The sequence below is a fragment of the Tumebacillus sp. BK434 genome (assembly GCF_004340785.1).
In the GTDB taxonomy this organism is placed as follows: Bacteria; Bacillota; Bacilli; order Tumebacillales; family Tumebacillaceae; genus Tumebacillus_A.
Genome location: NZ_SLXS01000012.1, coordinates 1 through 54856, shown reverse-complemented (window position 1 = coordinate 54856; position 54856 = coordinate 1). Strand labels below are relative to the sequence as shown.

Below are 54856 nucleotides of genomic sequence, written 5' to 3'. Positions count from 1 at the left end.
ATCGTGTTTGACGCGCACCTCGCTTCGGGGGGGCAGAGCGAAGAGGTCATCGCCGGCATCAGGATCCTCTATTCCAAGCAGGAGGAGACGGCCGACGAGCTGATCGAGCGCCTGGTGTACGAGCTCCTGCGCGAGAAGGTCAGAATGCACATCTATGTGGCGACGGGCGACTATGTCGAGCAGCAGGTCACGTTCGGGGGCGGGGCGCTTCGTATCACCGCCCGCGAGCTGAAGACCGATGTGAAGAACGCCAAGCGCCAGATCCGGGAAAACGTGGAGAAACAAAACAATACGCGCAACGTCATCGACGATCATCTCTCGCCGCAAGTGCGGGAGATGTTCGAAAAATGGCGGCGGGGATAGACCGTCGAAGCTCCAAACTTCCGGCGGTTTTTTCTTTGTTCAAAAACTGTTCAAATTTTGGAGGAGGAAATGACGGAAGTTAGTAATTGACCCTGCTAGATTACATAAAGTATAATGGGGTCATCATGGCGCTACGCCTCATAGTCGGAGGGATGAGAGTTGACAAGCATTCCTACAGGTCAAGTGCAGCATGAACTTGAAGCGATGTCTGATGAAGACTTGGTCGAACTTGTGCGACAGGGCGATGACGAAGCGCTTGAACATTTGATCCATAAATACAAAAACTTCGTACGGGCCAAGGCCCGCTCCTATTTTCTGATCGGGGCGGATCGCGAGGACATCGTGCAGGAAGGCATGATCGGCTTATACAAGTCGATCCGCGACTTCCGCGATGACAAGCTGGCTTCCTTCAAGGCTTTTGCTGAACTGTGCATCACCCGTCAGATCATTACGGCGATCAAGACGGCGACGCGTCAGAAGCACATTCCTTTGAATTCATACGTTTCCTTGGACAAGCCGATCTACGATGAAGATTCGGATCGTACGCTGCTCGATGTGATCTGCGGCTCCCGTGTCACCGACCCGGAGGAGCTGATCATCAACCAGGAAGAGTTTGATGACATCGAGGTGCGAATGGGCGAGATATTGAGCGATTTGGAGCGCAAAGTGCTTATGCTCTACCTCGACGGACGATCCTATCAGGAGATCGCCGTCGACTTGAAACGCCACGTCAAGTCGATCGACAATGCGCTGCAGCGGGTGAAACGCAAATTGGAACGCTATTTGGAGATTCGGGACGTTATTTGATTGATTGAAGAAGAGAAGAGGCGGGCTGCTTCACAGCCTGTCTTTTTTTGTTGCCCGCCTGCGGGAGCGGTTTAACGGTGGGCTTTGTTGTCAATCCTAGTATCAAGGCAGTTCGGTTGACATCAACTAGGCGTTGTGCTAAATTTATATGGGTATCCATGAGAATGGACAAGTTTTGATATTTAGAGCATCCAGCTAGGAGGTGTCATAGATGCGAGTTAACGTGACCCTGGCTTGCACCGATTGCAAGCAACGCAACTACATCACCAAAAAGAATAAGAAGAACAACCCCGACCGCATCGAGTTGAAGAAGTTTTGCAAGTTCTGCAACACTCATACTGCGCACCGTGAAACTCGCTAATGGTGCCCTTTTTTAAGGGGGAAATCACACATGGCTAGTTCTGTTGCAGGTGAACAGAAACAAACACGCCCCGGCTTTTTCAAGCGCTCCGTCCAGTTTTTCAAGGACGCGTGGGGCGAGCTGAAGCGCGTTCGCTGGCCCAACCGCAAAGAGCTTACGAGCTATACGATGGTGGTCATGGGGACGTGTATCTTCATCATCCTGTTGGTCTTTGGTTTTGACCTCGGGATCAGCTACCTGCTCAAGATGATTGGGCTGGGAGCGTAACAAGACACAGTAACTTTTCACCAAACAAGGGGGGAAGGGCATCCTGCCCTCGCGTACATGGAACAATTGGAGAAACGCTGGTATGTCGTGCATACCTACTCTGGTTACGAAAACAAGGTGAAAACCAACCTTGAAAAGCGCGTGCATTCGATGGAGATGGAAGACAAGATTTTCCGTGTCCTCGTCCCTGTCGAAGAGGAAACGGAGATCAAAAACGGCAAGAAGAAATCGGTAATGCGCAAGGTCTTCCCGGGCTACGTGCTCGTGGAGATGATCATGACCGACGATTCTTGGTACGTCGTGCGCAACACACCAGGTGTAACAGGCTTTGTCGGATCCGCTGGGGCTGGTTCCAAGCCGACTCCTCTGTTGCCGTCTGAAGTCAAGACCATCCTTAAGTCTATGGGTGTGGATGAGACTCGCAAAAAGGTGGATTATACCCTCAAAGAAGCCGTTCGCATCGTCGAAGGGCCGTTTGCAAACTTTGTGGGTTCGATCGAGGAGATCCAAGAGGACAAGCAGAAGCTCAAAGTTCTGGTCTCTATGTTCGGACGCGAAACCCCACTTGAGCTTGACTTCGAACAGGTGGAGAAGTTATAATCTTGTCTGGTATTGCGTTGGTCTGTGATCTCACCCATCATGGGCCAATTTTAGTGGGAGGGCTAGTCCCGTTGACCACATCTTGTGAAGAAGGAGGTGGACGTAGTGGCTAAAAAAGTTACCAAAATCGTGAAGCTGCAAATTCCGGCAGCAAAGGCCACCCCTGCTCCGCCGGTAGGTCCGGCGCTTGGTCAGGCTGGGGTAAACATCATGGGCTTCTGCAAAGAGTTCAACGCTCGTACCGCTGAACAGGCAGGCCTGATTATCCCGGTTGTCATCACGGTTTATGAAGACCGTTCCTTTACTTTCGAAACGAAGACTCCGCCGGCAGCTGTTCTGCTGAAAAAAGCAGCAGGCATCGAGTCCGGTTCCGGCGAACCGAACAAGAAGAAAGTTGCAACTGTTAAGCGTGACAAGGTTCGCGAAATCGCTGAATCCAAAATGGTTGACCTCAACGCTGCATCTGTGGAAGCTGCAATGCGCATGGTTGAAGGCACCGCACGCTCTATGGGCATCGTAATCGAAGACTAATCACTTGCATTAGCTTCGTTTCTTCGTCGGGTTGGCGGGTCTCTGCCAACCCTTATTCGTGGGAGGTTACTTTGTACCGTCATTACCACATAAGGAGGAAAGATCAATGGCAAAAGTAGGCAAGAAATACGCTGAAGCTGTGAAGCTCGTTGATCGCGATACTCAGTACGACGTGGCTGAGGCGATCGAACTCGTAAAGAAGACCGCTGTTGCAAAGTTCGACGAAACTGTCGAAGTTGCTTTCCGTCTGGGCGTTGACCCGAAGAAAGCTGACCAGGCAATCCGCGGTGCAGTCGTTCTGCCGCATGGCACCGGTAAAGTATCTCGCGTTCTCGTGTTCGCGAAAGGTGACAAGGCGAAAGAAGCGGAAGCTGCAGGCGCAGACTTCGTTGGCGATGAAGACATGATCAACAAGATCAACCAAGGCTGGTTCGATTTCGACGCTGTCGTCGCAACTCCGGACATGATGGCTTCGGTTGGTAAACTGGGTCGCGTGCTGGGTCCGAAAGGCCTCATGCCGAACCCGAAGACCGGTACCGTCACTTTCGACGTGACCAAAGCTGTAAACGAGATCAAAGCTGGTAAGATCGAATACCGCGTTGACCGTGCGGGTAACATCCACGCACCGATCGGCAAAGTATCCTTCGAATCCGACAAGCTGATCGAGAACCTCAACACGCTGGTTGACACCCTGCAAAAAGCGAAACCGGCTTCCGCGAAAGGCCAGTACATGCGCAACGTAACCGTGTCCTCCACCATGGGCCCGGGCGTAAAAGTCAACCTGCAATAAGTACCACAAAAGAATGCGTGCAATATGCTTTGACTTTCGCGGTCAAGCATGATAATATAGCTTCTGTTGCGAAGTGAATAACAACGAACCGCAGACAGCAGGTGTCAAGGTCACTTGACTTAAAGTCCTGCCGAGGATCAAGAAGTTTCACCTTTAACTAGGTAACTTATGCCCTCGTAGACTGTCTGCGGGGGTTTTCTTCTTGATTAAGAAGCACACAGGAGGTGTAACGAATGGGAATCCGTGAGGAAAAAGTAGCTCTCGTCAATGAGATTGCTGAGAAGCTTCAGAACTCCAAGTCCACGATCATCGCTGACTACCGCGGTCTGACCGTGGCGGAAGCGACCGAACTGCGTAAGCGTCTGCGCGAAGCAGGTATCGAGTTCCGCGTTCTGAAGAACACCATGACCCGTCGTGCAGCTGAACAAGTCAACCTGGGCGAAGTCAACCAATACCTGACCGGCCCGAACGCAATCGCGTTCTCCACTGACGATGTTGTAGCACCGGCAAAAATCCTCAACACTTTCGCGAAAGAGCACAAAGCTCTGGAACTGAAAGCTGGTATCGTTGAGGGTAAGGTCATCGGCCTGGAAGAAGTAACGGCTCTGGCAGAACTGCCGAACCGCGAAGGTCTGCTTTCCATGCTGCTTAGCGTCCTTCAAGCTCCGATGCGCAACCTGGCATACGCTGTATCTCAGATTGCTGACCAGAAAGAGCAAGCGTAACTGCTACGCACCACAACTAATACACCATTTCTAGGAGGTCTCTCTAATGTCTAAAGAGCAAATCATTGAAGCCATTAAAGGCATGTCCGTTCTCGAACTGAACGACCTGGTAAAAGCAATCGAAGAAGAATTCGGCGTAACTGCTGCAGCTCCGATGGTTATGGCTGGCGGCGCTGCTGGCGGCGCAGCTGTTGAAGAGCAATCCGAATTCGACGTTATCCTGACCTCCGCTGGCGCTTCCAAGATCAACGTTATCAAAGTTGTTCGCGAACTGACCGGCCTGGGCCTGAAAGAAGCAAAAGAAATCGTTGACAACGCTCCGAAAGCTCTGAAAGAGAAAGTTTCCAAAGAAGAAGCTGACTCCATCAAAGCGAAGCTCGAAGAAGCTGGCGCGTCTGTTGAAGTTAAGTAATTGCCCTTTCGGCGAAAGAAGCACCTTGCCTCGTTGCAGGGTGCTTTTTTTATGAAGTTTTCCCACTACTAGATAATGAAGGAATTGGGCAAAGTATACATTGGGAGGTGTGTTCGTGGGCGATCATTATTTTACCAATCAGCCGAATGTGGAACACGACATCCGCACCATCCGCGTTACCTTGCGCGGGTTCAATCTCACGTTTTGGACCGATGCCGGCGTTTTCTCCAAAGGCGGCGTCGATTTCGGCAGCCAGCTGTTGATTGAGACGATGGAGATTCCGGCAGGCGCGAAAGTTCTCGATGTCGGCTGCGGCTATGGGCCGATCGGGATCACGGCGGCGCTGTTGGCCGAAAGCGGTGAGGTCACCATGGTCGATGTCAATGAACGTGCGGTGGAACTGGCGCAAAAAAATATCGACCAGAACTTGGCGCCAGGTGCGAAGGCGATCGTCAGCGACCGTTTTGAAAAAGTGGCCGCTGAGAAATTCGATGTGATCCTGACCAATCCGCCGATCCGCGCCGGCAAAGCGGTGGTGCACTCGATCTTCGAAGGAGCGGCCGAACACCTCACCGCGGGCGGCGAGCTGTGGGTGGTCATTCAAAAGAAGCAAGGTGCGCCGTCTGCGAAGAAAAAGCTCGAAGAGCTGTTTGACTCGGTGGAAGACGTGGCTCGGGACGCCGGGTTTCGGATTTTTCGCTGTCAAGGAGTTTTGGCGAAGTAAGAAGCTTCTAGGTTGACACTGTTTTTCCATTGTAGTATAGTTATGAAATGCATACTGCCAAAGTGCCCCCATGCGCAGTTTTTCATGAATCAACACCTGTTTTCTGGAAAGATTCCTTGAATAATTCGCGGGTATTTTGGTAACGACTAAATATTACGTGGTTTTTCGAAATGTGTTTACATAACGTATCGCATTTTATTTTTTTGGGTGCGAGCGAGTGTGTGGATCAAAGGTATGAGGGGTGACAGATTTGAAGGGACAACTCGTGCAATACGGCAAAAGGCAGCGTAGAACTTATGCGCGTCTGGAAGAAGTATTGGAACTGCCGAATCTGATCGAGATTCAGCAAAAGTCCTACCAGAACTTCCTCGATGAGGGACTGCGGGAAATGTTCCAAGACATCTCGCCGATCTCTGACTTTACGGGCAACCTTTTGCTGGAGTTTGTAGACTACAGCTTGGGTGATCCGAAGTATTCGGTCGACGAATCGAAGGAGCGCGACGTTACATACGCTGCACCGCTGCGTGTCAAGGTGCGTCTCATCAACCGTGAAACTGGGGAAGTCAAAGAGCAGGAAGTCTTTATGGGTGATTTCCCGCTGATGACCGAGACTGGCACGTTCATCATCAACGGCGCCGAGCGCGTCATCGTTTCTCAGTTGGTTCGTTCCCCAAGCGTCTACTTCAATACCAAGATTGATAAAAACGGGAAGAAGGCGTACACCGCCACTGTCATCCCGAACCGCGGTGCTTGGCTGGAGTTGGAGACGGACGCGAAGGACATCATCTACGTACGGATCGACCGGACACGGAAAATCCCTGTGACGGTGCTTTTGCGTGCGCTTGGTTTCTCCACCGACGCAGAGATCCTGAACCTGTTGGGCGAAGATGAATATCTGCGCAACACGCTGGACAAGGACAACACGGAGAACTCCGAGAAGGCCCTGCTTGAAATCTATGAGCGCCTTCGCCCGGGAGAACCGCCGACGTTGGAAAATGCCCGCAACTTGCTGATTTCCCGCTTCTTCGATCCGAAGCGCTACGACTTGGCAAATGTCGGCCGCTACAAGATCAACAAGAAGTTACATATTAAGAACCGTCTGCTCGGCCAGCGTCTCGCAGAGACCCTGATCGACCAAAGCACCGGCGAGATCATCGCGGAAGCAGGTCAGGTCCTCGACCGCCGCCTGCTCGACAAGATCCTCCCGTGGCTGGAAGGCGACATCAACCACGAGGAGTACAAGTCCACGTCTGGTGTCGTGCAGGAAGAGCTGATCAACGTGCAGGAGATCCGCATCTTCTCCCCGCGCGAAGACGGCAAGGTGATCAAGGTTATCGGCAACGCAAACATCGACAAGAACGTCAAGCATGTCACACCGGCTGACATTCTGGCGTCGATCTCCTATTTCATCAACCTGCTGCATGGCGTCGGCTCCACCGACGACATCGACCATCTGGGGAACCGCCGTCTGCGTTCTGTTGGCGAGCTTTTGACCAACCAGTTCCGCATCGGTCTGTCCCGCATGGAGCGCGTCGTTCGTGAGCGCATGTCGATCCAGGACGCGAATGCGATCACGCCGCAAGCGCTGATCAACATCCGTCCGGTCATCGCGGCGATCAAGGAGTTCTTTGGCTCCTCGCAGCTGTCCCAGTTCATGGACCAGACCAACCCGCTGGCGGAACTCACGCACAAGCGCCGTCTGTCCGCACTCGGCCCGGGCGGTTTGACCCGTGAGCGCGCAGGCTTCGAAGTCCGCGACGTCCACCACTCTCACTACGGCCGCATGTGCCCGATCGAGACCCCGGAAGGTCCGAACATCGGTCTGATCAACTACCTCTCCACCTATGCGCGCATCAACGAGTACGGTTTTATCGAAACACCGTACCGCCGTGTAGACCCGGAGACCCTCCGTGTCACCGAGCAGATCGACTATCTGACGGCAGACGAAGAGGACAACTACGTCATCGCACAGGCGAACATCGGCCTCGATGAGACGGGCAAGATCACCGATGACCAAGTCATCGTCCGCTTCAAGGAAGAGACTTTGCTGCTCGCTCCGGAGCGCGTCGACTACATGGACGTTTCGCCGAAGCAGGTCGTATCGGTCGCGACCGCGTGCATCCCGTTCCTCGAGAACGACGACGCGAACCGCGCGCTGATGGGATCGAACATGCAACGTCAGGCCGTTCCGCTGCTCAAGCCGCAGGCGCCGTTCGTCGGCACCGGCATGGAGCACAAGGCGGCGAAAGACTCCGGCTCCACCGTTGTCTCTAAGCACACCGGTCTCGTCGAGCGCGTGGCAGCCAACGAAGTGTGGATCCGCGAACAGAAAGAGATCGATGGCAGACTCGTCAATGGCGACCTGCATAAATATAAACTTTTGAAATTCACCCGCTCCAACCAAGGCACCTGCATCAACCAGCGCCCGATCGTGGCAGCCGGTGAGCACATCAAGCGCGGCGACATCATCGCGGACGGTCCGGCGACCGACTCCGGCGAACTCGCGCTCGGCAAGAACGTCATCGTCGCGTTTATGACCTGGGAAGGTTACAACTACGAGGACGCCATCCTGCTCTCCGAGAAGCTGGTCAAAGAAGACGTGTACACCTCGCTGCACATCGAGGAGTACGAAGCAGAAGCCCGCGACACCAAGCTGGGGCCGGAAGAGATCACCCGCGACATCCCGAACGTCGGCGATGAAGCGCTGAAGAACCTCGACGAGCGCGGCATCATCCGCGTCGGTGCGGAGATCGAAGCCGGGGACATCCTGGTCGGGAAAGTGACGCCGAAGGGCGTGACCGAACTGACTGCGGAAGAGCGCCTGCTGCACGCGATCTTCGGTGAGAAGGCGCGCGAAGTGCGCGACACCTCGCTGCGCGTACCGCACGGCGGCGCCGGCATCATCGTCGACGTCAAAGTCTTCACCCGCGACAACGGCGACGAACTGCCGCCGGGCGTCAACCAACTGGTGCGCGTTTACATCGCACAGAAGCGCAAGATCTCCGAAGGTGACAAGATGGCAGGCCGCCACGGGAACAAAGGCGTCGTGGCCCGCATCATGGCAGAGGAAGATATGCCGTTCCTGTCGGACGGCACTCCCGTACAGGTCGTGCTGAACCCGCTGGGCGTACCGTCCCGGATGAACATCGGGCAGGTCCTCGAGACCCACTTGGGGATGGCAGCCCGCTACCTCGGCATCTCCGTTGCGACGCCGGTCTTCGACGGCGCCCGCGAGACGGACGTGTTCGACACGCTTGAAGAAGCTGGCCTCCCGCGCGACGGCAAACAGGTGCTCTACGATGGCCGTACCGGCGAACCGTTTGAGAACCGCGTCACCGTCGGCTGTGTATACATGCTGAAGCTTCACCACTTGGTCGATGACAAGATTCATGCCCGCTCCACCGGCCCGTACTCCCTCGTTACCCAGCAGCCGCTGGGCGGTAAGGCGCAGTTCGGCGGTCAGCGCTTCGGTGAGATGGAGGTATGGGCGCTGGAAGCATACGGCGCTGCGTACACCCTGCAAGAGATCCTCACCGTCAAGTCTGACGATGTGGTCGGCCGCGTGAAGACATATGAAGCGATCGTCAAAGGGGAAAACGTTCCGGAACCGGGCGTGCCCGAATCGTTCAAAGTGTTGATCAAGGAGCTTCAGTCCCTGGGTATGGATGTGAAGATCCTCTCGGAAGATGAGCAAGAGATCGTGATGCGTGAAAGCGACGAAGACGATGATTCGGGCGAGAAGCTCAACCTGAATCTGTCCGCTCGTGAAGTCGCTGACGAGTAAGAACGGAAAGGGAGGTAGGCCCCTTGTTGGACGTCAACAACTTTGAGTATATGAAGATCGGGTTGGCATCCCCGGAAAAGATCCGCTCGTGGTCGCACGGGGAAGTCAAGAAACCTGAGACGATCAACTACCGGACCCTCAAGCCTGAAAAAGAAGGTCTGTTCTGCGAAAAAATCTTCGGACCCACCCGTGACTGGGAATGTCATTGCGGCAAGTACAAGCGCGTTCGCTATAAAGGCGTCGTCTGTGACCGCTGCGGTGTCGAAGTCACGCGGGCCAAAGTCCGTCGGGAGCGTATGGGGCACATCGAACTTGCTGCCCCGGTCTCCCATATCTGGTACTTCAAAGGCATCCCGAGCCGCATGGGCCTCGTGCTCGACATGAGCCCGCGCTCGCTCGAGGAAGTCATCTATTTCGCCTCCTACGTGGTAACTTCCGCCGGCGATACGCCGCTTGAATACAAGCAGCTGCTCTCCGAGAAGGAATACCGTTCGTACCGCGAAAAATACGGCTACGCATTCGAAGCCGGCATGGGTGCTGAAGCGATCAAAAAGCTTCTGCTCCAAGTCGAAGTCGAGAAAGAAGTCGTGCAGCTCAAAGAAGAGCTGAAGACTGCGCAAGGCCAGCGCCGCAACCGTGCGATCAAGCGTCTGGAAGTCATGGAAGCGTTCCGCACTTCGACCAACGCGCCGTCTTGGATGATCCTCGACGTGCTCCCGGTCATCCCGCCGGAACTGCGCCCGATGGTCCAGCTCGACGGCGGCCGCTTCGCGACCTCCGACTTGAACGACCTGTATCGCCGCGTGATCAACCGGAACAACCGTCTCAAGCGTCTGCTTGACCTCGGAGCTCCGGACATCATCGTACAAAACGAGAAGCGGATGCTGCAGGAAGCGGTAGACGCGCTGATCGACAACGGCCGCCGCGGCCGTCCGGTCACGGGTCCTGGCAACCGTCCGCTCAAATCCCTCTCGCACATGCTGAAAGGGAAGCAGGGCCGCTTCCGTCAGAACCTGCTCGGGAAGCGCGTCGACTACTCCGGCCGTTCCGTTATCGTCGTCGGTCCGCACCTGCGCATGTACCAGTGCGGTCTGCCGAAAGAGATGGCGCTCGAGCTGTTCAAGCCGTTCGTCATGAAGGAACTGGTCGCCAAAGGCCTCGCGCACAACATCAAGAGCGCGAAGCGCAAAGTCGAACGCGTCTCGGCAGAAGTCTGGGATGTGCTCGAAGAGGTGATCAGGGAGCATCCGGTGCTGCTCAACCGCGCACCAACCTTGCACCGTCTGGGCATCCAGGCGTTCGAACCGACGCTGGTCGAAGGCCGCGCGATCAAACTGCATCCGCTCGTCTGTACGGCATACAACGCCGACTTTGACGGCGACCAGATGGCTGTGCACGTTCCGCTCTCCGCAGAAGCGCAGGCAGAAGCGCGCCTCCTGATGCTGGCAGCACACAACATCCTCAACCCGAAAGACGGCAAACCGGTCGTCACCCCGACGCAGGACATGGTTCTCGGCTCGTACTACCTGACCATGGACCGCGTAGGCGAACCGGGCGAAGGACGCGTGTTCCACTCGACGACAGAAGCGCTGCTCGCGTACGACATGGGTCAAGTGTCGCTGCACACCCGGATCATCATCCCGGCGAAAGTGCTCGGCAAGACCTCGTTCACTCCGCAGCAGCATGATTCATACCTGATCACCACCCCGGGCAAGATCGTCTTCAACGAAATCTTCCCGGCCGACTTCCCGTACATCAACTCCGCGAAGAAGGAGAACCTGCTCAAAGGGACTCCGGATGAGTTCTTTATCTTCGACAAGTCGTCCGACTTCCGTGCGGCAGCTGCTGCGATGGAACCGCAGTCGGCAGTCGTCAAAGGCTACATCGGACAGATTATCGCGGAATGCTTCCGCCGCTATGGAACGACGATCACTTCGGAGACGCTCGACAGAATCAAGGCGATGGCGTTCAAGTTCTCGACCAGAGCCGGGATCACCATCTCCGTGGCCGACATCATCGTGCCGTCGGCGAAGTATGAGATCATCACGCAAGCGGAAGAGAAAGTCGCATCGGTCACCAAGCAGTTCCGCCGCGGCCTGATCACCGACGACGAGCGCTATGACCGCGTCATCTCCGTCTGGTCGAAAGCAAAAGACGAGATCACGTCTGTGCTGATGGGCTCGCTGGACCGCTACAACCCGATTTACATGATGGCGCACTCCGGTGCGCGCGGTAACGTATCGCAGATCACCCAGCTCGCCGGGATGCGCGGTCTGATGGCGAACCCGTCCGGCCGGATCATCGAGTTGCCGATCAAGTCGAACTTCCGCGAAGGCCTCACCGTACTCGAGTACTTCATCTCGACGCACGGTGCCCGCAAAGGTCTCGCCGATACCGCGCTCCGCACCGCCGACTCCGGTTATCTCACCCGCCGCCTCGTCGACGTCGCGCAAGACGTCATCGTCCGCCAGCAAGACTGCGGCACCGACAAAGGCGTCTGGGCGGAAGAGATCCGCGACGGCAAGGAAGTCATCGAGGAATTGTTCGACCGCATCGTCGGCCGCATTTCCTTCCAGCAGGTCGTTCATCCGGAGACGGGTGAAGTGATCGTCGACATGAACGAACTGATCGACGAAGAGATGGGCCGCACGATCATCGCGGCGAACATCGAGCGCGTCTACATCCGTTCCGTCACCGCCTGCCGCACCCAGCACGGCGTCTGCATCAACTGCTACGGCCGCAACCTGGCGACCGGCAACATGGTCGAGATCGGCGAAGCGGTCGGCATCATCGCTGCACAGTCGATCGGCGAACCGGGTACCCAGCTGACCATGCGTACGTTCCATACCGGGGGCGTTGCGGGTGATGACATCACCCAAGGTTTGCCGCGTATCCAAGAGCTGTTCGAAGCGCGCAACCCGAAAGGTCAGGCGATCATCACCGAGATCGACGGCACCGTGTCTGACATTCGCGAAGTCAAAGACAAGCGCGAGATCGAAGTCGCCGGCAATGCGGAAGTCAAGGTCTACCCGGTTCCGTACGGCTCGCGCATCCGCGTGACCAAGGGCCAGGTGATCGAGGCGGGCGACGAGCTGACCGAAGGTTCCATTGACCCGAAAGACATGCTGAAGGTCAAAGGCATCCACGGTGTGCAGATGTACCTGCTGCGCGAAGTACAGCGCGTATACCGTCTGCAGGGCGTTGAGATCAACGACAAACACGTCGAGGTCATGGTTCGCCAGATGCTGCGCAAAGTCCGCATCATCGACGCAGGCGACACCACGCTGCTGCCGGGCACGTATGTTGACATCTATGAATTCGAGAAGGCGAACCAGCCTGTCCTGATCAGCGGAAACGGCGATCCGGCTGTGGCTCGTCCGGCGCTGCTCGGGATCACCAAGGCATCGCTGGAGACCGACTCCTTCCTCTCCGCAGCTTCCTTCCAGGAGACCACTCGCGTCCTGACCGAAGCGGCGATCAAGGGGAAAGTGGACCGTCTGCTCGGCCTCAAAGAGAACGTTATCATCGGTAAACTGGTGCCGGCCGGCACCGGGATGTCCCGCTACCGCAACATCAAGATCGAAGACGGCACCGAGACGGACGAGGAAACGCTGTCCACCGAGGGCGGATACTCCGACGAAATCGCAGGTTCCGAGCTGGAAACGGTCGAAACTGTTGTTGAATAATCATGCAAGTCACTGGAAGGCGCTCCCTCACGGCGGGCGCCTTCCCGCTGACTGCGCGAAAAAAGTAATGTGATCCGTCCGGAGGTGTTGACTTCCTGCAAACTAGGTGATACAATCTCGTAGTGTGCCTGAAGTCATCGTTAAGACAAGCAGTCATGTTGCTGGTGACTGTGTCGCACATCGCTTGTCATTAGGTATTTTGGCTGGCTGATCTGAGTTAGTTCGCCACTTACCTTTTTCATTTGCCTAACCATGAGCCACCGGGCTCTGTGGACTTGAAACTTTGGAAGGAGGTGCAGCAACAATGCCGACAATTAACCAATTGGTACGCAAAGGCCGTAAGTCCGTCGAGAAAAAATCGACTGCACCGGCGCTGCAGAAAGGCTACAACAGCTTCGTAAAGGAGCAAACCGATCTGCCGTCCCCGCAGAAGCGTGGGGTTTGCACTCGCGTAGGTACCATGACCCCGAAGAAACCGAACTCCGCACTGCGTAAATACGCGCGTGTTCGTTTGACCAACGGTATCGAGGTTACCGCGTACATCCCGGGTATCGGCCACAACTTGCAAGAACACTCCGTTGTTCTCGTTCGTGGCGGCCGTGTAAAAGACCTTCCGGGTGTTCGTTACCACATCGTTCGTGGCGCACTGGACACTGCAGGCGTGAAAGACCGCATGCAAGCTCGTTCCAAGTACGGCGCGAAGCGTCCGAAAGTGAAGAAGTAATGACTGCAAGTAATGCAGAAACACCGAAAGGAGGCGAATTGCATGCCGCGTAAAGGTCCAGTACCGCGCCGTGACGTGCTGCCGGATCCGGTTTACGGATCCAAGCTGGTAACTCGTCTGGCTAACAAATTGATGTACGATGGCAAGAAGTCCACTGCGCAAGGCGCAGTTTACGAAGCGTTCGACAAAATCCGTGAGAAGACTGGCAACGATCCGTTGGAAGTGTTCGAAACGGCAATGAAGAACATCATGCCCGTACTCGAAGTTAAAGCTCGCCGTGTAGGGGGCGCGAACTACCAAGTGCCGATCGAAGTTCGTCCGGAGCGCCGCGTAACCCTCGCGATCCGTTGGCTCGTCGATTACTCCCGCAAGCGCAACGAGAAGACCATCGTCGATAAGCTGGCGAACGAGCTCATGGATGCTGCTAACAGCACTGGCGGTTCCGTGAAGCGTCGTGAAGACATGCACAAGATGGCAGAAGCGAACAAAGCGTTTGCTCACTACCGCTGGTAGGATTTATAAATCACGTGTTCGGATAGGTTCTCTCTTGGATCTGTCCGATCACCTTTATACTTATTTGAGAAAGGAGGATGTGCCGTATGTCCCGTAAGTTCCCTCTTGAGAGAACGAGAAACATCGGTATCATGGCTCACATCGACGCTGGTAAGACCACCACCACCGAGCGCGTCCTGTTCTACACCGGCCGCGTGCATAAGATCGGTGAAACGCACGAAGGTGCAGCGACGATGGACTGGATGGTCCAGGAGCAAGAGCGTGGTATCACGATCACATCCGCTGCAACCACTGCAGAATGGAACAATCACCGTATCAACATCATCGACACACCAGGTCACGTGGACTTCACCGTTGAGGTTGAGCGTTCCCTGCGCGTCCTCGATGGTTCGGTTGGCGTATTTTGCGCGAAGGGCGGCGTAGAACCGCAGTCCGAGACCGTATGGCGCCAAGCGGATAAATACCACGTTCCGCGTATCGCATACGTCAACAAAATGGACATCACCGGCGCGGACTTCTTCCGTTGCGTCGATATGATGCGCGACCGCCTCAAAGCGAACGCAGTGCCGATCCAATTGCCGATCGGCGCAGAAGACACGTTCCAAGGTATGGTTGACCTGGTCACCATGACAGCGATCATCTACACCGATGACCTTGGCAAAACCTCTGAGCAAGCTGAAATCCCGGCTGACCTCAAAGACCGCGCAGAAGAGCTGCACGCGCAGCTCGTAGAAGCTGTTGCGGAGCTTGACGAAGAGCTGATGATGAAATACCTCGAAGGTGAAGAGATCACCACCGAGGAGATCAAATCTGCTCTGCGCAAAGGCGTAATCAACGTTCAGATCATCCCGGTTCTGTGCGGTTCCTCGTACAAGAACAAAGGCGTACAGCCGATGCTGGATGCTGTTGTTGATTACATGCCGGCACCGACCGACGTCCCGCCGATCAAAGGTGTTACCGAAGATGGCGAAGAGACCGAGCGTCCGTCCTCCGATGCGGAGCCGTTCGCTGCTCTGGCGTTCAAGATCATGACTGACCCGTTTGTGGGCAAACTGGCCTTCTTCCGCGTTTACTCCGGCGTTCTGAACTCGGGCTCCTACGTTCTGAACTCCACCAAGGGCAAGCGTGAGCGTATCGGCCGTATCCTGCAAATGCACGCGAACCACCGCGAAGAGATCTCGACCGTATACTCGGGCGACATCGCTGCTGCAGTGGGTCTGAAAGACACCACCACCGGTGACACTCTGTGCGACGAGAAGAGCGTTGTTATCCTCGAGTCCATGGAATTCCCGGAGCCGGTTATCTCCCTCTCCCTCGAGCCGAAGTCGAAAGCTGACCAGGATAAACTGGGCATCGCGCTTTCCAAGCTCGCAGAGGAAGACCCGACCTTCAAAACTTACACCGACCAAGAGACCGGTCAAACGATCATCTCCGGTATGGGTGAGCTGCACCTTGAGATCATCGTCGACCGCCTCCTGCGCGAATTCAAAGTTGAAACCAACGTTGGTAAGCCGCAGGTTGCGTACAAAGAGACGATCACTTCCAAAGTGAAGATCGAAGGTAAATTCGTACGTCAGTCCGGTGGTAAAGGCCAATACGGTCACGTATGGCTGGAACTGGAACCGCTTGAGCGCGGCGCTGGCTACCAATTTGAAAACAAGATCGTCGGCGGCGTTGTTCCCCGTGAATACGTCCCGGCTGTTGATAACGGTATTCAAGAAGCAATGGGCAACGGTATCCTCGCTGGTTACCCGCTCATCGACATGAAAGCTACGATCATCGATGGTTCCTACCATGACGTCGACTCCTCCGAGATGGCGTTTAAGATCGCAGGCTCCATGGCGCTGAAAGCCGGTGCAGTGAAAGCGAACCCGGTAATTCTTGAGCCGATCATGAAAGTTGAAGTTATCGTTCCGGAAGAATACATGGGCGATATCATGGGCGACGTCAACTCTCGTCGCGGTCGTATCGAAGGTATGGAAACCCGTGCAGGTGCACAAGTCATCCGCGCGTTCGTTCCGCTCTCCGAAATGTTCGGTTACGCAACTTCCTTGCGTTCCCGCACCCAGGGCCGTGGCCAGTACTCGATGGAGTTCGCAGCTTTCGAAGATACCCCGAAATCGATCACAGCTGAAATCATCGCCAAAAACAAAGGCGAGTAATTTATAAGCGAATAAGAGGAGTTGACCAAAATGGCAAAAGCTAAATTTGAGCGTAACAAGCCGCACGTTAACATTGGTACCATCGGTCACGTCGACCACGGTAAAACCACTCTGACTGCAGCAATCACCACCTACCTGGCGAAAAAGGGCGGCGCGCAAGCAATGGCGTACGACGCAATCGACAAAGCTCCGGAAGAGCGCGAGCGCGGTATCACCATCAACACCGCTCACGTTGAATACGAAACCGAAAACCGCCACTACGCACACGTTGACTGCCCGGGACATGCCGACTACGTTAAGAACATGATCACCGGTGCTGCTCAAATGGACGGCGGTATCCTGGTTGTTTCCGCAGCTGACGGCCCGATGCCGCAAACTCGCGAGCACATCCTGCTGTCCCGCCAAGTAGGCGTTCCGTACATCGTTGTCTTCATGAACAAATGCGACATGGTTGACGATGAAGAGCTCCTCGAACTGGTTGAAATGGAAATCCGCGACTTGCTGTCCGAGTACGAATTCCCGGGCGACGACATTCCGGTAATCAAAGGTTCCGCTCTGAAAGCTCTGGAAGGCGACGCTGCTTGGGAAGGCCGCATCGACGAGCTGATGGCTGCTGTTGACTCCTACATCCCGGAACCGACTCGTGAAACCGACAAGCCGTTCCTGATGCCGGTCGAGGACGTATTCACCATCACCGGCCGTGGTACCGTTGCTACCGGCCGCGTTGAGCGCGGTGAGCTCAAAGTTGGCGACAACGTAGAAATCGTTGGTCTGGTTGAAGAAACCAAGGCTACTGTTGCTACCGGTATCGAAATGTTCCGCAAGCTGCTTGACTCCGCTCAAGCTGGTGACAACATCGGCGCACTGCTGCGTGGTGTTGACCGCAACAACATCGAGCGCGGCCAAGTTATCTGCAAGCCGGGCTCCATCAAGCCGCACACCACCTTCAACGCAGAAGTTTACGTTCTGACCAAAGAAGAGGGCGGCCGTCACACCCCGTTCTTCCAAGGCTACCGTCCGCAGTTCTACGTTCGTACGACCGACGTAACTGGTATCGTTCAGCTGCCGGAAGGCACTGAAATGGTAATGCCGGGCGACAACATCTCCGTTGTTGTTGAGCTGATCTCCCCGATCGCTCTCGAAGATGGTACCCGCTTCGCAATCCGCGAAGGCGGCCGTACTGTAGGCGCAGGCGTAGTTGCTTCCATCATCAAGTAATTACCCTTCGGGTGAAGAGGATGAATCTTTCGAGATTCATCCTCTTTTTTTGTTTTCTGGCCGATTTTCTATTTTCATCATTTTCCAACGGAATAGGCTTTGACATTTTACGCATCATCCTCTAAAATAGGAGAAGTGTCCTACTGAAACGAAGACAACACGCTCGTGTGTTTCATAAAATCCTTACCCTCCAAAAAGAGGATGAATATTTTTTCGAGACACATCGCTAAACAGCTTGTCTTTTAAGAGTAGAGGTAGTATACTTTTAAATTGTTGGTCTTGACTGCGATGATGCGAAAGGTTGCTGAGGTGCCGAATGATTTTGCCATATGCGGCACGAATCAGGTAAATTTTCGCGGAGTATGTCCACTACAAAATGGGCGAAAAGGAGGGAACACATATGGCGAAACAGAAAATCCGTATCCGTTTGAAGGCTTACGATCACAAAATTCTCGACACTTCTGCTGAGAAGATTGTTGAAACTGCTAAGCGTTCCGGTGCGTCCGTATCGGGTCCGATCCCGCTTCCGACTGAGAAGGCGATCTTCACGATCCTGCGTGCACCGCACAAATACAAGGATGCGCGTGAACAGTTTGAAATGCGTACTCACAAGCGTCTTATTGACATCGTGAATCCGACGCCGCAAACTGTTGATGCTCTGATGCGACTTGATCTGCCGTCTGGCGTTGATATTGAGATCAAGCTCTAAACCCTATTTCTAATTGAGGAGGTGTCAACATGAAAGGTATCTTGGGACGTAAACTCGGTATGACTCAGGTGTTTACTGAAGAAGGCAACGTCGTTCCGGTAACTGTTATCGAAGCAGGCCCGAACGTAGTACTTCAGAAGAAAGACCTCGCAAACGACGGCTACGAAGCGATCCAGCTCGGCTTTGCCGACAAGAAGAACGTGAACAAGCCGGCACAAGGTCACGCAGCGAAAGCAAACACCACCCCCAAGCGCTACGTTCGTGAAATGCGCGGAGTTGATCTGGCAGCATACGAAGTAGGTCAAGTCTTGAATGCTGACGTATTTGCAGCTGGTGAAATTGTCGACGTTGTTGGTGTATCGAAGGGTAAAGGTTTCGCTGGTGCGATCAAGCGCCACAACCAATCCCGCGGTCCGATGGCTCACGGTTCCCGTTACCATCGTCGCCCTGGTTCCCTCGGCTCCATCAACCCGGGTCGCGTATTTAAAGGACAAACTCTCCCGGGTCGTATGGGTGGCGAGCGCGTAACCGTTCAGAACCTCGAAGTCATCAAGATTGACACCGAGCGCAACCTGCTGCTCGTTAAAGGTTCTATTCCGGGTCCGAAAAACTCCTTCGTAACAGTCAAATCGGCTGTTAAGGCGGGTAAATAAATCATTTCTTAGGAAAGGAGGAGACCCTACATGCCGAAAGTGCCTGTATATAACATGAGTGGCTCCCAAGTTGGAGAGATCGAACTCTCCGAAACCGTGTTCGGTATCACCCCGAACGCACACGTGCTGCACGAAGCAGTTGTGATGCAGCAAGCATCTCTGCGCCGTGGTACTCACGATGTAAAGAACCGTTCCGAAGTTCGCGGCGGCGGTCGTAAGCCGTGGCGTCAAAAGGGTACCGGTCGTGCGCGCCAAGGTTCCATCCGCTCCCCGCAATGGGTAGGCGGCGGTACCGTATTTGGTCCGACCCCGCGTTCCTACGCTTACAAGCTTCCGAAGAAAGTTCGTCGTCTGGCGCTGAAATCTGCGCTCGCTACGAAAGTAAACGCGAACGAAATCTTCGTACTGGATGCATTGACCATCGATGCTCCGAAGACGAAGGACATGGTGAAGCTCCTGAGCAACCTGAAGCTCGGCAAAGCTCTGATCGTTGCAAGCGAGAAGGATGCGAACATCGCTCTCTCCGCACGCAACATCCCGGGCGTGAAATTCGTCGATGCTACCGGTATCAACGTACTGGATCTTCTCCATCACGATGCACTCGTCATTACCAAAGACGCAGTGGCTAAAGTCGAGGAGGTGTTCGCATAATGAAGAACGCACGCGACATCATCAAGCGTCCGGTGATCACCGAGCGCACCACTGACCTGATGGAAGTAAACAAGTTCGTTTTCGAAGTAGACCTGAAAGCGAACAAGACTGAAATCAAAGCTGCTCTCGAAGAAATCTTCGGCGTTACCGTTGACAAGGTTAACACCTTGCGCGTTCCGTCCAAGAAAAAGCGCGTTGGCCGCCACGTTGGCCGCACGTCCGAGTGGAAGAAGGCGATTGTGACCTTGACCGCGGACTCGAAACCGCTTAACTTCTTCGAAGGCGCATAATCTAAGAAGGAGGGACTCCTATGGGTATCAAGAAGTACAAACCGACCTCTCCGGGTCGTCGTTTCATGTCCGTTCTGACCTACGAAGAGCTGACCACCGACAAACCCGAAAAATCCCTCTTGCTGCCGCTGCATAACAAAGGTGGCCGCAACAACACAGGGAGAACCACTGTTCGTCACCAAGGCGGCGGCGCGAAGCGTCAATACCGCATCATCGACTTCAAACGTAACAAAGATGGCATTCCGGGCCGCGTTGCTACGATCGAATACGATCCGAACCGTACCTCTTTCATCGCACTGATCAACTACGTTGACGGCGAGAAGCGTTACATCCTCGCTCCGGTTGGCCTGAAAGTCGGCGATATGATCCAATCCGGCACCGACGTCGACATCAAAATCGGCAACGCACTGCCGCTGGCGAACATCCCGGTTGGTACCATGATCCACAACATCGAGCTGAAAGCCGGCAAGGGCGGTCAAATCGCTCGCGCTGCAGGCGCTGAAGCTCAGCTGCTCGCAAAAGAAGGCGAGTACTGCCACGTTCGTCTGGCATCCGGCGAAGTTCGCCTGATCCGTTCCGAGTGCAAAGCTACCATCGGCCAAGTCGGCAACCTCGACCACGAGCTGGTGAACATCGGTAAAGCAGGCCGCAACCGTCACAAAGGCATCCGCCCGACCGTCCGCGGTGTTGTAATGAACCCGAACGATCACCCGCATGGTGGTGGTGAAGGCCGCGCTCCGATCGGCCGCAAGTCGCCGATGTCCCCGTGGGGCAAACCGACCCTCGGTAAGAAGACGCGCAAGAAGAACAAGCAATCTAACAAGTATATTGTTCGTTCGCGCAAGAAGTAATTTAACCGCCTAACGAAGGGAGGTACTAACATGGGTCGCTCTCTTAAGAAAGGACCGTTCGTAGACGATCATCTCATGAAGAAAGTTGAAGAGATGAACGCTGCCGGCGACAAGAAGGTTATCAAGACCTGGTCTCGCCGTTCCACGATCTTCCCGAACTTCATCGGCCACACTTTCGCGGTATATGATGGCCGCAAGCACGTGCCGGTGTACGTGACTGAAGATATGGTAGGTCACAAGCTGGGTGAATTCGCACCGACTCGTTCCTACAAAGGACACGGTGCTGACGAGAAAACATCTCGCCGCTAATATTTTATGATCGGTAGAGAGGAGGTAATACAATGCAAACTGCGAAGGCAGTCGCTCGTACCGTGCGTATCGCACCGCGCAAAGTCCGCCTGGTTGTGGACCTGATCCGCGGCAAGAAAGCTTCGGAAGCGATCGCGATCCTCAAGCACACTCCGAAAGCTGCATCTCCGGTTGTTGAAAAGGTTCTGAACTCCGCTTTGGCGAACGCAGACCACAACTACAACCTGGACCTTGACAGCCTCTATGTTAAAGAAGTATTCGTGGATCAAGGACCGACCCTGAAGCGCTTCCGTCCGCGCGCACAAGGCCGTGCATTCCGTATTCACAAGCGCACCAGCCACATCACCGTAGTACTCGGTGAAAAGTAGTCAAGAAGGAGGGATAACGGATGGGACAAAAGGTTAACCCCGTAGGCCTTCGCGTTGGCATCATTCGCGACTGGGAGTCGAAATGGTTCGCGAACAAGAAGGAATACACCGAACTGCTTCACGAAGACATCAAAGTTCGTGAGTATATCGAAAACCGCCTCAAAGATGCATCTGTTGCTACGGTTGAAATCGAACGGGCTGCAAACCGTATCAACGTAACCATTCACACCGCGAAGCCGGGTATGGTTATCGGTAAGGGCGGCGCTGAGGTTGATAACCTGCGCACCGCACTGTCTACCATGACAGGCAAACGTGTACACATCAACATCGCTGAGATCAAGCATCCGGACATGAACGCTCACCTGGTTGCTGTGAACATCGCACAACAGCTCGAACGCCGTATCGCGTTCCGCCGTGCAATGAAGCAATCGATCCAGCGCACCATGCGCACTGGCGCTAAGGGTATCAAAGTACAAGTATCCGGTCGTCTGGGCGGCGCTGAGATCGCGCGTACCGAAGGCTACTCCGAAGGTACGGTTCCGCTGCACACTCTGCGCGCTGACATCGACTACGCTCACTACGAAGCTCACACCACTTACGGCCGCATCGGCGTAAAAGTGTGGATCTACCGTGGCGAAGTACTGCCTACCCGCGGCGCTAAGAAAGAAGCTGCCGAAGAAGGGGGTAAGTAAGACATGTTGTTGCCGAAGCGCGTCAAGCATCGTAAAGAGCACCGCGGCCGCATGGCTGGCCGCACCAAAGGCGGCGAGTCCGTAGCTTTTGGTGAATACGGTCTGCAAGCTCTCGAACCGGCTTGGATCACCAACCGTCAGATCGAAGCTGCTCGTATCGCGATGACCCGTTACATCAAACGTGGCGGTAAAGTATGGATCAAGATTTTCCCGAGCAAGCCTGTTACTGCGAAGCCGGCTGAAACCCGGATGGGTGCTGGTAAAGGTTCGCCGGAAAAATGGGTAGCGGTTGTTAAACCGGGCCGCGTCATGTTCGAACTGGCTGGCGTTCCGGAAGAGATTGCACGCGAAGCGATGCGTCTCGCAATGCACAAACTGCCGATCAAGTGCAAGTTTGTAAAACGCGAAGAAGTGGGTGGTGAGGCAGATGAAAGTTAAAGACATCCGTAACTTGTCCACCGTTGAGATCGAAACTAAAGTCAACGACCTGAAAGACGAGCTGTTCAACCTGCGTTTCCAACTGGCAACCGGTCAGCTCGACAACCCGATGCGCATTCGTGAAGTGCGCAAGGATATCGCACGTGCCAAAACGATCCTCAGAGAGCGCGAACTGGGTATCGGTTAATCTCTCCGCTAGAAAGGAGGAAATAGGATGAGCGAACGCAACTACCGCAAAGTCCGCACCGGCAAAGTCGTATCCGACAAAATGGATAAGACGATTGTTGTCGCTGTCGAAGAGCAGAAAAAGCACCCGCTGTACGGGAAGCTTGTTCTCGTAACGAAGAAGTTTAAAGCGCACGATGAAAACAACACCGCAAAAGTTGGCGACATCGTGAAGATCATGGAAACTCGTCCGCTGTCGAAAGATAAGCGCTGGCGTCTTGTTGAAGTGGTAGAGGAAGCAGTAATCCTCTAATCGATCGGAACCCAGAGTCTTAGGACTCACTTGGAAGGAGGTCCCAGGCATGATTCAACCGCAATCCCGTCTTGCAGTAGCAGACAACTCTGGTGCTAAGGAAATCATGTGCTTCCGCGTTCTTGGTGGCTCGAACCGCAAGTCCGCTAACATCGGCGACATCATTGTTGCTTCGGTGAAAAGCGCAACACCCGGTGGCGTTGTCAAGAAGGGTGATGTAGTCAAAGCGGTTATCGTTCGTACGAAGACTGGCAGCCGCCGCAAAGACGGCACCTACATCAAGTTCGACGAAAACGCAGCTGTCATCATCAAGGAAGACAAGTCTCCGCGCGGCACCCGTATCTTCGGGCCGGTAGCTCGTGAACTGCGTGAGAAAGACTTCATGAAGATCATCTCTCTGGCACCTGAAGTGCTCTAATCGATATAAGTTTCAGGTAGTAACACCTGAGGAGGTGTAACACAGTGGCTAATGCTAAACTTCATGTGAAGAAAGGCGACCAAGTTGTCGTTCTCACTGGCAAGGATAAAGGCAAGAAGGGTCGCATCTTGGAAGCATACCCGTCCGAGCAGCGCGTTTTGGTTGAAGGCGTGAACATCGTCAAGCGTCACACCAAGCCGAACGCGACCAACCAGCAAGGCGGTATCATCGAAAAAGAAGCGGCGATTCACGTTTCGAACGTAGCGATCGTTGACCCGAAAACCGGCGGTGCTACTCGAATCGGCAAAAAGATTCTGAACGACGGCACAAAGGTTCGTTACGCAAAAAAATCTGGCGAAGTTCTCGACAAGTAGTCAGGTCAAGAAAGGAGGTAACCTATCGTGGCTCGTATGCAAGAGTTTTACAATGCAGAAGTTCTTCCTGCTCTGATGAGCAAGTTTGAATATCAGTCTGTTATGCAAGCTCCGAAGCTCGAAAAGATCGTAATCAACATGGGTCTTGGCGAAGCGGTTGCTAACGCGAAAGTTCTGGATGCAGCAGTAGCTGACCTCGAACTGATCTCCGGTCAAAAGCCGGTTATCACCAAAGCGAAGAAGTCCATCGCAGGCTTCAAAATTCGTGAAGGCATGCCGATCGGTGCAAAAGTCACCCTGCGCGGTGAGCGTATGTACCACTTCCTCGACAAGCTCTTCAACGTGGCTCTGCCGCGCGTCCGCGACTTCCGTGGTATCTCTCCGAAAGCGTTCGACGGCCGTGGCAACTACACCCTCGGTCTGAAAGAACAGCTGCTCTTCCCGGAGATCGAGTACGAAAAGGTCGACAAGATCTTGGGTATGGACATCGTATTCGTAACCACTGCGAAGACCGACGAAGAAGGCCGTGAATTCCTGCGTCTCATGGGCGCACCGTTCCGTCAAGCATAAAAAATTCCGCAAATTTTAGGAGGTATGGACAGTGGCTCGTAAGGCTATGGTCGTTAAACAGCAACGTACGCCGAAGTTCAGCACCCGCGCATACACCCGTTGCCGTGTGTGCGGTCGTCCGCACTCGGTTTTGCGGAAGTTCGGCATCTGCCGTATTTGCTTCCGTGAACTGGCGTACAAAGGTCAACTCCCTGGCGTGAAGAAAGCCAGCTGGTAATAGAGAAAGCGATTAGGGAAGGAGGTTTTTACACATGGTGATGACTGATCCGATCGCAGATATGCTGACTCGTATCCGGAACGCGAACATGGTTGGTCACGAGAAAGTTGAAATCCCGGGCTCCAACCTGAAGAAAGCAGTCGCCGAAATCCTCAAGAACGAAGGTTTCATCCGTGACGCTGAATTCATTCCGGACAACAAGCAAGGGATCATCCGCGTATTCCTCAAGTACGGTGCAAACAACGAGCGTGTTATCACTGGCTTGAAGCGCATTTCCAAGCCGGGCCTGCGCGTATACGCGAAGTCGAACGAAATCCCGCGCGTTCTGGGTGGTCTGGGTATCGCAATCCTGTCCACTTCGAACGGTCTGATGACCGATAAAGATGCTCGCCGTTCCCAAGTTGGCGGCGAAGTACTCTGCTACGTTTGGTAATAAAAGCTTCTTACGATTGGAGGTGTAACTTGTGTCTCGTATCGGTAGAAAAGTAATCGAATTGCCGGCTGGTGTTGAGGTAACTCAAAACGGCGCTGTCGTGACCGTAAAAGGTCCGAAAGGCACCCTGACTCGCGAATTCCATAAGGATATGGCGATCAAGGTAGAAGGCACTCAGGTGGTTGTCGAACGTCCGTCCGACAACAAGCTGCACCGCTCCCTGCACGGCACCACCCGTTCCGTCCTCAACAACATGGTAGAGGGCGTATCCAAGGGCTTCGAGAAGAACCTCGAACTCGTGGGCGTTGGTTACCGTGCCGCGAAAGCGGGCGACAAAGTAACTCTTTCCCTCGGTTTCTCCCACCCGGTTGAAATCGTTCCGGAAGAAGGCATCGAAATCGATGTTCCGGCAGCTACCAAGCTGACCATCAAGGGCATCAACAAGGAACGCGTTGGCCAAGTGGCTGCACAGATCCGTTCCCTGCGCGAACCGGAGCCGTACAAAGGCAAAGGTATCAAGTACGAAAACGAAGTCATCCGCCGCAAGGTTGGTAAGACTGGTAAGAAATAATAGCATGAGACATGCAATCCTTGCATGAAGGGAGTGAATCTCGATGATCACCAAAGGTGACAAGAATAAAGCTCGTAAGCGCCGTCACTTCCGCGTACGCCGTAAGGTAGCGGGTACCGCTCTGCGCCCGCGTCTGAACGTTTTCCGTTCCACCAAGCACATCTACGCACAAGTAATCGACGATGCTACCGGTGTAACTCTCGTTTCCGCTTCGACCGTTGACCCGGCTCTGAAAGGCCAGTTCGGCCACGGCGGCAACATTGAAGCTGCTACGAAAGTCGGCGAACTCGTTGCGAAGCGCGCTCTTGAAAAAGGGATCTCCAACGTGGTATTCGACCGCGGAGGTTACCTCTACCATGGCCGCATTGCAGCTCTGGCTGCAGCAGCTCGTGAAGCTGGCCTCGAATTCTAATCATCTTGCAAAAAAGGAGGGAAACCTTAATGCGTATCGATCCGAACCAACTCGAACTGTCTGAGAAAGTCGTCGCAATCAACCGTGTTGCGAAGGTCGTTAAAGGCGGTCGACGTTTCAGCTTCTCCGCTCTCGTTATCGTAGGCGATGGCAACGGTCACGTCGGCGCAGGTCTCGGCAAAGCTGCTGAGGTGCCGGACGCTATCCGTAAAGGCATCGACGATGCGAAGAAAAACCTCGTCTACGTTCCGCTCGTAGGCACCACCGTGCCGCACGACATCCTGGGACGCTTTGGCGCTGGTAAAGTTCTGATCAAGCCGGCGAAAGAAGGTACCGGTGTTATCGCGGGCGGTCCGGCTCGCGCGGTCCTCGAACTCGCAGGCGTTAAAGACATCGTTACCAAATCTCTTGGTTCTTCCAACTCCATGAACATGGTTCACGCAACCCTCGACGGTCTGAAGCGCCTCAAGCGCCCGGAAGACGTTGCGAAGCTGCGTGGCAAGTCCTTGGAAGAAATTCAGGGTTAAGGAGGGGATATCACAATGGCAAAGTTGGAAATCACCCTCAAGAAGAGCCCGATCGGCCGTCCTGAAGACCAGAAAGTTACCGTGACGACCCTGGGCCTGCGCAAGCTGAACCAGACCGTTGTTCACAACGATACGCCGCAAATCCGCGGCATGGTCAACAAGGTGCAACACCTCGTTGAGTACAAAGTAATCGACTAATCAAGCATCAAAGTAAAGAGGAGGTGCATCGGGATGAAATTGCATGAGCTCAAACCGGCTGAAGGTTCGAAGCACGTTCGCAAGCGCGTAGGCCGCGGGATCGGTACCGGCAATGGCAAAACTGCCGGCCGTGGTCACAAAGGTCAAAACGCTCGCTCCGGCGGTGGCGTTCGTCTGGGCTTCGAGGGCGGTCAGACTCCTCTGTTCCGTCGTCTGCCGAAGCGCGGCTTCAACAACTCGGTATTCGCTACCGTGTTTGCTGAAGTGAACGTTGCGAAGCTGAACAAGTTCGAAGCTGGCACTGTTGTAACCCCTGGACTGCTGAAAGAAGCAGGTATCGTCAAGAACCTGCATGACGGCGTTAAGATCCTGGGTAACGGCGAAATTACCGTAGCTCTTACTGTGCAAGCACAGGCTTTCTCCAAGTCTGCGATCGAGAAAATCGAAGCTGCTGGCGGTAAGGCTGAGGTGATCTAATGTTTACGACGATCGCGAACATTTGGAAAGTGTCCGATCTGCGTAATCGAATTTTGTTCACCCTGCTCATGATTCTGGTATTCAGGATCGGGAGTTTTATCCCGGTCCCGAATGTCAACGCAAAAGCACTCGCTGAGATCGGGGAAAACCCGATCTTCGGGATGCTTAACACGTTCTCGGGTGGTGCGCTCCAGAACTTCTCCATCTTCGCAATGTCGATCACCCCGTACATCACGGCGTCGATCATTGTCCAGCTCCTCGGCATGGGCGTGCTCAAGAAGTTCGAGGAATGGCAAAAAGAAGGGGAAGCCGGACGTAAAAAGTTGGCACAGATTACGCGATACGGTACAATCGTACTGGGTATGATCCAGGCTTTCGGCCTGTCCGTAACCTTTAACAACCAGCTTCCGGGACTTATTACCGATACAAGCTGGACGGGGTACGCACTCATCACGCTTACGCTGACAGCCGGTACGGCGTTTCTGATGTGGCTCGGTGAACAAATCACCGAGAAGGGCATCGGCAACGGGATCTCGATCCTCATCTTTGCAGGTATCATCGCAGGGGTGGAGCGCGGGGCCCGCACGATCTACGAGACTTGGTTCTACAACCAGGACCAGCTCGGCATGAGCTTCGTCAAACTCGGGATACTGATCGTCGGTATCGTGCTTTTGATCGCAGCGATCGTGTTCGTACAACAAGGTGTGCGCCGCATTCCGGTGCAGTATGCGAAGCGTGTTGTTGGGCGTAAAATGTATGGTGGGCAATCCACTCACATCCCGCTCAAGGTAAACGCCGCAGGGGTTATTCCGGTGATTTTCGCATCGTCCCTGCTGATGTTCCCTGTAACGGTCGCACAATTCCTTCCGTCTAACGCTGTGACGGATTGGATTCATTCACGGCTCGCTTTCGGCCAGCCGTTGTATGTTGCTTTTGAAGTGATTCTGATCATTTTCTTCACCTACTTCTACACGTTCGTACAGATCAACCCTGTGCAGCTGTCGGATGGCATGAAGAAAAATGGCGGCTTCATCCCGGGTATCCGCCCCGGCAAGCCGACCGAGCTGTTCATCACTCGGGTTATGAATCGCATCACTCTTTCCGGCGCACTCTTCCTCGCTGCCATCGCTTCGATGCCGGTCGTGTTTATGAGTGCAACGGGCTTGAATCTGTTTTTCGGCGGCACTGGTCTTCTCATCGTCGTCGGGGTTGCTCTTGAAACCATGAAACAAGTGGAAAGCCAGCTCCTGCAACGCCACTACAAAGGATTTATCCGCAAGTAGTGAAAGAGACGGCATGGCCCGAAACCAGAAGTCTTTGACAATGGAGGGATGATGGATGCAAGTCATCTTCATGGGATTGCCTGGTGCAGGTAAAGGCACGCAGGCAGAACGCATCGTCTCCGAGTTCGGGATCCCTCACATCTCTACCGGTGACATGTTCCGGGCGGCGATTGCAGAAGCGACTCCTCTTGGACTTCAGGCGAAGTCGTTCATGGATCAGGGGCTCCTCGTTCCAGACGAAGTCACCATCGGGATTGTGCGTGAACGATTCCAAAAGCCGGACTGCGAAAAAGGATTTCTCCTCGATGGTTTTCCGCGTACGCTGGCACAGGCAGAAGCGCTCAGCGCCATGCTTGTCGACCTCGGCCGTGAGATCGACGTTGTCATTAACCTGACTGTCGCTCGTGAAAATCTCTTAGCGCGTTTAACCGGTCGTCGGATTTGCAAATCCTGCGGCGCAACCTACCACGTCATCTTTAACCCTCCGGCGACGGAAGGCAAATGTGACAAGTGTGACGGCGAGCTCTACCAGCGCTCGGACGACACTACGGAAACGGTTGCTACCCGCCTGGATGTAAACATCAAGCAATCCGAACCAATTTTGGCTTACTACGAAGCCAAGGGTCTGCTGAAAACTATCGATGGCGAACAAGCGATCGATGAGGTATACAAGCAAATCTCTTCCATTCTACGAGGTGTGGAATGATCGTCAGTAAGTCCAATGTAGAGCTGGATTTGATGCGTGAGGCAGGACGGATCGTTGCGTTGACACACAAAGAGCTGCAAAAAGCAGTTCTTCCGGGGATCACCACGAAGGAACTTGACCAGATTGCTGATGACTTCATCCGCAAGCAAGGTGCGCTTCCTTCCTTCAAGGGGTACCACGGGTATCCAGCTTCTATCTGTGCATCCGTCAATGAAGTGATCGTCCATGGGATCCCGGGCAACCAGGTTCTCCAGGAGGGCGACATTATCTCCATTGACATCGGTGCGAACATCCACGGCTTCCACGGCGACTCCGCCTGGACGTACGCGGTCGGCCAGATCAGCGAGACGGCGCAGAAGTTACTCGACGTAACGGAAGCAGCCTTGTTCAAAGGCTTGGAACAAGCCAAAGACGGCAACCGGCTTTCTGATATCGGCCACGCGGTGCAAAAGTACGTGGAATCGCACGGGTTCTCGGTCGTACGTGAATTCGTTGGCCACGGCATTGGGCGACAAATGCATGAAGACCCGTCTATCCCGAACTATGGCCCGCCCGGGCGTGGACCACGACTGAAGACCGGCATGACGCTGGCGATTGAGCCGATGGTCAACGTCGGCAGCTTCCACACGAAGACGCTCCAGGACGACTGGACGGTCGTGACAGCTGACGGCTCGCTGGCCGCTCATTTTGAGCATACAGTGGCAGTTACTCCTGACGGACCGGACATCTTGACGAAAGCGTAAGGTGAACAGGATGCTTCATCCGATGCGTCCCCATCTTGGGCAGTTCGTCATGGTGACTCAAGGCAAAGAAACAGGTAACTACGCGGTCATTGTTGGGATTGCAGGTCCGAAGACCGTTTTGCTGGCGGACGGTGCGAAGCGTAAAAGCGACGCTCCCAAGCGCAAGAATCGCGCGCATATCCAGCTGCTTCCTCATCTTGATGAATTGCTGGCAGCCGAGCTTGAGCAAAAAGGTCAGGTGCAAAATGCGTTGTTGCGCGGTTGCCTGAACCGATTCAAACGATCGTTTGTACAGAGTATTGATGAAGCGAAGAGAGGAAGTGACCCTAGTGGCGAAAGATGATGTCATCGAAGTGGAAGGAACGGTCATCGAACCGCTTCCGAACGCAATGTTTCGAGTGGAACTGGAAAACGGACACAAAGTGCTCGCACATGTATCTGGCAAGATTCGAATGCACTATATCCGGATTCTACCGGGGGACCGTGTAACCGTTGAATTGTCTCCGTACGATTTGACGCGTGGCCGGATTACCTACCGCTACAAATAAGGACTTACGATTGGAGGTAATCGCAATGAAGGTACGTCCTTCTGTTAAGCCGATTTGCGAAAAGTGCAAGATCATTCGTCGCAAAGGCGCCGTTATGGTCATTTGCGAAAACCCGAAGCACAAGCAAAAACAAGGTTAAGTTTCAACAGAGCGTAGAGCGGCTGTCCCGTTCCGCTCTGACGGAACTCTGGGAACTGCGCTGCTGTTGTTTCCTATAAACTAAGCACATCGATGATTACTTGGGAGGTGTACACGCACATGGCACGTATTGCAGGTATCGATATCCCGCGCGACAAGCGTGTGGAAATCAGCTTGACCTACATCTTCGGCATCGGCCGTAAGACCGCGAACAAGGTCCTCGAAGCTACTGGCGTTAACAAAGACGCTCGCGTAAAGGATCTGACTGAAGATGAAGTCAACAAGATCCGTGAATATATCGACAAGAACGTCAAGGTTGAAGGTGACCTCCGTCGCGACATCGCTTTGAACATCAAGCGCCTGATCGAGATCGGTTCCTACCGTGGGATCCGTCACCGCCGCGGTCTTCCGGTTCGCGGTCAACGCACCAAGACCAACGCTCGTACCCGTAAGGGTCCGCGCCGCACTGTAGCAGGCAAGAAAAAATAATAAGGGGGGAAACTGACACATGGCAAAAGTTAAAGGACGCGGTAAAGGTGCTACCACCCGTACCAAACGTCGTGACCGTAAGAACATTGAAGTTGGCGTAGCTCACATCAAGTCGACTTTCAATAACACGATCGTTACCATCACCGACATGCAAGGCAACGCGATCTCCTGGGCTACTGCCGGCGGCCAAGGCTTCAAAGGCTCCCGTAAGTCGACCCCGTTCGCAGCTCAAATGGCAGCAGAATCTGCAGCTAAAGTTGCGATGGAACATGGAATGAAGTCCTTGGAAGTCTTCGTAAAAGGTCCGGGCGCTGGTCGTGAAGCAGCGATTCGTTCCCTGCAAGCAGCAGGCCTCGAAGTTTCCATGATCAAAGACGTCACTCCGATCCCGCACAACGGTTGCCGTCCGCCGAAGCGCCGCCGCGTATAACGTTGGCGCTTCTCTTCTGTGTGTAAGAAGACACGGAAACCTTTAGCAACAGAGTATGATTCTAACAGGAGGTGTCAATACTAGAATGGCAAGATACACCGGTTCTGTTTGCCGTTTGTGCCGCCGTGAAGGCGTTAAACTGTATCTGAAAGGCGAACGCTGCTATACCGACAAGTGTGCCATCGACCGCCGCGCTTACGCGCCGGGCCAACACGGCCAGGCTCGCAAGAAGGTATCGGAATACGGTACCCAACTGCGCGAAAAGCAAAAAGCACGTCGCGTCTACGGCGTCCTTGAAAAGCAATTCCGTGCATACTACGAAGAAGCTAGCCGCCGCAAGGGGATCACAGGTGAAACCCTGCTGCAGATTCTGGAAAGCCGCCTGGATAACGTTGTGTATCGCTCCGGTTTCGCTGCTTCCCGTCCGGAAGCTCGCCAAATCGTGAAACACGGCCACATCCTCGTGAACGGCAAGCGCGTCGACATTCCGTCTTACCTGACCAAGCCGGGCGACGTGATTGCGTTTTCCGATAAAGCACAAGATGTTCCGCGCGTGAAGGAACTCTTGGAATCTGCTGAATCCAAAGCGGTGATCGCGTGGCTCGAGAGAGACCTGAACACCAAGTCTGCGCGCATCGTTCGCGTTCCGTCTCGTGACGAAATCGACGTTCCAGTTGCAGAACAAATGATCGTCGAACTTTACTCTCGCTAAGATTTGAGTGTACTCGGCAGACTATCACCCTCAGCTGCGCAAGTCTCACCGGAATGTTCGAGTTGTCGAGAAGGAGGGTTACGTGAATGATTGAAATTGAAAAGCCGAGAATCGAGACTGTTGAGATCAACGAAAGTGGCACGTACGGGAAGTTTGTGGTGGAACCGCTGGAACGCGGCTACGGCACCACGCTGGGGAACTCTCTGCGCCGCATCCTGCTCTCTTCCTTGCCGGGCGCTGCTGCGACCAGCGTGAAGATTGAAGGGGTGCTCCATGAGTTCTCCACCGTCCCGGGCGTCGTCGAAGATACAACAGAGATCATCTTGAATCTCAAACGGCTTTCGCTCAAAATCCATTCCGACGAGGAGAAAACGCTGACGATCGACGCGGAGGGACCGGGCGCGGTCACCGCCGGCGATATTCGTGTGGATTCCGACGTTGACGTGCTCAACCCGGACCTGCATATCGCCAATTTGGCCGAAGGCGGCAGACTCTTCATGGAGATTACGGCGAACCGTGGACGCGGCTATGTTCCGGCTGACCGTAACAAGAAAGAAGACATGGAGATTGGCGTGATCCCGATCGACTCCATCTACACGCCGATTGAACGCGTGAACTACTCCGTAGAGAATACTCGCGTCGGACAGGTAACCAACTACGACAAGCTGACCCTCGAGGTCTGGACGGACGGAAGCATTCGACCTGACGAAGCGGTGAGTCTGGGTGCGAAGATCCTCACAGAGCACCTGATGTTGTTTGTAGGCCTGACCGATAAAGTACGCGATACGGAGATCATGATTGAGAAGGAAGACGATAAGAAAGAGAAAGTTCTTGAGATGACGATCGAAGAACTGGAACTTTCCGTTCGCTCCTACAACTGCTTGAAGCGTGCTGGCATCAACACGGTTCAAGAGCTCTGTTCCAAGACAGAGGAAGAGATGATGAAAGTCCGCAACCTCGGACGCAAATCGCTGGAAGAAGTTCAGGAGAAGCTCGCTGAGCTCGGTCTTGGCCTTCGCAACGAAGACTAATCATCTCCTTTGCTACTTTTTTTGAGGAGGAGGGAAACAACACATGGCATACAGAAAACTGAACCGCCGTTCCGGTAACCGTAAAGCGCTGTTCCGCAGCCAGGTAACCGACCTGTTCATCTATGAGCGCATCCAAACTACTGAAGCGAAAGCGAAAGAACTCCGTTCGGTAGCTGAGAAGCTGATCACGCTGGCAAAGCGTGGCGACCTGCACGCTCGCCGTCAAGTCGCAGCTTTTGTTCGCCCGGAAATCGCAGACGCGACCACCAACCAGGACGCAGTGCAAAAGCTGTTCTCCGAGATCGCTCCGCGCTTTGCTGATCGTCAAGGCGGCTACACCCGCATCTTGAAGATCGGACCGCGCCGCGGTGACGGTGCACCGATGGTGTACCTCGAACTCGTATAATGTTCCTTACGAGGTTTGCTGCAACTGCAAACCTCGTTTTTGATTAACGAACGGTGTGAGCGGAGGGACTATGCGGAACATCAAACTGACGATCTCGTATGACGGGACCGATTTTCACGGCTTTCAGACTCAGCCCAACCTGCGCACGGTGCAGGGGACGCTGCAGGCGCGTCTGGAAGAGGTGGTCGGACACCCCGTTTCGATCATCGGCTCGGGGCGAACCGATGCCGGCGTGCATGCGCGGGCGCAAGTGGTCAACTTTCACACTTCCTCGCGCGTTCCGGTGGAGAAGTGGCCGATCGTCTGCAACGTTAAGCTGCCTGACGATCTGGTCGTCCAGGACGCCACAGAGGTGCCTGAGGACTGGCATGCGCGTTTTTCCGCCCGGGGGAAGGTCTACCGCTACCAGTTTGACCGCGGCGCTTATCCGGACGTGTTTACGCGCAAGTACGCCTATCACTATCCCTACCCGATTTGCGTCGAGCGGATGATCGAAGCGGCAACTCATCTCGTGGGTCGTCATGATTTCACCAGTTTCTGTGCTGCCAACACGCCGGTTGAAGACAAAGTGCGCACGCTTCACGCTGTGGACCTCCGGGAAGATGGTCACCTGCTCACGGTGACCTGCCGCGGTGAAGGGTTTCTGTACAACATGGTGCGGATCATCGCCGGCACGTTGCTCGATGTCGGCCGCGGCAAGATTGAACCGGGCGCGATCCCTGATATTTTGCTTGCGCGCGACCGCAAATTGGCCGGGGTGACCGCTCCGGCCCATGGCTTAACGATGTGGCAAGTTCTGTACGAGTGATATGTCTTGACATTTTGGCTTGACCAAAGTAGAATTGACATTGGTATTTTACAGCCCTTGCTAATCCCACTAGCCCCGGCTTTTAAAATACAACAAGTTTCAGGAGGGAATTACTATGCGTACAACGTACATGGCGAAACCAGGCGCTGTGGAACGCAAATGGTACATCATCGACGCTGAAGGTAAAACCGTTGGTCGTCTGGCAACTGAAGTTGCTTCTATCCTTCGCGGTAAACATAAACCGGAATTCACCCCGCATGTTGACACCGGTGATTTCGTGATCATCATCAACGCTGAGAAGGTTGTCTTCACCGGCAAGAAACTGACCAACAAGATCTACTATCGTCACTCCCTGTATCCGGGCGGTCTGAAGCAAACCACCGCTGGCCAAATGCTGGCTACCAAGCCGGAGCGCGTGCTGACCTTCGCAATCAAGGGTATGCTCCCGCATAACTCCCTTGGTGCGCAGCAGCTGACCAAGCTGCGCGTATACGCAGGTACCGAGCATCCGCATGCAGCACAAAACCCGATTCCGTGGGAATCGAAGTAAGAGGGAGGTTAGCACACAATGGCACAAGTTCAATACTGGGGCACTGGTCGTCGTAAACACTCCGTAGCTCGCGTACGTCTCGTACCGGGTGAAGGCAACGTGATCATCAACAACCGCACCATGGATCAATTCTTCGGCGGTCTCGAAACCCTGAAACTGATCGTAAAACAGCCGGGCAACCTGACTGAGACCATCGGCAAGTACGATGTGATCGCAAACGTTAAAGGTGGCGGCTTCTCCGGCCAAGCTGGCGCAATCCGTCACGGGATCTCCCGTGCGCTGCTGAAAGCTGATCCGGAACTGCGTGGTTCTCTGAAGAAGGCAGGCTTCCTGACTCGTGACCCGCGTATGAAAGAGCGTAAGAAATACGGCCTCAAAGCTGCTCGTCGCGCTCCGCAGTTCTCCAAGCGTTAATTGTCGGACCGTACTACAGCTTTCCAAAGAAGGATACCCGTCTGGGTGTCCTTCTTTTTTTGTGCCTGTCCGCATACGATTCCTATGAAGGAGGGATTGCGGATGTGGAAACGAGGCAAGATGCCGGTCTGGCGGTTTGGCGTCTATGTAGTCTTGTTTTTGATCGGCTCGATTGGGCTGTATACGGGGACCTTGCAATGGCTGACGGAGCCGTCCTCGCTGTCGTGGACGATGCCGCTCAGCGGGCAGGTGATCGTGCTCGATGCCGGGCACGGCGGAGTCGATCCCGGCGCGGTCAGCGAGTCGGGCGTGCTGGAAAAAGAGATCACGCTACAGGTGGCGATGCGGGTGCGCGAGTATCTGCAGCAGGCCGGGGCGCACGTGATCATGATCCGGGAGGAGGATCTCGATCTGGCGCCTGAAGATCTAAAGGGTTACAGCCGCCGAAAAAGTCAAGACTTAAAGGAGCGGGCGCGCATCATTCGCGAGTCGGATGCAACGATCTTCATCTCCCTGCACTGCAACGCCATCACGTCGGCCAAATGGTCGGGGGCGCAGACGTTTTACGACACGGAGTTTGACGACAGCAAGCAGCTCGCCGAGCATGTGCAGGTGGCGCTTAGTGAAATGGTCGATACGGTGCGCGGCGTCAAGAAGCGGGAAGACCTCTACCTGCTGAAAAACGCCGACAAACCGGGCGCGTTGGTGGAGCTTGGTTTCCTCTCCAATCCGGAGGAAACGGAGCTCATGCAAAGCGCCAACCACCAGAAAAAATTAGCCCTGAGCATTTACAAGGGCATCCTTTCGTACTACGCTGAGAAATAAATCACACTCTACACGGACCAGGAGGCGCAGAACATGAACAAGAAAGTCTACAGGGGTCGCTTGGGGGCGGCCGTGCTTTGTCTCGTTTTGCTCGGCGGAGCGGCGGGATGCGCTCCACAGCCAGAGCCGGCCAAAGAGACGAGCACTGCCAAGGCGGAGCTGAAACTGGAGACGGAGAAGTCGGTCTATCCGTATCTGGTCTTTCAAAATGTCGGACAGGGCGACGCGGAGGACGTGCGCGTCTTTGAGGCAAAAGGCGGGCAAGAGCTGACTGCGCTGGGCGTCAGTGAACACGAGAAGCTGATCCCGGCCCAGAAGCCGCTCACGTTGGCGCCGGGAACGGGTGTTCATTATCAGTTGCTCAGCCGGGACTTGCGGGAGTACACGGTGAAATGGACGGAGGAAGGTCAGGCGCATCAGATGCAGATGACGCTGAAAGAGCCCGGCCATATTGAAACACACTAGGCAACGCGCTGGGAAATGCAAGCGGAAACTCATGAGAGCAGGATGTGGTATACTTAGGGCTGTGGAAACTGATGGAGGTGGCATTGATGCTGACAAAACAGGCGATTCTGGATGCGCTGCGTCCGGTGCAAGACCCTGAAGTACATAAAAGTATTGTAGAGCTCGGCATGGTGCGCAACGTGGAGATCGAAGGCGAACATGCGAAGATCGAAGTGGTGCTGACCATCGCCGGCTGCCCGCTGCGCAATAAGATTGACTCCGATGTGCGCGAGGTGCTGAGCCGGGTGGAGGGGTTGAAGTCGTTCGACCTCACCCTTGGCACGATGACCGATGAAGAGCGTGCGAAATTCCGCGACGTGCTGCGCGGCGGCCAACCGGAGCAAGGCCCTCCGCCCCTGCTCGATCCGAACGCCAAAACGCAGTTTATCGCGGTGGCGTCCGGCAAAGGCGGCGTCGGTAAGTCGACCGTCACCGCCAACCTCGCCGTGGCGTTGGCGCGCATGGGATACCGCGTCGGGATCATCGATGCGGACATCTACGGCTTCTCGATCCCGGGCATCTTCGGCATTCGCGATCAGAAACCGACACTGATCGACAACCTGCTCTTACCGGTCGTGGCGCAGGACGTGAAAGTGATTTCGATGCACTTTTTCGTGCCGGACAACCGTCCGGTGATCTGGCGCGGCCCGATGCTGGGCAAGATGATGCGCAACTTCTTTGCGGAAGTGCATTGGGGCGACATCGACATCATGCTGCTGGACATGCCTCCGGGCACCGGCGACATGGCGCTCGATGTGCACCAGATGCTGCCGAAGAGCAAGGAGATCATCGTCACCACGCCGCAGTTCAATGCGACCGAGGTGGCGGCACGCGTCGGCACGATGGCGATCCAGACCAACCATGAGATCCTCGGCGTCATCGAAAACATGTCCTTCTTCGAGACGGGCGGCCAAAAGCACTACATCTTCGGCAAAGGCGGCGGCGAGCGCCTCGCACTGGAATTGAAGACCGACGTGCTGGTGCAGATCCCGATCGGTGCGGCCAACGACACCGGCGACGGCATCTACGCTGCCGACACCCCGCAAGGTGAGGCGTACGCCAAACTCGCCAAGACGATCGGCCGCAAAGTGCTTGACCAGGCGATGACCGAACCGTACACCAAGGCCTGATCGAACGAACTCTGGCAAACGATGAGGCAAACAAGCGCAAGACCACCTGGTGACTTCACCGGGTGGTCTTTTTTGTGCAAATGAGCAGGCCTGTTGCATTCAAGCTGCTGTCCGATGCCGATTGTGTCTGCATGCGTGGTGCCGTCTTGTGTACAGGTGGGTCTGTGTTCTATGTGTGGTCGGCCGATTAGCTTCCGCCACCGCCGCCGCCACCTTCGCCGCCGCCGCCTTGCTCTTTTTCAGAGCCGCCTTCGCTGCCGCCGCCTTCTCCACCTTCATCGCCTTCGCCGCCTTCACCTTCTTTTTTCTTCTTCTCGCCTTCTTTTTTCTCGCCCGCTTTGCCGCCGGCTTCACTTTCGATGCCTGCTTTCTTTTTCTCGGTCGGGGTGAGCTCGGTCGTGCCTTCGCGAATCGCCTGTTTCAACAGGTCGAGGTAGAGCAGCTTGAACTCCGGATTCTGCAGCGACTGGGTCATGATCGACATCGTCTGCTTGCGGTACTCCGGCGTTTTCATCAGGTCGTAGAGGTTCTGCGTGAACTCCGGTGTTTTGAGCAGCACGAGCATCATCTGCTGATATTCCGGGTCTTTGAGCAGGTCTTTCAGCACCTTCTCATTGTCCTTTTTGAATGACTTGGCCAGGGCGGACGCGAATTTGGGATTGCGCATCTGCTCTTCCAAAGTGGCATGTGCCGAGCCGTCGGTCAGCGCTTTTAGCATCGCCACCTGCACATCCGTTTCATTGATGGCCAGTGACCGCTTGAACTGCGGGTCGCGGACGATGTCTTTCAGCGTGTCCATCCCTTCTTTCGTATGCAGGATGTCCAGCACCATCTGCTTGGTTTCGTTATATTGAGCTTTCGCATCTGTCTCTCGTGAACTGCTGCCGCCCGCTTGAGGCTGGGAACCGCAGCCGCCGATCATGACAAATGCGATTATGATTGCGACCGAGACAGCGCCGATCTTCCAAGGCATTTTCACCTCGCGTCACACCCTTTCTTGTTGGTTGTTGGGCTTAGTTTGTGTCCGTTCAGCAAACGTATACCAAGGGAAGGATCGCCAATTTCCACCGTGCTACCGTTATGTTATGATAGGAGAAGTTGTTCACAGGCAGGAGGGGCATTATGAACCTACGCAAGTTTTTGACTCTGTTTTTCACGACCGCTTTGATCGGCGTCCTCCTCGGTACGATCACCACGCTCACCGGTTGGTTCGGCGAGATTCGATTGGTCTGGGGGATGATCACGGGAGGTTTCCTTTCCGCGACGACTTTGATGGGCTTCTGGGCGTATCTGACGCTGAACTTTACGATGCGCAATTTTATTTCGTTCCGCTTCTGGGTGACGATTCAAGTGCTGCTCATCGTGCTTGTGCTGTTTGACATGATCTATTTCCGCTATCTGTGGACTGGCAAAGGCGCAGGCGACGTGCTGCCGTTTATCGGTTATGCAATGTGGCCGCTTGGCGTGGCGATGCTGGTCGCATACATCAAAGGCCGCATCTCCGGCATGCGCTCGTTTATTCCGTCTGTGTTCTTCCTGTACTGCTTTACGGTGCTGGAATGGTTCCTCGCGCTGAAATCGGGCGAGTTGCTGCAGATGTCGCAGATCGGCATCATTTTGCTCGGCTGCAACGTGTACTTGCTGCTCATGTATACGCGGCTGTTAAAACAACCCTCACCGTCTCGGTGAGGGCTTGTTTTTTAGCCGAAGCTTATTCTTGTTTCGACGTCACGCCCGCCCCTGCGATCAGTTCGGAGACGGTCATGAACTCATAGCCTTTCTGGCGCAGGCCGTCGATGACGCGCGGCAATGCGTCGATCGTCTGCAGGGCGGAGTCGCTGGCGTGCATCAGGATGATGTCGCCCGGCACCGCTCTGGTCACGACGCGCTCGACGATTTTGTCCGGGCCCGGACGCATCCAGTCACGGGAGTCGGTGTGCCACTGCACGACGGTGTAGCCCATCGAGTTCAGATGCTTGACGACGCGTTTGTCAAAAGCGCCGTTGGGCGTGCGGATCAGTTTGGTTTTCACGCCGGTGGTCTCGAAGATCGCCTGTTCGGATTTGCCGACCTGTTCGGTGATCCATTGGTTGTTGTATTTCGGGAAGTCATCATGGCGGTGGCCGTGGTTGCCGATCTCATAGCCCATCGTTTTGATGCGCTTGGCGATGTCGGCATGGGTGGTCGTCCACGGGCCGGAGAGGAAGAAAGTCGCTTTTTTGACGCCTTTTTTCTCCAGAATGTCGAGGATCGGGCCCGGTGCCTTTTCGCCCCATGAAATGTCGAAGGTCAAGGCGACGACTTTTTTGTCCGTTTGGACTTTGTAGATCGCCCCTTGCGGCACGGGCGCGGGCTTGTCCGCTTGTTTGGCGGCAGGCGCGATCGTCTCGCCGCGGAAGACCGCTTGGGTGCCAAGGTCTGCTTGGCTGTACAGACAGAACATGAACAAAAGGACGGTCATGAACAAGACGCCCATCTTTTTCAATTGGCGCATCGTCCGGGTTGGCTGTTTACGCAATGTTCATCGCACCTCCATAGATCAGCAAAGCTTCTGCGTTTATGTCTTGTTTACTCTATGGCAAAGCCCGTCCGATTATGCGGCGGGGAGGGGAGGAAGGAAGATGTGGAATTCGATCGGAACGGCCGGGGCTGTGCTGAAGCGCAATCGCGGCTACATCTTGGCGGCGTCCTTGTTATTTGTGATCGGGTGGGTGGCCGGCTCGCTGTACAGCGAGCAACTGATGGCTGCTGTGCGCCCGATGCTGGAGAAGATCGCCAAGCTCGCCGAGCACACGCAGGACAAAGACAGCGCGCTGTACACGGCGTGGGTGATCTTCCTAAACAATCTGACAGCCTGTGCGGTGATGGTGCTGTTCGGCTGTCTGCTCGCCGTGCCGACCGCGATCTCGCTGGTGATGAACGGACTGGTGATCGGCGTGCTGTTCGGGCAGCTCGACAACGGGGTCAGCGCGTGGGATTTGATCGTCTACGGGCTGCTGCCGCACGGCATCTTTGAGCTGCCGGCGATCGTGATCGCAGCGGCGATGGGCCTCAAGCTGGGCTCGGTACTGCTCGTGCCGCTAAGAGGCAAGGCGCGCCTCGAGTCTTTCGGATTTGCCTGGTTGGAAGTGGTCCGGCTGGCGTGGGTGCCGGTGGTGCTGCTCGTGGTCGCCGCCGGGGTGGAAGCGACCGTTACGCCGTACCTGTTGGATAAATTTGTAATATCACAAGGGTAAATGATACTTGTGAATTCAGATTGGTTAAATTCTCTGTCAAATTCGGTCGGTCTATGTTAAAGTGGTAGTAGAGTCGGTTTATTCCAACGGGGGGAACGATGGATACCACGATGTATGACGTATTGCGTCAAAATCTTGATTATATCTGCTTTGCCGGCGTGATTTTATGCTTTGTATCGGGGCTGGAATTTGTCATGCACCGCTACTTGGTATCGGAGAAACTGCGCGGCAAAACAGTGGCGGGGAAGAAGTTTTCGATGGGCTTTATGCCCTATCTCGCCGGAAGCATCATCTGCACGTTGCTGATCATCGGCTGGTTCATGGCGGATGAAACGGGGAAGCAAGAGCTGGAGCGCAACAAACAGATGGTCGACGGCATCGCGCCGACGTTTGCGTTCGAACTGGAGAAATTGGGGCATGAACACATCCGGTTGGCGACGCCGACGACCGACGAGGAGTATTTGGCGGTGCAGAAGACGCTGGAGAAATGGCTGGATATCAATCCGGACATCTCGGCGATCTACACGCTGCGACCGCTGAGCACGTCGAACAGCGTGTATGTGATCTCGCCGCCGAGCGACCACAATCACGACGGGAAGATCGAAGGGGAGCAGGAGCAGGGATATCCGCTTGGGACGATCTATCCGTATGCACTGCCCGATCTGACCCAAAACTCAGAACTGAAATCCACCTTTCGCGAGAAGCCGGTCGAAAGCGACTGGGGCGCGACGATCTCGGCGTTTGTGCCGATCTATGGCAGCAACGGGCAGCCGGATGCGGTGCTCGGGGTTGATTTTAACGCGACGGTGTGGGCGAAGAAGGTGACGAAGGCGCGCTGGAGCGTGATGGCGTTTCTGCTGATCATCTTCATTCCGTTTAACACGACGTATTGGGTGGTGTTCCACCAGCGGGTGGAGCGCTTCCGGATGCAGTTGCATCAGGAGGAGATCTCGGAGAGCGAAGACCGCTTCCGCAAGCTGTCGAACGCGACGTTTGAAGGGATCGTGCTGACCGACCAGGGGCAGATCCTCGAGATCAACCAGACGCTGTGCACGATGTTTGGCTATGAGAGCGAATCGGAGATGACCGGCATGTCGGCATTTTTGCTGGCGGCGTCGGAGTCGCGCGATCTGCTGATCGAGAATCTCTATTCGATGAGCAACTCGATGCTGGAGATCGTCGCCCAGCGCAAGGACGGCACGAAGTTCTCCGCCGAGTTGGTCGGCACGAGCTGCATGTACCAAGGGCGCGAAGTGCGGGTGACGGCGATCCGTGACATCTCGGAGCGCAAGCGCACGCAGGAGATCATCAACCACATGGCGCTGCATGACACGCTGACCGGGCTGCCCAACCGGGCGCTGTTCACGCAGCATCTGCACGAGGTGCTGGAGCAAAAGCGCGCGGCAGAGGAGAAGCTGGCCGTGTTTTTCCTCGACCTCGACCGCTTCAAGATCATCAATGACACGCTGGGCCATGCCCGCGGCGACAAGCTGCTCAAGGCGGTGGCGACCCGCTTGTCGCGCTGCGCCGGGGAAAAAGGCGTCGTGGCGCGGATGAGCGGAGATGAGTTCGTGATGCTGATCCCGCACTATGAAGACGCGGCCGAGATCGAAGCGGTGGCCGATCAGGTGCTGAAGCGGCTGGAGCAGCCGTACAAGATCCATGATTATGAACTGCACGCGACGGCGTCGATCGGGATCGCGCTGTTCCCGCAGGACGGGGACGACCCGCAGATGCTGATCAAAAATGCGGAGACGGCACTGTTTCGGATCAAAGATAAGGGCAGCAATACGTATTCGCTCTATGCGCCGGCGATGAACATGAAGGGCATCGAGCGCCTGCAGCTGGAGAACGGGCTGCGGCATGCGTTGGAGCGCGATGAGTTCGTGCTGTATTATCAGCCGCGGATCAACATCGAGACGGGGCAGATCATCGGGATGGAGGCGCTGTTGCGCTGGCAGCATCCGGAGCTGGGACTGGTGTCGCCGGGCGCGTTTATTCCGATTGCCGAGGAGACCGGCCTGATCGTGCCGATCGGGGACTGGGTCCTGCGCACCGCGCTGCGCCAGAACAAGGCCTGGCAGGAGGCCGGCTATCCGCATATGACGGTGGCGGTCAACCTGTCGCCGCGGCAGTTTATGCGGCAGGGACTGGTCGAGACGGTGGCGCGGGAAGTGCGGGAGACGGGGCTGCATCCGAGCGACTTGGAACTGGAGATCACCGAGAGCATGACGATGCACGATGTGGACTACACGATCGGCCTGTTGGAAGAGCTGAACAAGATGGGCGTGCAGATCTCGATCGATGATTTCGGCACGGGCTACTCATCGCTCAGCTATCTCAAGCATTTCCCGATCTCGACGCTGAAGATCGACCAGTCGTTCGTCCGCGGCTTGGTCGGCGACCCGTATCATGCGGCGATCGTGACGACGGTGATCCATCTTGCCCAGAACCTGAAGCTGAAAGTGGTGGCGGAAGGGGTGGAGACGGAGGAACAGTTTCGGTACCTGCGCGAGCATCGCTGTGACGAGATGCAAGGGTACCTGTTCTCCCGCCCGATTCCGGCAGAGGAGTTCGAGGAGCTCTTGCGCCGGAATGTAATGTATGAAGTATCGTGAGTCACGGAACGAGATCCTGCGGAGGAAGCCGATTTGGCGCTGATGCGGTAATGCGATGTACGAGGTAATGAGTTGCCGGGCGTGACATCTGCCGGAGGAGGCCGATTGGTCGGCCGATGCTGGGGATGCAGTTGTGAGAAGTGATGGTAAGCGAAACGCCTTCTGCGTGTGTGCAGAAGGCGTTTTTGTTAGGGGGCGGTCTGGAAGCTGTTGGTGATGGCGAGGGCCGTTTCGGAAGGGATGCGGGTGGGGTCGCTGGTCAGCCAGACGTCATATGCGACCTTGCCGCGCAGGAAGTAGGTGTGGATTTCGGTTTGGCGATCGGGCGATGTGCCGGTGCGTTTGAGCAGATATTTGACGGCGTCTTCGGTGCGGTACGTTTCGAGGCCGGACTGGATCACCGTCGTGCCTTTGGGCAACTGCACCGCTTTGAACGGGTCGCTGACGCCGGGGACGAGCGGGCTGACTGTGACGCCGCCGAGCGTTTTCCCGTCCGCATGGAAGGTCAGACTGCCCATAGGCTGGCTCGGGCTCGACTGCCAATTCGCAGGCAAGGCGATCTGGTAGCCGGACGCTCGGTGCATGGTGAAATCGAAGGGGATGTCGGAGAGTTTGGTCACCGTCCACTGCCCTTGGATTTTCTGCAGCTCGACATAGTGCTGAGTCCGGAACGGCCGGTCTCCTTTGCCGTAGACTGAGGTCTGCCCGAGCTGGTTTTGCACCCACAAGGAGAAGCGGCCGGTCTGGGTGTCAGGCTGGGTCGTGTCCCGGGTATAGGACTCGATGGTCAGCGCCTGCAGCGCAATCGGGTCGAACGACTGGTCGAGGTAGGCGCGAATGCTTTCCGTCTCTTCCCGGAAGGCCGGCCGCCCGGCCGGGTCGATCCGCACGTCATTCAGCGATCGCGAAGACGGGGCTTTGAAGTTGGCCATGTGGCTGATCGGCGGAACCTTGCCGGCCGCGTTTTGATCGCTCACCGCTGTCGAGTCGGCCGCTTGCCGGTGTTGAAACAACCCGGATTGAGTGACCGCGAGCAGGATCGCCGCCGCGACGGTGCCGGAGGTCATCCAGGCTGGGAGCCGGCTTTTTTTGCGTTTATGTTGGCCGACCGCCGCTTCGATCTCTTCACGCGAAGGAAGCAAGGAGCGTGAAGGGAGCGGAATGGCGGTGTGCTCGATTTCCAGATTGACCTGTTGTACGCGCTGAAGTTCCTCGCGGCACGCTGCGCAGGTCGCAAGATGCATATGGACGTCCGGTTGCAGATCGCCGCACCAGATCTTCTCTTGGACTTGTGAGCAGTTCACGCGTTCCACCTCCCGCTGTGACTTGTTTCTACACGGTTAGACGCGCTGGGATTAAGGAACGATTCAAGTTTTCCAATATTTTTGTTGCATACATATGCCTTCGGATGTATTATTATTTCTTGTATACACATCGGGAAGCCATCATATACAATAGAATAGAAGATTCAGACAAATAGAAAGAGAAATAGAGAGAAGCTTTATACTATTTTTTGGAGGGGACGATGACGATGAAAAAGACGATGAAGAGCTTGCTTCTGGTCGGCACGATGGTGCTCGGCATGGGCATGCTGGCGACAGGTTGCGGGAAGGACACCGCTTCGAACGGTGGCGCGAAGGATGTATACGTGGTCGGCACGGACGCGTCGTATGCGCCGTTTGAATCGATGTCGGGTGAAAAGATTGAAGGTTTTGACGTTGATGTGCTGAGTGCTGCCGCGGAAGCAGGCGGCTTTAAAGTAGAATTTGTGAACACGCCGTGGGATGGGATCTTCCTGGCGCTGAAAAACGGGGAGCGCGACATCGTGGCTTCCGCGGTGACGATCACCGATGAGCGCAAGGAGACGTTCGATTTCTCCGATCCTTATTTTGAAGCGACGCAGATGATCGTGTCGAAATCCGGCTCGGGCATCAAGTCGCTCAATGATCTGAAGGGCAAGAAGGTGGCGGTGCAGAACTCGACGACCGGCGATGAGGTGGTGTCGAAGCTGCTGGGCAAGGACAGCCAGAACGTGAAGCGTTTTGACAACATGCCGCTGGCGCTGTTGGAGCTGAAAAACGGCGGTGCCGATGCTGCGGTCGGCGACAACGGCGTCGTGCTGGAATATGTGAAGAACAACGGCAGCGCCGGGTTGGAAACGGTGGTTGATTCGTCGTTCGAGAAGGAGAACTACGGCTTTGTGGTGGCGAAAGGCAATGCCGACCTCCAGAAGAAGCTGAACGAAGGCATCAAGAAGATCAAGGAAAGCGGCAAGCTGAAGGAGATCGAGAAGAAGTACGGTTTCACGAAGTAAGGTTTTCGGGCGAAGAGTCGAAAAGATGCGCAGTCCTGACGGTTGGGATTGCGCATTTCGTTTTTAATAAGTTTTGCAAAATTCGGTATGCTTTTGTATGATAAAGTTGTTCGACGACTTTTGGACGATTCCGTTTTTTATAAAGGAGCGATTGTATGTTTCGGTGGGATAAGTTGATGGAGTATATGCCCCTGTTTTTGCAGGGGGTTGTGGTTACGATCGAGATCACGGTGATCTCGGTGCTGCTGGGGACGATCCTCGGGCTGTTTGCCGGGATGTGGCGGCTGAGCGACTCGCGGATTTTGCGGGGGATTGCCAGTGTCTATGTCGGGCTGTTTCGGGGGACACCGCTGTTTGTGCAGATCTTGCTGATTCACTTTGCGGTGCTGCCGACGTTTATGGAGACGACAGCCTTTGTGTCCGGGATCGTGGCGCTGTCGCTGAATGCCGGCGCGTATATTGCGGAGATCTTCCGTGCGGGGATTCAGTCGATCGACCGCGGGCAGATGGAAGCCGCTCGGTCGCTCGGCATGACGAAAGGGCAGACGATGCGCGAGGTGATCTTGCCGCAAGCGTTTCGGAGAATGCTGCCGCCGCTTGGGAATGAAGCGATCATGCTGTTGAAGGATTCGTCGCTGCTGGCTGCCATCTCGCTGCCGGAAGTGACGTACTACGCGAAGCTGATGCAGGGCAAGACGTATCTCGCCTGGGAACCGTTTTTGACGCTGATGTTGATGTATCTGGTGCTGACGATGGTGTTGGCGCGCGTGGTTAGCTTTTTGGAAAGGAAGTATGGGACGGTATGATTACGGTACGCGATTTGCATAAGTCGTTTGGCGAGCTGGAAGTGCTCAAGGGCGTGAACTGTGAGGTCAAGGAGCGCGAGGTGGTGTGCGTGATCGGGCCTTCGGGGTCGGGGAAGTCGACGTTTTTGCGGTGTTTGAACGGGCTGGAGGAGATCACGGCGGGCGATGTGGAGGTGCTGGGCGAGAATATTGCCGACCCGAACGTGGATCTGAATGCTGTAAGGCGTGAAGTGGGGATGGTGTTTCAGCGGTTTAATCTGTTTCCTCATAAGTCGGTATTGGATAATGTGATGCTGGCGCCGGTGAAGGTGCGCAAGGTGGGGAAGGCCGAGGCGGAGCAGCAGGCGATGGCTCTGTTGAAGAAGGTGGGGTTGGAGAGCAAGGCGAAAGCTTTTCCCGGGCAATTGTCCGGGGGGCAGCAGCAGCGGGTCGCCATTGCGCGGGCGCTGGCGATGCATCCGAAGATCTTGTTGTTCGATGAGCCGACTTCGGCGCTCGACCCGGAGATGGTCGGCGAAGTTCTGGATGTGATGAAGGGACTGGCTAGGGAAGGGATGACGATGATCGTCGTCACGCATGAGATGGGCTTCGCTCGCGAAGTCAGCGATCGCGTCCTGTTCATGGATCAAGGCTATATTATGGAAGAGGGCACACCGGAACATTTGTTCGGCAACCCTCAGCATGATCGCACGAAAGGCTTTTTGTCGAAGGTTTTGTAGGATTTTTTTGTAAATTTTTGTCGAAGTTCTCTGTGCCGTGTATATCTCTTCCGCTTTGGGCTCAAGATAAGATGCAACCTCACATCCCCACACCGTTACTTTATTGACCCTTTTCGTGAGGTGTTATGGGTCTCAACAGTAGGAGGAATGGAAAGAAATGCAAGGTAGAGTAAAGTGGTTTAACAGTGAAAAAGGCTATGGCTTCATCGAACACGAAGGTGGAGAGGACGTGTTTGTTCACTTCTCCGCGATTACCGGTGAAGGGTTCAAATCCCTCAACGAAGGCGAATTGGTCGAGTTTGACATTGTCGAAGGTAACCGCGGGCAGCAAGCCGCTAACGTTGTCAGACTGTAATCGCATAGAGCCCCTGGATCGCTGTGGTCCGGGGGTTTCTTTTTGTGAACGGAGTGTGTAGTTTGTGAATTTGGTGTGGGGAGTTTGTCGTGTTTTGCAGGAGTATGGCAGGGGCGGGGAGAATAGTATGAAGTATTGAAGGGAGGAGTACAACATGAAGATCCAAGTTCGCGGTAACCATCTTGAGGTGACTGAGTCTCTGCATCAGTACGTTGAGAAAAAGATCGGACGTCTGGAAAAGTACTTTCATGCTCCAACCGAACATACCGTGCACGTCACTCTGTCTGTGGTGAGAGATTACCACACCGTTGAGGTGACGATGCCGATCAATGGGTTCGTCATTCGCGCTGAGGAGCGCTCGGGCGATATGTATGCTTCGATCGATACTGTCTCTGATAAGCTGGAGAAGCAGATCGAGAAGCATAAGACGAAACTCAATAAGCGGGTGCGTCAGGAAGGCACTCATTCTCTGTTTAAGGAACAAGGCGAGGGCAATGTCCACGTGTTGGTGGAGGATGAGGAGGATTTCGGCGACGTCGTTCGCGTGAAGAAGTTTGCTGTGAAACCCATGCCGGTCGATGAGGCGATTATGCAGATGGATCTGCTGGGCCACGATTTCTTCGTCTTTAGCAATGCCGAGACGGAGGAAGTGAATGTGGTGTATAAGCGGAAAGATGGGCAGTATGGGTTGATTGAACCGACTTTTGCTTAGGTTATGATAGGCCGGCTCCTTGGGGGTCGGCTTTTTTTGTATTTGGGTGCTCTGGGTGCTGGGTGTTGGGTGCCCCGGGCAGAGGGGATATCCTTTCTCCCGCTCGGATCACGCAAAGGGCGCGTGAGACTCGCTCCTTGAAAGGATATCCCCTCCGCCCCGGTATGCACTCAGGTTGCCGTTGCTACTCTTAGTTCGGGTCCCGCTGCCCTCCCCGCCGGGGCGCCCGCCTCCCGCTCGCTCAAACAAATGCGCGGAAAACCACCGCGCAAACTCGCTCCTCGGGAGACGGGCCCCCCTCTGGGGGGAAGATCTTTGGCAGGGGGAAGGGGCAGGGCTGGGACTGGGTGTAGGGCTGGGACTGGGTGTAGGGCTGGGACTGGGTGTAGGGCTGGGAGTGGGTAGGAGGCAGGGGTAGGAGGCAGTGGGTAGAAGGCAGTGGGTAGAAGGCAGAGGGTAGGAGGCAGAGGGTAGAAGGCAGAGGGTAGAAGGCAGTGAGAAGAGAGCAGTGAGAAGAGAGCAGTGAGAAGTGGGCAATGAAAAGATGGCATTGTGCAGATGGCGATATATTGATGGGAATGGGGGATGGATGGATGTTGGTGGTGGTGATGGCTGGAGGATATGGGAGTGGGGGGACGGGGATACTAGGGGCGATGCTTGGGGTTCGGAGGGCGGCTGCGGTTGATTTGGTGGAGAAGTTGGCTCGGGTGGGGAGTCTGCGTGTCTTGGTTGTGTCTGATGATCGGGGGATCTTGTTGTTTGCTCGGGAGGCGGGGTGCTTGGTGTGGGAGACGTCCGAGGGGGCGTTTGACTGGCTGGGGACTCTGCAGGATGTTGTGCGGGCTGCGGCACGTCCCGGGGAAACGGTGGCGGTGATGGGCGGGTGCGCGGCCCCTTTGTTGGAGGCGGGGGAATTGGTGCGGGTCGCGCAGGCGGTCCGGGAGGGAGAGGTCTGGCAGAATAATCGGTTGTCGCCCGATTTGGTGATGTGGCGGCCGGCTGAGCGCGTGTTTGGGGTGGACGTGTGCAGGAATGATAATGAGTTTGGCTATGCGTTGGAACAAGCCGGGCTGGACGTGCGGTTTTTTCCGGGGGAGTTGGGGTTTGGGTTTGATTTGGATACGCCGGTGGATGGGGTGCTGGCTGCAATGCATCCCGGCTGCGGTCCGAGGCTGGTGGAGGCCGTTGCTGAATGGCCATTGTGGCGGCGGGTGCATGAGGTACGAAGTGTGTTGGGGCGAGGGGAGTATGCGGATGTGGCTCTGATCGGGCGCGTGCATCCGGTCGAGGCGGAACGCTTTGGTCAGAGTTGCAAGGTGCGGATTCGGGTGTTTTCGGAGGAGCGGGGGATGAAGGCGCTGGGTCGCGTGGAGCGCGGGGAGGTGCGGAGTCTGGTCGGGGCGCTGGTGGAGGCTGTGGGCTGGAGCCGGTTTTTTGAGGTGCTGGCGGGGCAGGTTGGGTGTGTGTTGTTTGACACGCGGGTGGTGCTGGAGCATTTTGGGGTGCAGGTGTCGGAGGAGGAACGGTTTGCGGCCGATCTGGGGATGATGGAGGAACTGCGGAATCCGTTTTTGCGGGAGATGGCGGTGGCGGCCGTTTCGTGCGGGGTTCCGGTGCTGATGGGCGGGCAGTCGCTCGTTGGCGGGGGACTGCGGATTTGGCGGGACGTGTAGGGGTTTGATTTTTGATGTAAAATGGGTACCTGCCCAAGCACCTTCGCATAGGATGTGGTACGGAGGTGACAGCAGATGGGCGTTTTGGTATGGATTTTGAAGGTGGTTGTGTTTTTTGTGGCGCTGAAGGTAGGGCAGGTTGTGGTTTGGAATGTGAGGAAAGCATTTTATGTTCACCCGTGGTTCGTGGAACTGCTCGTTGCTGTGCTGGCGGTGATTCTGGTCGGATCGTCGGTCGGCGGGTGGTTGGGGATCGTGCTGTTCGGTCTCTTGTTTGGAGTCATTCGCGGGGATCAGGAGGATGACTCGAAGTCAAGAAGACAGCTCATGTAAACGGGAACGGTTTCGACGGGTGGCCTGTTTTAAGGTCACCTGCCATACATATAATGTTTGTGAATGGATTTAACAGTTGTGGGTGGGGGCAAAATAGTGTTACAATTTTATTCTGAGACATTCTGTCTTAATACGGAGAGGAGTGAAACCTTGTATGTTGGGCCTCCTGAAAAAGATTGTTGGGGACAGCAATGAGAGAGAGATCAAGAAGCTCTCGAAACTGGTGCAGCGCATCAATTCGCTTGAGCCGGATGTGGAAAAGCTGAGCGATGATGAACTGCGCGGCAAGACGTTTGAGTTTAAGGAGCGTTTCTCCCGCGGGGAATCGCTTGATGATATGTTGCCCGAGGCTTTTGCGGTCGTTCGCGAAGCCGGGAAGCGCGTGCTTGGCAAACGCCACTACGATGTGCAGTTGATGGGCGGGATCGTCCTCCATCAGGGCCGCATCGCGGAGATGCGCACCGGGGAAGGGAAGACGCTGGTCGCGACGCTGCCTTCGTACTTGAACGCGCTGTCGGGACAAGGCGTGCATGTCATTACGGTCAACGATTATCTGGCTCGCCGCGACGCGGAGGAGATGGGGCAATTGCACCGGTTCCTCGGGTTGGAAGTCGGCCTGAATATCAACGGCTTGTCGCACGGACAGAAGCAAGGCGCGTACGCGGCTGACATCACGTACGGGACAAACAATGAGTTTGGCTTTGACTTCCTGCGCGACAACATGGCGCTGTCGGTCGATCAGATGGTCCAGCGCCCGCTGAACTATTGCATCATCGATGAAGTGGACTCGATCCTGATCGACGAAGCCCGCACGCCGCTGATCATCTCCGGTCAGGCGGAGAAGTCGACGGAGCTTTATTTCCGCGCGAACATTTTTGTAGCCGGTCTGCGCAATGAGGTCGACTACGCGCATGATGAGAAGGCGAAATCGGTCATTTTGACGGAGACCGGCTCGAAGAAGGCGGAGAAGTATTTCCGCATCACGAACCTGTTCGATCCGGAAAACATGCTGGTCAACCATCACATCACGCAAGCGCTGAAAGCGCATGTGACGATGCACCGCGACAAGGACTATGTGGTGCAGGGCGATGAGATCATCATCGTCGACGAGTTCACCGGCCGTCTGATGCAGGGTCGCCGCTACTCGGAAGGTTTGCACCAGGCGATCGAAGCGAAGGAAGGCGTACGCATTCAGAATGAATCGAAGACGCTGGCGACGATTACTCTGCAGAACTACTTCCGCGGCTATAACAAGCTGTCCGGGATGACCGGTACGGCGAAGACGGAAGAAGAAGAGTTCCGTTCGATCTACGGGATGGATGTGACCACGATCCCGACCAACCGACCGAACCTGCGCAATGACATGTCGGATGTGATCTATAAGAACATCCGCGGCAAGTTTAACGCGGCGGTAAACGAGATCGCAGAACGCCATGCGAAAGGGCAGCCGGTGCTGGTCGGCACGACGTCGATCGAGAAGTCGGAGTATCTGTCCAACCTGCTGAAGCAGCGTGGGATTCAACACCAGGTCTTGAACGCGAAGCAGCATGAGCGCGAGGCGGAGATCGTATCGAAAGCCGGTCAGCGCGGCGCGGTAACCATCGCGACGAACATGGCCGGCCGCGGTACGGACATCGTGCTCGGCGAAGGCGTGGAGGAGATCGGCGGTCTGCACATCATCGGTACGGAGCGTCATGAGAGCCGCCGGATCGACAACCAGCTGCGCGGTCGTGCCGGTCGTCAGGGCGACCCGGGTTCGACGCAGTTCTTCTTGTCGCTGGAGGACGATCTGATGCGTCTGTTCGGCTCGGAGAACATCATGAACATCATGGAGAAGCTGGGTCTGGAAGAAGACCAGCCGATCCAGGCGGGCATCGTTTCGAAGGCGATCGAATCGGCGCAGAAAAAGGTGGAAGGCAACAACTTCGACATTCGGAAGCACGTTTTGAAGTACGACGATGTCATGAACCAGCAGCGCGTGGTCATGTACAAGCAGCGCCGCGAGATTCTGGACAGCGCAGACTGCTCGCATGTCGTGAAGGACATGCTGCATGAGCTCGTCGACTCGATCATCGAGACCTACTGCCCGAAGGACATCGTGCCGGAGGACTGGGATCTCGCAGGACTGCATGAGTATGTGGAAGGACGCATCACTCGTGAAGGCGTGCTGACGATCGAGGAGCTGCAGAAGTACGCGACTCATGAGGAGATCGGAGAGCTGTTGCACGAGCTGGCCGACAAGGAGTACGCGGTTCGTGAGCAGCTGCTCGGCGACGGCATGCGCGAGTATGAAAAGGTGATCCTGCTGCGCGCGGTCGATACGAAGTGGATCGACCACATCGACGCGATGGATCAGTTGCGCCAAGGGATTCACTTGCGCGCGTACGGCCAGCGCGACCCGTTGATGGATTATAAGTTCGAAGGCTTTGACATGTTCGAGCAGATGATCCACCACATCCGCGAAGAGGTCGTCACCTATGTGTTCAAGTCTTATGTCGGCGGCGCGGTTGCGGCGCCTGCTGATCCGAAGATGGGTCTGCAGATGGTGCAGATCGGCCCGGGCGAAGACGGTCAGGCACAACGCAACGAATAGTCATCGGTAGGAGTTGGTTGAAGTGGCAGCGCAAACTTTTGGCGAACTGCGCCAGGAGCTTCAAAATACAGCCAAGCGTTTGGCGGACATCGGGAGGTCTCTTTGACCTCCCTGCCAAGAAGCAGCGGATTGCAGCGCTTGAAGAGATGATGTCAGCTCCCGCGTTTTGGGACGACCAGGAAGCTGCGCAGAAGGTGATCAGCGAGAACAATGCGCTGAAGGGCAGCGTCGACCGCATGGAGAAGTTCCAAGGGGAGTTTGACGATCTGGAAGTAATGCTTGAACTGGCTCAGGAGGAGAAGGATGATGACCTTTTCCATGAGTGCGACAAAGGCATTGGCAAGCTGAAGCGCGATCTGGAGAAATTCGAGCTGGAGCTGTTGCTCAGCGAGCCGTATGACAAGAACAACGCGATTTTAGAATTGCACCCTGGTGCGGGCGGCACGGAGTCGCAGGACTGGGCTGCGATGATGATGCGAATGTACACGCGCTGGGCGGAGGATAAGGGCTTTAAAGTGGAGACGCTTGATTATCTGCCGGGCGATGAAGCGGGGATCAAGAGCGTGACGCTGTTGATCAAAGGCTTCAATGCATACGGATACCTGAAAGCGGAACGGGGAGTGCACCGTCTGGTGCGCATCTCGCCGTTTGACGCGTCGGGGCGCCGCCATACGTCGTTCTCGTCGGTGGACGTGATTCCGGAGCTGGATGATGATGTGGCGGTTGATATCAAGGAGATCGATCTGAAGATCGATACGTACCGGGCATCCGGTGCGGGCGGCCAGCATATCAACACCACCGACTCGGCGGTGCGGATCACGCACTTGCCGACCAACGTCGTCGTCACTTGCCAATCGGAGCGCTCGCAGATCAAGAACCGTGCGGCGGCGATGAAGATCCTCGCGGCGAAACTGTACGAATTGGAGCGCAAGAAGAAGATGGAGGAGCTGGACGAACTGCGCGGCGAGCAAAGCCAGATCGCGTGGGGCAGCCAGATTCGTTCGTACGTGTTCCACCCGTATTCGCTGGTCAAGGACCATCGCACGAGCGTGGAGATCGGCAACGTGCATGCGGTGATGGACGGGGAACTCGACCCGTTCATCGACGGATTCCTGCGTTGGCAGATCGAGAAGCGCGATCGGGGCGAATAAGCGAGCAATGAGAGGTGCCGGAGAGTTCTCCGGCGCCTTTTTTGTTGGGGCTGCAGATTTGTTTGACTTTGTTTGGCAGGGAACATTGAGCTGTGGCGGAGGGCGTGGTAAGATAGCTCTTGTCGCCGCGAGAGACGCGGTGCAAAAAGAAAATGAGATGTTGGTGTTGACAGTTCGGTTTCTATGTGTTAAGGTAGATAACGTTGCCGCTCGGACGAGCAGTAACAAGATGATTGATCCTTGAAAACTAAACGAGTGTTACAGAGATGAGATACGAGTCAAGATACAAGCTTTCTAACTTTTATTGAGAGTTTGATCCTGGCTCA

General features: G+C 55.3%; 69 protein-coding genes and 1 other annotated feature (1 of these 70 cut by a window edge). Of the genes, 66 read left to right on the top strand and 3 right to left on the bottom strand.

Features of this window, described 5'->3' with window-relative positions; translation table 11 throughout:
- The 54 genes from EV586_RS19565 to EV586_RS19300 form a co-directional block, all read left to right on the top strand.
- Window positions 1-363 carry the 3' portion of an NYN domain-containing protein gene (locus tag EV586_RS19565; RefSeq protein ID WP_132946759.1) on the top strand. It extends 150 nt beyond the left edge of the window, so only the last 363 of its 513 coding nucleotides appear in the window; its start codon lies off the left edge, out of view; its stop codon occupies window positions 361-363.
- Window positions 364-522: 159 nt separating this feature from the next.
- Entirely contained in the window at window positions 523-1170 is a 648-nt protein-coding gene (sigH, locus tag EV586_RS19560; protein ID WP_269768008.1) for an RNA polymerase sporulation sigma factor SigH, read from the top strand.
- A gap of 211 nt (window positions 1171-1381) precedes the next feature.
- A complete protein-coding gene (rpmG, locus tag EV586_RS19555) occupies window positions 1382-1531 on the top strand; it encodes a 50S ribosomal protein L33 (RefSeq protein WP_087456435.1) in 150 nt (49 codons plus the stop codon).
- A gap of 30 nt (window positions 1532-1561) precedes the next feature.
- Window positions 1562-1798 carry a preprotein translocase subunit SecE gene (gene secE, locus EV586_RS19550; protein WP_132946758.1) on the top strand — a complete coding sequence of 79 codons (237 nt, stop codon included), beginning with the start codon at window positions 1562-1564 and terminating at the stop codon, window positions 1796-1798.
- Window positions 1799-1864: 66 nt separating this feature from the next.
- A complete protein-coding gene (gene nusG / locus EV586_RS19545; protein ID WP_087459167.1) occupies window positions 1865-2398 on the top strand; it encodes a transcription termination/antitermination protein NusG in 534 nt (177 codons plus the stop codon).
- Window positions 2399-2503: 105 nt separating this feature from the next.
- Window positions 2504-2929 (top strand): 50S ribosomal protein L11, encoded by a 426-nt coding sequence (gene rplK / locus EV586_RS19540; RefSeq protein ID WP_132946757.1) that lies wholly within the window; start codon window positions 2504-2506, stop codon window positions 2927-2929.
- A 106-nt stretch (window positions 2930-3035) separates the two neighbouring features.
- Window positions 3036-3719 (top strand): 50S ribosomal protein L1, encoded by a 684-nt coding sequence (gene rplA / locus EV586_RS19535; RefSeq protein WP_132946756.1) that lies wholly within the window; start codon window positions 3036-3038, stop codon window positions 3717-3719.
- Window positions 3720-3789: 70 nt separating this feature from the next.
- Window positions 3790-3928 (top strand) — a sequence feature (ribosomal protein L10 leader region).
- A gap of 24 nt (window positions 3929-3952) precedes the next feature.
- Window positions 3953-4444, top strand: a complete 492-nt coding sequence (gene rplJ, locus EV586_RS19530; RefSeq protein WP_132946755.1) for a 50S ribosomal protein L10 — start codon at window positions 3953-3955, stop codon at window positions 4442-4444.
- A 46-nt stretch (window positions 4445-4490) separates the two neighbouring features.
- Window positions 4491-4856 (top strand): 50S ribosomal protein L7/L12, encoded by a 366-nt coding sequence (gene rplL / locus EV586_RS19525; protein ID WP_132946754.1) that lies wholly within the window; start codon window positions 4491-4493, stop codon window positions 4854-4856.
- Between the two features lie 115 nt (window positions 4857-4971).
- The gene (locus tag EV586_RS19520; protein ID WP_132946753.1) at window positions 4972-5580 is read left to right on the top strand and encodes a class I SAM-dependent methyltransferase; all 609 of its coding nucleotides are present in this window, start codon (window positions 4972-4974) and stop codon (window positions 5578-5580) included.
- Window positions 5581-5830: 250 nt separating this feature from the next.
- The gene (gene rpoB, locus EV586_RS19515) at window positions 5831-9364 is read left to right on the top strand and encodes a DNA-directed RNA polymerase subunit beta (RefSeq protein WP_132946752.1); all 3534 of its coding nucleotides are present in this window, start codon (window positions 5831-5833) and stop codon (window positions 9362-9364) included.
- 23 nt (window positions 9365-9387) lie between these two features.
- Complete coding sequence (rpoC, locus tag EV586_RS19510; protein WP_132946751.1) at window positions 9388-13050, top strand: DNA-directed RNA polymerase subunit beta'; 3663 nt, start codon at window positions 9388-9390, stop codon at window positions 13048-13050.
- Between the two features lie 304 nt (window positions 13051-13354).
- Entirely contained in the window at window positions 13355-13774 is a 420-nt protein-coding gene (gene rpsL / locus EV586_RS19505; RefSeq protein ID WP_132946750.1) for a 30S ribosomal protein S12, read from the top strand.
- A 42-nt stretch (window positions 13775-13816) separates the two neighbouring features.
- On the top strand, window positions 13817-14287 hold the full coding sequence (gene rpsG / locus EV586_RS19500; protein WP_132946749.1) for a 30S ribosomal protein S7: 471 nt from the start codon (window positions 13817-13819) through the stop codon (window positions 14285-14287).
- 86 nt (window positions 14288-14373) lie between these two features.
- Window positions 14374-16449, top strand: coding sequence for an elongation factor G (gene fusA / locus EV586_RS19495; protein ID WP_132946748.1), 2076 nt, complete (start codon window positions 14374-14376; stop codon window positions 16447-16449).
- Between the two features lie 30 nt (window positions 16450-16479).
- The gene (gene tuf, locus EV586_RS19490) at window positions 16480-17667 is read left to right on the top strand and encodes an elongation factor Tu (protein ID WP_132946747.1); all 1188 of its coding nucleotides are present in this window, start codon (window positions 16480-16482) and stop codon (window positions 17665-17667) included.
- A 400-nt stretch (window positions 17668-18067) separates the two neighbouring features.
- Entirely contained in the window at window positions 18068-18376 is a 309-nt protein-coding gene (gene rpsJ / locus EV586_RS19485) for a 30S ribosomal protein S10 (protein ID WP_132946746.1), read from the top strand.
- Between the two features lie 29 nt (window positions 18377-18405).
- Window positions 18406-19029: a 50S ribosomal protein L3 gene (gene rplC / locus EV586_RS19480; RefSeq protein ID WP_132946745.1), complete on the top strand. Its 624-nt coding sequence runs from the start codon at window positions 18406-18408 to the stop codon at window positions 19027-19029.
- 30 nt (window positions 19030-19059) lie between these two features.
- The gene (gene rplD / locus EV586_RS19475; RefSeq protein WP_132946744.1) at window positions 19060-19680 is read left to right on the top strand and encodes a 50S ribosomal protein L4; all 621 of its coding nucleotides are present in this window, start codon (window positions 19060-19062) and stop codon (window positions 19678-19680) included.
- On the top strand, window positions 19680-19970 hold the full coding sequence (gene rplW / locus EV586_RS19470; protein WP_132946743.1) for a 50S ribosomal protein L23: 291 nt from the start codon (window positions 19680-19682) through the stop codon (window positions 19968-19970). Before rplD ends, rplW begins: the two co-directional genes overlap by 1 nt.
- 20 nt (window positions 19971-19990) lie before the next feature.
- Window positions 19991-20821 carry a 50S ribosomal protein L2 gene (gene rplB, locus EV586_RS19465; protein ID WP_132946742.1) on the top strand — a complete coding sequence of 277 codons (831 nt, stop codon included), beginning with the start codon at window positions 19991-19993 and terminating at the stop codon, window positions 20819-20821.
- A gap of 30 nt (window positions 20822-20851) precedes the next feature.
- On the top strand, window positions 20852-21130 hold the full coding sequence (gene rpsS / locus EV586_RS19460) for a 30S ribosomal protein S19 (protein WP_132946741.1): 279 nt from the start codon (window positions 20852-20854) through the stop codon (window positions 21128-21130).
- Window positions 21131-21162: 32 nt separating this feature from the next.
- Window positions 21163-21498, top strand: coding sequence for a 50S ribosomal protein L22 (gene rplV, locus EV586_RS19455; RefSeq protein ID WP_132946740.1), 336 nt, complete (start codon window positions 21163-21165; stop codon window positions 21496-21498).
- A 20-nt stretch (window positions 21499-21518) separates the two neighbouring features.
- Window positions 21519-22190 carry a 30S ribosomal protein S3 gene (gene rpsC, locus EV586_RS19450; RefSeq protein WP_132946739.1) on the top strand — a complete coding sequence of 224 codons (672 nt, stop codon included), beginning with the start codon at window positions 21519-21521 and terminating at the stop codon, window positions 22188-22190.
- A gap of 3 nt (window positions 22191-22193) precedes the next feature.
- The gene (rplP, locus tag EV586_RS19445; protein ID WP_132946738.1) at window positions 22194-22628 is read left to right on the top strand and encodes a 50S ribosomal protein L16; all 435 of its coding nucleotides are present in this window, start codon (window positions 22194-22196) and stop codon (window positions 22626-22628) included.
- Window positions 22618-22815 carry a 50S ribosomal protein L29 gene (gene rpmC, locus EV586_RS19440; protein WP_087456457.1) on the top strand — a complete coding sequence of 66 codons (198 nt, stop codon included), beginning with the start codon at window positions 22618-22620 and terminating at the stop codon, window positions 22813-22815. The genes rplP and rpmC overlap by 11 nt, the downstream gene beginning before the upstream one ends.
- A 27-nt stretch (window positions 22816-22842) precedes the next feature.
- Complete coding sequence (rpsQ, locus tag EV586_RS19435) at window positions 22843-23106, top strand: 30S ribosomal protein S17 (protein WP_132946737.1); 264 nt, start codon at window positions 22843-22845, stop codon at window positions 23104-23106.
- 49 nt (window positions 23107-23155) lie between these two features.
- Window positions 23156-23524, top strand: coding sequence for a 50S ribosomal protein L14 (gene rplN, locus EV586_RS19430; protein WP_132946736.1), 369 nt, complete (start codon window positions 23156-23158; stop codon window positions 23522-23524).
- Between the two features lie 44 nt (window positions 23525-23568).
- A complete protein-coding gene (gene rplX, locus EV586_RS19425; RefSeq protein ID WP_132946735.1) occupies window positions 23569-23898 on the top strand; it encodes a 50S ribosomal protein L24 in 330 nt (109 codons plus the stop codon).
- Between the two features lie 36 nt (window positions 23899-23934).
- Window positions 23935-24468, top strand: coding sequence for a 50S ribosomal protein L5 (gene rplE, locus EV586_RS19420; protein ID WP_481937776.1), 534 nt, complete (start codon window positions 23935-23937; stop codon window positions 24466-24468).
- Between the two features lie 31 nt (window positions 24469-24499).
- Window positions 24500-24685, top strand: coding sequence for a type Z 30S ribosomal protein S14 (locus tag EV586_RS19415; RefSeq protein WP_038092297.1), 186 nt, complete (start codon window positions 24500-24502; stop codon window positions 24683-24685).
- A gap of 34 nt (window positions 24686-24719) precedes the next feature.
- Entirely contained in the window at window positions 24720-25118 is a 399-nt protein-coding gene (gene rpsH, locus EV586_RS19410; protein WP_132946733.1) for a 30S ribosomal protein S8, read from the top strand.
- Between the two features lie 31 nt (window positions 25119-25149).
- A complete protein-coding gene (rplF, locus tag EV586_RS19405) occupies window positions 25150-25689 on the top strand; it encodes a 50S ribosomal protein L6 (protein ID WP_132946732.1) in 540 nt (179 codons plus the stop codon).
- A 43-nt stretch (window positions 25690-25732) separates the two neighbouring features.
- On the top strand, window positions 25733-26101 hold the full coding sequence (gene rplR, locus EV586_RS19400; protein ID WP_132946731.1) for a 50S ribosomal protein L18: 369 nt from the start codon (window positions 25733-25735) through the stop codon (window positions 26099-26101).
- Window positions 26102-26130: 29 nt separating this feature from the next.
- Window positions 26131-26628 (top strand): 30S ribosomal protein S5, encoded by a 498-nt coding sequence (rpsE, locus tag EV586_RS19395; protein ID WP_132946730.1) that lies wholly within the window; start codon window positions 26131-26133, stop codon window positions 26626-26628.
- Between the two features lie 15 nt (window positions 26629-26643).
- Window positions 26644-26826, top strand: coding sequence for a 50S ribosomal protein L30 (gene rpmD / locus EV586_RS19390; RefSeq protein ID WP_087456466.1), 183 nt, complete (start codon window positions 26644-26646; stop codon window positions 26824-26826).
- A 33-nt stretch (window positions 26827-26859) separates the two neighbouring features.
- Complete coding sequence (rplO, locus tag EV586_RS19385) at window positions 26860-27303, top strand: 50S ribosomal protein L15 (RefSeq protein WP_132946729.1); 444 nt, start codon at window positions 26860-26862, stop codon at window positions 27301-27303.
- The gene (gene secY, locus EV586_RS19380; protein ID WP_132946728.1) at window positions 27303-28586 is read left to right on the top strand and encodes a preprotein translocase subunit SecY; all 1284 of its coding nucleotides are present in this window, start codon (window positions 27303-27305) and stop codon (window positions 28584-28586) included. Before rplO ends, secY begins: the two co-directional genes overlap by 1 nt.
- Before the next feature lie 55 nt (window positions 28587-28641).
- Window positions 28642-29292 carry an adenylate kinase gene (locus EV586_RS19375; protein WP_132946727.1) on the top strand — a complete coding sequence of 217 codons (651 nt, stop codon included), beginning with the start codon at window positions 28642-28644 and terminating at the stop codon, window positions 29290-29292.
- A complete protein-coding gene (gene map / locus EV586_RS19370; protein ID WP_132946726.1) occupies window positions 29289-30035 on the top strand; it encodes a type I methionyl aminopeptidase in 747 nt (248 codons plus the stop codon). The genes EV586_RS19375 and map overlap by 4 nt, the downstream gene beginning before the upstream one ends.
- Window positions 30036-30057: 22 nt before the next feature.
- Window positions 30058-30378: a KOW domain-containing RNA-binding protein gene (locus EV586_RS19365; RefSeq protein WP_132946725.1), complete on the top strand. Its 321-nt coding sequence runs from the start codon at window positions 30058-30060 to the stop codon at window positions 30376-30378.
- Window positions 30365-30583 carry a translation initiation factor IF-1 gene (gene infA, locus EV586_RS19360; protein WP_132946724.1) on the top strand — a complete coding sequence of 73 codons (219 nt, stop codon included), beginning with the start codon at window positions 30365-30367 and terminating at the stop codon, window positions 30581-30583. Before EV586_RS19365 ends, infA begins: the two co-directional genes overlap by 14 nt.
- A 25-nt stretch (window positions 30584-30608) precedes the next feature.
- Window positions 30609-30722 (top strand): 50S ribosomal protein L36, encoded by a 114-nt coding sequence (rpmJ, locus tag EV586_RS19355; RefSeq protein ID WP_018131305.1) that lies wholly within the window; start codon window positions 30609-30611, stop codon window positions 30720-30722.
- A gap of 119 nt (window positions 30723-30841) precedes the next feature.
- On the top strand, window positions 30842-31210 hold the full coding sequence (rpsM, locus tag EV586_RS19350) for a 30S ribosomal protein S13 (RefSeq protein WP_132946723.1): 369 nt from the start codon (window positions 30842-30844) through the stop codon (window positions 31208-31210).
- A 19-nt stretch (window positions 31211-31229) separates the two neighbouring features.
- Window positions 31230-31640: a 30S ribosomal protein S11 gene (rpsK, locus tag EV586_RS19345; protein WP_132946722.1), complete on the top strand. Its 411-nt coding sequence runs from the start codon at window positions 31230-31232 to the stop codon at window positions 31638-31640.
- An 85-nt stretch (window positions 31641-31725) separates the two neighbouring features.
- Window positions 31726-32352 (top strand): 30S ribosomal protein S4, encoded by a 627-nt coding sequence (gene rpsD / locus EV586_RS19340; RefSeq protein ID WP_132946721.1) that lies wholly within the window; start codon window positions 31726-31728, stop codon window positions 32350-32352.
- Between the two features lie 86 nt (window positions 32353-32438).
- On the top strand, window positions 32439-33383 hold the full coding sequence (locus EV586_RS19335; RefSeq protein ID WP_132946720.1) for a DNA-directed RNA polymerase subunit alpha: 945 nt from the start codon (window positions 32439-32441) through the stop codon (window positions 33381-33383).
- 43 nt (window positions 33384-33426) lie between these two features.
- Entirely contained in the window at window positions 33427-33789 is a 363-nt protein-coding gene (rplQ, locus tag EV586_RS19330; RefSeq protein ID WP_132946719.1) for a 50S ribosomal protein L17, read from the top strand.
- A 70-nt stretch (window positions 33790-33859) separates the two neighbouring features.
- Window positions 33860-34597: a tRNA pseudouridine(38-40) synthase TruA gene (gene truA / locus EV586_RS19325; RefSeq protein ID WP_132946718.1), complete on the top strand. Its 738-nt coding sequence runs from the start codon at window positions 33860-33862 to the stop codon at window positions 34595-34597.
- A 115-nt stretch (window positions 34598-34712) separates the two neighbouring features.
- Entirely contained in the window at window positions 34713-35147 is a 435-nt protein-coding gene (gene rplM, locus EV586_RS19320; protein WP_132946717.1) for a 50S ribosomal protein L13, read from the top strand.
- Between the two features lie 18 nt (window positions 35148-35165).
- Window positions 35166-35561, top strand: a complete 396-nt coding sequence (gene rpsI, locus EV586_RS19315) for a 30S ribosomal protein S9 (protein ID WP_087456480.1) — start codon at window positions 35166-35168, stop codon at window positions 35559-35561.
- Between the two features lie 102 nt (window positions 35562-35663).
- Window positions 35664-36386: an N-acetylmuramoyl-L-alanine amidase CwlD gene (gene cwlD / locus EV586_RS19310; RefSeq protein ID WP_132946716.1), complete on the top strand. Its 723-nt coding sequence runs from the start codon at window positions 35664-35666 to the stop codon at window positions 36384-36386.
- 33 nt (window positions 36387-36419) lie between these two features.
- Window positions 36420-36851: a hypothetical protein gene (locus tag EV586_RS19305; RefSeq protein WP_132946715.1), complete on the top strand. Its 432-nt coding sequence runs from the start codon at window positions 36420-36422 to the stop codon at window positions 36849-36851.
- 86 nt (window positions 36852-36937) lie between these two features.
- The gene (locus EV586_RS19300; protein WP_132946714.1) at window positions 36938-38020 is read left to right on the top strand and encodes an Mrp/NBP35 family ATP-binding protein; all 1083 of its coding nucleotides are present in this window, start codon (window positions 36938-36940) and stop codon (window positions 38018-38020) included.
- 187 nt (window positions 38021-38207) lie between these two features.
- Here the strand turns inward: EV586_RS19300 and gerD are convergent, their stop codons facing one another.
- Window positions 38208-38993: a spore germination lipoprotein GerD gene (gerD, locus tag EV586_RS21270; protein WP_243653098.1), complete on the bottom strand. Its 786-nt coding sequence runs from the start codon at window positions 38991-38993 to the stop codon at window positions 38208-38210.
- A 149-nt stretch (window positions 38994-39142) separates the two neighbouring features.
- On the opposite strand from gerD, the gene EV586_RS19290 reads away from it, so the two are divergent.
- Window positions 39143-39709, top strand: coding sequence for a KinB-signaling pathway activation protein (locus tag EV586_RS19290; RefSeq protein ID WP_132946713.1), 567 nt, complete (start codon window positions 39143-39145; stop codon window positions 39707-39709).
- Between the two features lie 22 nt (window positions 39710-39731).
- On the opposite strand, the gene pdaB is transcribed toward EV586_RS19290, so the two are convergent.
- Window positions 39732-40514 carry a polysaccharide deacetylase family sporulation protein PdaB gene (pdaB, locus tag EV586_RS19285; protein WP_481937775.1) on the bottom strand — a complete coding sequence of 261 codons (783 nt, stop codon included), beginning with the start codon at window positions 40512-40514 and terminating at the stop codon, window positions 39732-39734.
- A 127-nt stretch (window positions 40515-40641) separates the two neighbouring features.
- Here pdaB and EV586_RS19280 point away from each other — a divergent pair, with 127 nt between their 5' ends.
- Window positions 40642-41256 carry a stage II sporulation protein M gene (locus EV586_RS19280; RefSeq protein WP_165898714.1) on the top strand — a complete coding sequence of 205 codons (615 nt, stop codon included), beginning with the start codon at window positions 40642-40644 and terminating at the stop codon, window positions 41254-41256.
- A gap of 98 nt (window positions 41257-41354) precedes the next feature.
- Window positions 41355-43874 (top strand): putative bifunctional diguanylate cyclase/phosphodiesterase, encoded by a 2520-nt coding sequence (locus tag EV586_RS19275; RefSeq protein ID WP_132946710.1) that lies wholly within the window; start codon window positions 41355-41357, stop codon window positions 43872-43874.
- Between the two features lie 188 nt (window positions 43875-44062).
- On the opposite strand, the gene EV586_RS19270 is transcribed toward EV586_RS19275, so the two are convergent.
- Window positions 44063-45178: an anti-sigma factor family protein gene (locus EV586_RS19270; RefSeq protein WP_132946709.1), complete on the bottom strand. Its 1116-nt coding sequence runs from the start codon at window positions 45176-45178 to the stop codon at window positions 44063-44065.
- Window positions 45179-45405: 227 nt separating this feature from the next.
- On the opposite strand from EV586_RS19270, the gene EV586_RS19265 reads away from it, so the two are divergent.
- The 9 genes from EV586_RS19265 to prfB all read left to right on the top strand — a co-directional run bounded on the left by EV586_RS19265 (window position 45406) and on the right by prfB (window position 54530).
- Complete coding sequence (locus tag EV586_RS19265; protein WP_132946708.1) at window positions 45406-46188, top strand: basic amino acid ABC transporter substrate-binding protein; 783 nt, start codon at window positions 45406-45408, stop codon at window positions 46186-46188.
- A 155-nt stretch (window positions 46189-46343) separates the two neighbouring features.
- On the top strand, window positions 46344-46994 hold the full coding sequence (locus EV586_RS19260; protein ID WP_132946707.1) for an amino acid ABC transporter permease: 651 nt from the start codon (window positions 46344-46346) through the stop codon (window positions 46992-46994).
- Window positions 46991-47713: an amino acid ABC transporter ATP-binding protein gene (locus tag EV586_RS19255; RefSeq protein ID WP_132946706.1), complete on the top strand. Its 723-nt coding sequence runs from the start codon at window positions 46991-46993 to the stop codon at window positions 47711-47713. Before EV586_RS19260 ends, EV586_RS19255 begins: the two co-directional genes overlap by 4 nt.
- A gap of 157 nt (window positions 47714-47870) precedes the next feature.
- Complete coding sequence (locus EV586_RS19250; protein ID WP_087456491.1) at window positions 47871-48068, top strand: cold-shock protein; 198 nt, start codon at window positions 47871-47873, stop codon at window positions 48066-48068.
- A 154-nt stretch (window positions 48069-48222) separates the two neighbouring features.
- Entirely contained in the window at window positions 48223-48780 is a 558-nt protein-coding gene (gene hpf, locus EV586_RS19245) for a ribosome hibernation-promoting factor, HPF/YfiA family (RefSeq protein WP_132946705.1), read from the top strand.
- 782 nt (window positions 48781-49562) lie between these two features.
- Window positions 49563-50453 carry a hypothetical protein gene (locus tag EV586_RS19235; protein ID WP_132946703.1) on the top strand — a complete coding sequence of 297 codons (891 nt, stop codon included), beginning with the start codon at window positions 49563-49565 and terminating at the stop codon, window positions 50451-50453.
- 75 nt (window positions 50454-50528) lie between these two features.
- A complete protein-coding gene (locus tag EV586_RS19230; RefSeq protein WP_132946702.1) occupies window positions 50529-50786 on the top strand; it encodes a hypothetical protein in 258 nt (85 codons plus the stop codon).
- 154 nt (window positions 50787-50940) lie between these two features.
- Entirely contained in the window at window positions 50941-53379 is a 2439-nt protein-coding gene (gene secA / locus EV586_RS19225; protein ID WP_132946701.1) for a preprotein translocase subunit SecA, read from the top strand.
- A gap of 22 nt (window positions 53380-53401) precedes the next feature.
- Window positions 53402-54530 (top strand): peptide chain release factor 2 gene (prfB, locus tag EV586_RS19220; protein WP_132946700.1). Its coding sequence is split into 2 segments (ribosomal slippage): window positions 53402-53482 and window positions 53484-54530, totalling 1128 coding nucleotides; the frame shifts between segments, so codons are not numbered across the junction.
- The last annotated feature ends 326 nt before the right edge of the window (window positions 54531-54856 follow it).

Bases quoted from the DNA above. Each gene is read 5' to 3' on its own strand.
- rpmC (WP_087456457.1), top strand. From the start codon at position 22,618: ATGAAAGTTAAAGACATCCGTAACTTGTCCACCGTTGAGATCGAAACT.
- secA (WP_132946701.1), top strand. From the start codon at position 50,941: ATGTTGGGCCTCCTGAAAAAGATTGTTGGGGACAGCAATGAGAGAGAG.
- EV586_RS19250 (WP_087456491.1), top strand. From the start codon at position 47,871: ATGCAAGGTAGAGTAAAGTGGTTTAACAGTGAAAAAGGCTATGGCTTC.
- EV586_RS19305 (WP_132946715.1), top strand. From the start codon at position 36,420: ATGAACAAGAAAGTCTACAGGGGTCGCTTGGGGGCGGCCGTGCTTTGT.
- rpsL (WP_132946750.1), top strand. From the start codon at position 13,355: ATGCCGACAATTAACCAATTGGTACGCAAAGGCCGTAAGTCCGTCGAG.
- EV586_RS19280 (WP_165898714.1), top strand. From the start codon at position 40,642: ATGTGGAATTCGATCGGAACGGCCGGGGCTGTGCTGAAGCGCAATCGC.
- hpf (WP_132946705.1), top strand. From the start codon at position 48,223: ATGAAGATCCAAGTTCGCGGTAACCATCTTGAGGTGACTGAGTCTCTG.
- rplD (WP_132946744.1), top strand. From the start codon at position 19,060: ATGCCGAAAGTGCCTGTATATAACATGAGTGGCTCCCAAGTTGGAGAG.
- rpsD (WP_132946721.1), top strand. From the start codon at position 31,726: ATGGCAAGATACACCGGTTCTGTTTGCCGTTTGTGCCGCCGTGAAGGC.
- rplL (WP_132946754.1), top strand. From the start codon at position 4,491: ATGTCTAAAGAGCAAATCATTGAAGCCATTAAAGGCATGTCCGTTCTC.
- secY (WP_132946728.1), top strand. From the start codon at position 27,303: ATGTTTACGACGATCGCGAACATTTGGAAAGTGTCCGATCTGCGTAAT.
- rpsS (WP_132946741.1), top strand. From the start codon at position 20,852: ATGGGTCGCTCTCTTAAGAAAGGACCGTTCGTAGACGATCATCTCATG.
- rplB (WP_132946742.1), top strand. From the start codon at position 19,991: ATGGGTATCAAGAAGTACAAACCGACCTCTCCGGGTCGTCGTTTCATG.
- EV586_RS19375 (WP_132946727.1), top strand. From the start codon at position 28,642: ATGCAAGTCATCTTCATGGGATTGCCTGGTGCAGGTAAAGGCACGCAG.
- tuf (WP_132946747.1), top strand. From the start codon at position 16,480: ATGGCAAAAGCTAAATTTGAGCGTAACAAGCCGCACGTTAACATTGGT.
- rpsM (WP_132946723.1), top strand. From the start codon at position 30,842: ATGGCACGTATTGCAGGTATCGATATCCCGCGCGACAAGCGTGTGGAA.
- rplC (WP_132946745.1), top strand. From the start codon at position 18,406: ATGAAAGGTATCTTGGGACGTAAACTCGGTATGACTCAGGTGTTTACT.
- EV586_RS19230 (WP_132946702.1), top strand. From the start codon at position 50,529: ATGGGCGTTTTGGTATGGATTTTGAAGGTGGTTGTGTTTTTTGTGGCG.
- rpsJ (WP_132946746.1), top strand. From the start codon at position 18,068: ATGGCGAAACAGAAAATCCGTATCCGTTTGAAGGCTTACGATCACAAA.
- secE (WP_132946758.1), top strand. From the start codon at position 1,562: ATGGCTAGTTCTGTTGCAGGTGAACAGAAACAAACACGCCCCGGCTTT.
- pdaB (WP_481937775.1), bottom strand. From the start codon at position 40,514: ATGCGCCAATTGAAAAAGATGGGCGTCTTGTTCATGACCGTCCTTTTG.
- rplA (WP_132946756.1), top strand. From the start codon at position 3,036: ATGGCAAAAGTAGGCAAGAAATACGCTGAAGCTGTGAAGCTCGTTGAT.
- rplR (WP_132946731.1), top strand. From the start codon at position 25,733: ATGATCACCAAAGGTGACAAGAATAAAGCTCGTAAGCGCCGTCACTTC.
- rpsE (WP_132946730.1), top strand. From the start codon at position 26,131: ATGCGTATCGATCCGAACCAACTCGAACTGTCTGAGAAAGTCGTCGCA.
- rplV (WP_132946740.1), top strand. From the start codon at position 21,163: ATGCAAACTGCGAAGGCAGTCGCTCGTACCGTGCGTATCGCACCGCGC.
- rpsK (WP_132946722.1), top strand. From the start codon at position 31,230: ATGGCAAAAGTTAAAGGACGCGGTAAAGGTGCTACCACCCGTACCAAA.
- rplW (WP_132946743.1), top strand. From the start codon at position 19,680: ATGAAGAACGCACGCGACATCATCAAGCGTCCGGTGATCACCGAGCGC.
- rpmG (WP_087456435.1), top strand. From the start codon at position 1,382: ATGCGAGTTAACGTGACCCTGGCTTGCACCGATTGCAAGCAACGCAAC.
- rpsC (WP_132946739.1), top strand. From the start codon at position 21,519: ATGGGACAAAAGGTTAACCCCGTAGGCCTTCGCGTTGGCATCATTCGC.
- map (WP_132946726.1), top strand. From the start codon at position 29,289: ATGATCGTCAGTAAGTCCAATGTAGAGCTGGATTTGATGCGTGAGGCA.
- EV586_RS19300 (WP_132946714.1), top strand. From the start codon at position 36,938: ATGCTGACAAAACAGGCGATTCTGGATGCGCTGCGTCCGGTGCAAGAC.
- EV586_RS19290 (WP_132946713.1), top strand. From the start codon at position 39,143: ATGAACCTACGCAAGTTTTTGACTCTGTTTTTCACGACCGCTTTGATC.
- rplJ (WP_132946755.1), top strand. From the start codon at position 3,953: ATGGGAATCCGTGAGGAAAAAGTAGCTCTCGTCAATGAGATTGCTGAG.
- EV586_RS19365 (WP_132946725.1), top strand. From the start codon at position 30,058: ATGCGTCCCCATCTTGGGCAGTTCGTCATGGTGACTCAAGGCAAAGAA.
- EV586_RS19260 (WP_132946707.1), top strand. From the start codon at position 46,344: ATGTTTCGGTGGGATAAGTTGATGGAGTATATGCCCCTGTTTTTGCAG.
- rpmJ (WP_018131305.1), top strand. From the start codon at position 30,609: ATGAAGGTACGTCCTTCTGTTAAGCCGATTTGCGAAAAGTGCAAGATC.
- rplQ (WP_132946719.1), top strand. From the start codon at position 33,427: ATGGCATACAGAAAACTGAACCGCCGTTCCGGTAACCGTAAAGCGCTG.
- EV586_RS19265 (WP_132946708.1), top strand. From the start codon at position 45,406: ATGAAAAAGACGATGAAGAGCTTGCTTCTGGTCGGCACGATGGTGCTC.
- rpsQ (WP_132946737.1), top strand. From the start codon at position 22,843: ATGAGCGAACGCAACTACCGCAAAGTCCGCACCGGCAAAGTCGTATCC.
- rplE (WP_481937776.1), top strand. From the start codon at position 23,935: ATGCAAGAGTTTTACAATGCAGAAGTTCTTCCTGCTCTGATGAGCAAG.
- rplP (WP_132946738.1), top strand. From the start codon at position 22,194: ATGTTGTTGCCGAAGCGCGTCAAGCATCGTAAAGAGCACCGCGGCCGC.
- fusA (WP_132946748.1), top strand. From the start codon at position 14,374: ATGTCCCGTAAGTTCCCTCTTGAGAGAACGAGAAACATCGGTATCATG.
- rpsI (WP_087456480.1), top strand. From the start codon at position 35,166: ATGGCACAAGTTCAATACTGGGGCACTGGTCGTCGTAAACACTCCGTA.
- EV586_RS19275 (WP_132946710.1), top strand. From the start codon at position 41,355: ATGGATACCACGATGTATGACGTATTGCGTCAAAATCTTGATTATATC.
- gerD (WP_243653098.1), bottom strand. From the start codon at position 38,993: ATGCCTTGGAAGATCGGCGCTGTCTCGGTCGCAATCATAATCGCATTT.
- rpsH (WP_132946733.1), top strand. From the start codon at position 24,720: ATGGTGATGACTGATCCGATCGCAGATATGCTGACTCGTATCCGGAAC.
- EV586_RS19255 (WP_132946706.1), top strand. From the start codon at position 46,991: ATGATTACGGTACGCGATTTGCATAAGTCGTTTGGCGAGCTGGAAGTG.
- truA (WP_132946718.1), top strand. From the start codon at position 33,860: ATGCGGAACATCAAACTGACGATCTCGTATGACGGGACCGATTTTCAC.
- EV586_RS19335 (WP_132946720.1), top strand. From the start codon at position 32,439: ATGATTGAAATTGAAAAGCCGAGAATCGAGACTGTTGAGATCAACGAA.
- rplO (WP_132946729.1), top strand. From the start codon at position 26,860: ATGAAATTGCATGAGCTCAAACCGGCTGAAGGTTCGAAGCACGTTCGC.
- cwlD (WP_132946716.1), top strand. From the start codon at position 35,664: ATGTGGAAACGAGGCAAGATGCCGGTCTGGCGGTTTGGCGTCTATGTA.
- rplM (WP_132946717.1), top strand. From the start codon at position 34,713: ATGCGTACAACGTACATGGCGAAACCAGGCGCTGTGGAACGCAAATGG.
- rplN (WP_132946736.1), top strand. From the start codon at position 23,156: ATGATTCAACCGCAATCCCGTCTTGCAGTAGCAGACAACTCTGGTGCT.
- rpmD (WP_087456466.1), top strand. From the start codon at position 26,644: ATGGCAAAGTTGGAAATCACCCTCAAGAAGAGCCCGATCGGCCGTCCT.
- rpsG (WP_132946749.1), top strand. From the start codon at position 13,817: ATGCCGCGTAAAGGTCCAGTACCGCGCCGTGACGTGCTGCCGGATCCG.